We start from the raw sequence: 57,671 nt of genomic DNA, 5'->3' as shown, positions 1-57,671 counted from the left end.
GTGGGGAATTTATGAAGAAGTTAGAAACTCAATGGATAGAACGCTGCGACTGGCATTTCTCACGAAGCAAGTGAAAGATCCGAGGGCTTTTTTGCAGAGAGTTAAAGAATTTTATAGCGATGCGGAGTCGGAAGGTTGCGATATTCTAGAGTTTAAAGACGGCCGCTCTTTTGAGCGCTATACGCAGCCAATTCGAGTCGGACAAAATATTATTGGCAGGGTGTGGCGCTTCCGGGATATTACCTCTCGCGAAAAGGTGACGGCAATGTTGGGAGATTCTCAAAGACGCTTTCGGGCAATTTTTGATTCTTCTTTCCAATTTGTGAGCTTGTTGAAACCGGACGGCACTCTGCTGGAAGCTAACCAAACTTCTCTGGATTTTGCGGGAATTAAGCTACGGGATGTGGCAAATAAACCGTTTTGGCTGTTGCCTTGGTGGGGAGATTCTGAGAAAGTTCAGGAACAGTTGCAAGAGGCGATTTCTCGATCGGCAAAAGGTGAATTTGTCCGCTATGAAGTGGAAGTTCAAGGTGTAAATCGGACGGCAACTGTTGATTTTTCTCTCAAACCGGTCGCGGATGAAACTGGCAAAATAGTATTGTTGCTGCCGGAAGGTCGGGACATTACTCAAAGTAAGCAAGCCCAAGTCGCGCTGCGGCAACAAATAGAACGGGAACGCCTGATCGGGCAGATTCAATCGCGCATTCGTTCTTCTCTGGATCTCCAAGATATTCTCAACACTACAGTAGCGGAAGTGCGGGAGTTTTTGGCAACCGATCGCGTGCTGGTTTTCCGCTTCCGACCCGACTGGAACGGAGATGTGGTGGTGGAGTCGGTTGCAGAAGGATGGATGCCACTCAAGGGGATGGGAATTGACGATTGCTGTTTTGCCAATACTTACATCGGACAGTATTTAAAGGGTCGCATTCGCGCCATAGAGGATATTCATGCTTCTAATTTGAGCGAGTGTCATCTTAATTTTTTGGAGACTTGTCAGGTGAAGGCAAATTTGGTAGTGCCGATTGTCCAGCAGGGCATAGAACCTAGGGAAGGTAACAGTTCTTGTCAAGTGCCGAAGTTGTGGGGTTTGCTGATTGCCCACCACTGTTCGGCACCCCGCCAGTGGCAGCAGTTTGATGTGGATTTGCTGAGTCAGTTGGGTACTCAAGTTGCGATCGCGATCGAACAATCTTTACTTTACCAGCAGCTAGCTGCTGCCAACCAGCGACTGGACGGGTTGGCGAATTTGGACAGTCTGACTCAACTAGCTAACCGCCGCCGTTTTGACGAGGTGATCAACCGAGAATGGGAGCAGTCGAGTTCTTCGGAACCGCTATCTTTGATTATGTGTGACATTGATTGTTTTAAACTTTACAACGACAATTACGGCCACCAAGCCGGGGATGCTTGTTTGCAGCAAGTGGCGCGGGCGATCGGGGATGCTTGCACAAACGCACCCGCAGAGCGCCTTTATTTGGCTGCTAGGTACGGGGGCGAGGAATTTGGGGTAATTTTGCCAAATACGGATGTCGTGGCTGCACAGGCTGTTGCTGAGGGAATCCGCAGTCGCGTCAAAGCTTTGGCCATTCCCCACATCAAGTCTGTTGTCAGTGATTGTGTGACTCTCAGCATGGGAGTTGCGGGTGTTTCGCCAAGTCAAAATTCCCCGAAAATGTTGATTGAAGCGGCGGATAAGGCATTGTATCGAGCTAAGTCTGGCGGGCGCGATCGAGTGGCTATTAATGAGTAATCAGGTTATTTTAGATTTGAGATTTTAGATTTTGGAATTACTGATGAAGCTGCTGGTTTGGAGCTTGTCTGCTGTGGCATTCTTTTTTGAAACTGGTGTTACTAAAAAAGCGATCGCCCTAACTGGCATAAAGTTAGTGCGATCGCGGTACTATGAATCAGCTATTTATCTATCAAACTCTGCGCGGATTTTTTACGCATTTCCACTGATTTTTTTACAAAACTTTACCGTGAGTAGCGTACAAATATCCAAAAACCACGTTTCTCTACCCGATGTCTCTTTTTTTATTGAACCGCAGAGGACACAGAGAGCGCAGAGGAAGAGAAAAGAGCAAGGAAGGAGTTCGCAATTGATTGGGGATTGCTATAGCAATTACTCACCTATTTCGCTAACAGTTTTTGAAACACCTTATACATATCCTCGGCTAACTTTTTAGGATTCCACAAAGGTGCGAGATGTTCTGGCTGCTTAGATTTTACTAAATGCTCTTTCACCGCATTTCTGAAACCAGCATCGCGGCCAAACTTAACTCCCCACTGCGTATATTCTTCCCAACTCCACGCCGCACCAACATCAACATTTGCACTTTTGAGGAAAGCGTAACCCATCCGCGAAAGATATTGGTCGCCGGATCGAGTTACCACTGGCAAATTCGCCCACAAAGCCTCTAAGTTGTGAGTCCCGCCGTTGTAAGGATAGGAATCTAAAAGCACGTCGGCTACATAATAAATAGCCCGGTGTTCTTCTTCACTTCTGGTTTGCCCTATAAACTTAATCCGACCAAAATCTACTCCTTGAATGTCGCATTCTTCGCGGTAAGTGCTGTGAATAATATCGGGGTCGCCTTGACCTTTGCGGATTAACACACTATCTGGTACTTGCTTGAGGATTTGAACTTGAGCTCGTACCATTTCGGGATTGGTTTTTCTACCGGGCGCAACGCACAAATAAGTCATTTGCTCTAAGCCAATTCCGAGAGCGTTTCTAATCGCCTCTCGATTCACAGGAATGCTTTGCAGTGCGCCAATTGCTACCGAACCTGCAGGCAATCTTACTAACTTTTCTAAGTAATTTTTTTCAACACCTGGGGGGTGAGTGTGTTCGTCGCACAGAAAGTAGTGATTATCTGAAATGTAGGGTGCGTCAAATCCCAGCCAAGAAACGCAAATTCCCGCAGGATATTGATACAGCACTTCGACATTTGTTGGCACTGTCATCGAGTCTAAGTCGATTAAAACATCCAAGTTGTCTTGCGCTACTTCGGCGAATATTTCACCGCCATCAGCAAAGCCGTTTGGATATTTTTTAGGCCAGTAAAACTTGCCTGCCATGTCTTCAAACCGCTGCGTAACTTCATCTCGGTGGAGTTTCCCGGTGACGTAAAGGTGAACGTGGGGGGTGATGTGGCTTAATTCGCGAATTAAAGCTTCGCTGCACCAGCCTACTGAGTGGCGGCGGAAGTGTTTGGAAAGGAAGCCGATTTTTAAAGGACGCTGTTCTTTTGTTTGGTACTTGGCTAGGTTGCTTCTGTTAATATCCTGGCGCTTAGGAACGGCTTTTTGGTAGTATTCTTTGGCAATTAGTCTGTAGAAATTGGCATTTTTTTCGCGGTTGTCTCTCAGGTGAGAAACTGCAAACAGGAAGATTTCGTAGAGCAGTTTTAGTTCGATTGTGGTAAAAGTTTCGACCTTTTCGTAGCAGAGTTTTTCGATTTCTTCGAGTTTCTGAATTGCCTGTTTGCTGACACCTGATTGCAGGTAGGAAAAGACGTAGGCTGTAGCTGACATGACTGGGGCGACATCGCCGCAGTTTTCGCAGTATTTGTCGGCTACGCTGCGGGCTCCGGCGAGGTTGGTGGAATGGCTTAGCAAGTCGCACAGTTGTTGGTAGGCTTCGCTGTATTTGGGGTTGCATTCGATCGCCTTTTCAAATTTGGCGATCGCCTCCAAGGGCTTATCTTGTTTTTGAATGTGCCCCATGCGACAGTAAACCTCTGCCCAATTCGGTTTTAATGCCAAAGCTTGCTGATAGCTGGCTAAAGCTTCTTCCAGCCGCCCCTGCATGGAAAAACAACTGCCGAGGTTAGCGTGAACTTCGGGCCAGTTGGGCTTGATTTTCAGAGTGTTTTGATAATTAGTAATCGCTTCTTCGTACTTGTTTTGCTGTAAAAAAGAGTTGGCTATATTGAAGTGCAGAACTTCTAAATGCGGCTTTAAAGCTACAGCTTTCTGATAGTAAGCGATGGCGGCGTCGAGATTGCCTTGTTGCGATCGCGCGCTGCCGATGTTACCGTAGGCTTCGGCCCAATCCGGTTTAATGGCGATCGCTCTTTCGTAGCTTTCGATGGCTTCCTCGCGCTTTCCTTGGCCCAAAAGTCGATTACCTAAGTTAAAGTGGAAGTCTGCACCGACTAGCTGCGGGTTGAGCTCGGATGTTCTTTTAAAACAGGCGATCGCTGCTTCGATGTTGCCGTGTTGGTGATATACTTTCCCTAAGTTCCAGTGAGCTCCCGCTAAATCAGGACTCAGGGCGATGGCTTGCTGATAATGGGCGATCGCTTCTTCCAAACGCCCCAATTTGAAATACATACTGCCAATATTGGCGCGCACTTCCGCAAAATTTGGCTGCAATTCTAGGGCTTGAGAATATGAACGAATGGCAGCTTCAGTTTTGCCTACTGCTTGCAAGGCATTGCCTAAAGTGACGTAAGCATGGATGAAATCCGGTCGAATTTTTATCGCTTGCTGACAAGCTGCGATCGCCTCTTTAATTTTACCTTGAACTAAAAAGTTTTCTGCCAGTTTTTTGTAATGTTCTACTTCTTGAAAATTGGCAACTTGTCCGGCATCGGGAACATTTAACGATGTAACTTGTTCGGAAAGTTCGGCGGGATTTGTAAACGGAGTATTTAAAGTCTCAGTGGTTGGTGCTGGCGGCAAATTGAGGCTCGAAGGCTGCAAGCCGTAGCCTTCATCTTTGTTGACAGATACTGTTTGCGATTCCCCTAATTCTGTTTCTAATTCGATAAAGTTGCTGTCAGTAGTTGCCCGCTCTTTTTGTGCGATTAAACTCGCTAATTTCTCAGCAGCGGTGGCATCTTCCGGTTGCTGTTGCAGCACTTTTTGATAGCAATTAATTGCTGCATCTAACTTTCCTTGCTGCTGCAAAACGCTTGCCAGCATCATATTGACCGAACACAATTGAGGATTAATTACCAGAGCTTTTTGGTAATAATTCCCCGCCTGTTCCAATTGCCCTAACTTGTAATACATACTGCCAAGATTCGCGCTAGCTTCGGCAAAATTCGGCTGAAATTTTAAAGCTTGCAAGTAAGCTTCAATGGCCATTTCCAGCTTGTTTTGACTGTGCAAAGCATTGCCCATTGTCAAGTAAGCAGGAGCAAAAGTGGGTTGAAATTGAAGAGCGACATTACAAGAGGCGATCGCCTTTTCAAATTCTCCTTGCAAAACATAAACTTCCGCCAACTTTTTATGAACTTCTGCATCTCCTGGATTAAACTCTAAAGCTTTCTGATAGTTATCGATTGCGCCACCGAGATCGCCTCGATCTTTCAGCCAATTCCCCTTTTGAAAATAATCTCTCACTGCCTCTAAACCTACTAAAGAATTCCCGATCATTTGCTCTGCCACTCTTACAGGTTTTACACTAATACTATTCAGCCATTCTAGCCACTGTCGGGAACGCACAGACCAAGTACACCCTCGATTTCTATATTCTACCTGCTGTCTCCGATGATTTTCAGCAGTGGCGCCGCCCGCACCCGTGCCATCATTTAAAACTCCGACTACGGCCTCTGAAAACCGCCTTGTATATCCCTCCCAATCTGGTTTACCTGCCCGCTTCTAATTACTTATCAATGCAAAATTTTCCACCCCTGACATGGAAACTAGACGGGCAAATCCAGCAGTTGTTTCCGGCAAAGCTGCCAATTCACTCGTCACAATCCGGCAACTGCAGGCCATCGCCTCCATCGCGACAATAGATGACGTTTCCAAACAGGTATTCGAGTAAGCTAAAACCGCCACTGAACGCAGTTGCCGGACGAGTTCGGGTTGCGGTACGGAACCGACGTACTCGACGCCTTCTGTTTCCTGGCACTGGCGGTAAAGTTGACAAAAAAAAGCTGGTTATCATTGTCGTATATTTGGTGTACTTTCATGCTTTAAAATAGTTGAATCTGGTTATGGAAACAGATTGACGAATTTCGAGATCGAGAAATCAGATTTTCATTGTGGCAATTATCCACCGATTTGTGAACTAGATTTTTTTATTTAACCGCAGAGGACGCAGAAGGCGCAGAGAAAAAAGAGAGAAATTCCCAATTGAAATAATTTGCCAGTTCCCTCTCTTCATCTTCTTCCTCTCTGCGTTCTCTGCGCTCTCTGCGGTTAAATAAATCCATAATAAATGGTATAATCTTAAAACTATTAAGGAGTACCGAACATGACCACAGAACAAGATCCCGTAAAATTGATGAAACAGCAAGTCGGCTTTGCTGCCGCCGATCGCGTAAAATCTGGTATGATTGTCGGACTCGGCACCGGGTCAACTACAGCTTATACTATTCAAGCATTGGGCGATCGCATAAAATCCGGTGAACTCAAAGATATCAAGGGAGTGCCGACATCTTTTCAATCAGAAGTGTTAGCCAAACAGTACGGAGTACCGCTGACAACACTAGATGAAATTGACAGAATAGATGTAGCTATTGACGGCGCTGATGAAGTAGATCCCCACCTCAACTTAATTAAAGGTGGCGGCGCAGCCCACACCCGCGAAAAAGTAGTCGATTACCTCGCCACTCAATTTATTGTAGTAGTTGACAGTTCCAAAATCGTAGATAAATTGGGTTCGACTTTTCGCGTGCCCATCGAAGTTATACCCATGGCATTAACACCAGTGATGCGCGCCATTGAAAAAATGGGCGGCAAACCCGAACTCCGCATGGGTGTGAAAAAAGCAGGCCCCGTAATTACCGATCAAGGTAATATGGTAATTGATGTCAAATTTGATGACATTGCCAACCCCGGAGAAATGGAAAAAAGCTTGAATAATATTCCCGGTGTCTTAGAAAATGGTTTGTTTGTAGACTGTACAGATTTGGTGTTAGTCGGGGAAATCCAAGACGGAAAACCAGTAGTACGGGAGATTTCTAAATAGTCAAAACTGCCCCAGTGGTGGTCAATAACTCTTTGTGGAACAGGCATCTTGCCTGTTCAGGAGAAGGCTGCCATATGGGAGTTACAACCCGCAAAAATACCAAAAACAAGGTTTTTTACCCTATAGCAACCGCCAAGACTATTAAGAAGTTCTTAATCAGTGAAACCCTTGCGATTGTTACATTTTCTTCCTTCTTCTTTCTTCCTTCTGCTATAGCTTTGACCGAAAGCATCCAGGATACCCGCCACGTGATTCATCCGTGGAGAAAGAAAAAACCTGTATCCGATGAAACTTGCCGAACGTATTTATCTCGCGCAAGTCAAAGCTTCAATCTAAAATCTAAAATCTAAAATCTAAAATCGATTGACTTTGATTATGATGATGCAATATCGCAGATTCGGTCGCACAGAATTATCCATGCCCGTCTTTTCCTGCGGTGGCATGAGATATCAGTACAAATGGCAAGACGTGCCAGCCAATGAAATTCCCCCAGACAATCAACAAAATCTAGAAGCGACGATTCGTTACTCGATTGAATGCGGCATCAATCACATAGAAACTGCTCGCGGTTACGGCACTTCCGAGATGCAATTGGGGTTAATTTTGCCGAACTTTCCCCGCGAAAAATTGATAGTGCAAACGAAAGTTAGTCCTAAACCAAACTCCCAAGAGTTCCGCGAAGAATTTGATAAATCCTTAGCTTATTTGCAACTGGAATACGTCGATTTACTGTCACTACACGGCATTAATACGTGGGAATTGCTAGAGGAGTCTATCCGTCCGGGCGGCTGCATGGATGTGGCGAGAAAGTTGCAAGCAGAAGGCAAAGTTAAGTTTATTGGTTTCTCGACTCACGGCCCGACTGATGTGATAGTCAAAACAATTGAAACTAATCAATTTGATTATCTTAACTTGCACTGGTACTACATCAATCAAAGTAATTGGCCTGCTATCGAAGCTGCTAAACGTCACGATATGGGCGTTTTTATTATCAGTCCTTCCGATAAAGGCGGTCAACTTTACAGCCCGCCGCAAAAATTGGTAGACTTGTGCTATCCGTTGAGTCCGATGGTGTTTAATGATTTGTTTTGTTTGTCGCATCCGCAAGTACACACTTTAAGTTTGGGCGCCGCCAAACCTGAAGATTTTAACGAGCATTTGAAAGCTGTAGAATTGTTAGATAGAGCCGATGAAATTTTGCCACCGATATTAGAAAAGTTAGAAAAAGCAGCAATTGATAAATTAGGAGAAGATTGGTTTAAGACTTGGCACGTCGGTTTACCAACTATCGAAAATACTCCCGGAGGTATTAATATTTATGTGATTCTGTGGCTGTGGAATTTGGCGCAGGCTTACGATACGATCGACTATTGCAAGATGCGCTACAACCTTTTAGGTAATGGGGGCCACTGGTTCCCCGGCCAAAAAGCCGTAGCTTGCGGTGCGGAAGGCCATCGCCTAGATGAATTAGACTTGCGCCGCTGTCTGGCCCACAGTCCCCACGCTGCAAAAATTCCCGGTATTCTTCAAGCAGCCGATCGGCTTTTTGGAGGCGAAGCCATCCAACGCTTGTCCCAAGAATAATCAAAAAAAAACCCGGTTTCGAGACAGAAACCGGGTTGGTGAACCGGAGCACGTGAGTTAGTTACGCGCATACAATTAGCCTATACTTGAGAAACTCTCACCACCATCGCCCATCCGTCTCATCCATTCGGGCGATACAACTTTTTTCTCAACTCACTCCCCTTTTGCTTTAATTTGAGATAAAACAGTTAATAATTCACTTAGGTACTTTTTATGACTCTCAAACGCCGAGATTTCTTGTATTTGCTGACTGCCACCGTTGGAGCTATTACCGCAGGTGCTTGCCAAGCGTCAGGAAATAATGTATCCCAAGCCAGTCCAATTGCAGAAAGCACAAAAATAGCCCAAACTCCGGGGCCTTTTACACTGCAGCCTTTACCTTACGAATACAATGCTTTAGAACCGCACATCGATGCGCGGACAATGCAATTTCACCACGACAAACACCACGCCGCCTACGTTAAAAACCTCAACGATGCTGTCAGCAAATACCCGCAACTCAAAAATATCACTGCGGAAAATATGCTGCGAGATTTGAGCAAAGTGCCGGAAGATATTCGCACAACCGTGCGTAACAATGGCGGGGGACACCTAAATCACAGTATGTTTTGGGAAATCATGAGTCCCAACGGCGGCGGGGAACCGACAGGGGCAATTGCAACAGCAATTAAGCAAACTTTCGGCAGTGTTGACGATTTTAAAACAAAATTTAACGATGCCGGCGCCAAGCGTTTTGGCAGCGGTTGGGTGTGGCTAGTCCGCAATAAAGCTGGCAAACTTGAGATTACAACTACTGCCAATCAAGACACTCCTTTCATGGAGGGCAACTATCCAATTATGGGTAACGATGTTTGGGAACACGCTTATTATCTCAAATACCAAAATTTGCGCGCCGACTACTTAAAAGCTTGGTGGAATGTTGTTAATTGGACGGAAATTAACAAGCGCTACGAACAGGCGATCGGGTAGTTTTCAATTAGATGAAATACAGGACACGGTAGATGAAATACAGGACACGGCAGTGCCGTGTCCCTACTAGCTAGCGCACGGGACGATCGAACTCCCGTACAACTTTCCGCAAGTAAACGCAGTGCCGCGCCCCCTGACTCGTCGGCGTTGTGAATGCTTCGACTGACTCAATAGTGCCGCCCAAATGCTCGATCGCCCTTTGCAACTCCGTTTCTTCCTCCACCGTCCAATTCCCACGGTAAAGCACAGCTAAACCGTCATTTTTCAGGAATGGCAGCGCGCATTTAGCACAGAGAGGAGCGGCTCCCACTGCTCTGAGAACGGCTAGATCGTAAGCTTGTTTGTGATGCGGCTGTCGGGCAATTTCATCCGATCTACCCAACAAAGTCGCCGCATTTTCTATCCCTAAAGACGGCAAAACTGTTTCCAAAAAAGTAATTTTTTTGCGCGTAGAATCGAGCAGCGTAACTGATAAATGCGGCAGGGCGATCGCGATCGGCAACCCCGGAAAACCCCCACCAGTCCCAATATCGATCGCTTTCTGCACCGAATCGGCGACAAATTCGGGATTTTCCGCCGAATTGTGATTAGCTGGCAGCAGTTTCGCAATTCCCCGCAGAGAATCCCACAAATGTTTTTCCCAAAACTCCATCGGTTCGGTAATTCGAGTTAAATTCAAGGAGCAATTTCCCTCGACAATTAACTCATAAAGTCGCTGAAATTGTTGCTGCTGCGACTCATCCGGCTGCCAATTCAGCGTTTTTTGCCACAACTCGTTCATCTGGGGCAACACAGGCATTGTAATCTGATTCATCTTCTATTCCCACTCTTTTGTAAGCTCTGCGAATTCTCTGCACTTAAAAATGCTTCATAATGCGATATACCCGCCCGCACTAACTAATGACTAATGACTAATGACTAATGACTAACAAAACTCGTTTCCTTAGCTTCTAATTTAGCCCGATCGACCTCTTGCAAATCCCCGTGGTTTAGAGTCCAAAATTTATCGGCTACACTCAACAAATCGCTAGCATCGTGAGTAACAATCAACAAAGTCCAGTGACTTTTCAACTTACTCAACAGGCTTACCAACTGCCGCCGCATCGACCAATCCAAACCCGCCGTCGGTTCGTCCAAAAGTAGCAAATGCGGCTGCCGAATTAGCTGCACCGCCAGGGCTACCCTGCGCTGTTGTCCGCCGCTCAAAGCGTGGGGGGAAGCGCGCAGCGGCAAATGTCCTAGTCCCACTTCTGCCATTGCTGAGTTAATTTGTTCTTGTCCCAATTCAGGATGCCCCAACCGCAATTCTTCTAAAATTGTGCCTCCGCAAAAATGCCTTTCTGGAAACTGGAACACTAACCCTCCTAACTGTTGCAAGTGTTCCGGTGTTAATTCTTGTTCCCGCCAGCGGATGTCGCCGCTAGTTTTTTCGGCTAAACCTGCTAATATTTCTAATAGCGTACTTTTGCCAGAACCGCTGCGACCCACAATCAGCCCCATTTGCTGCGATGGCAGTTCTAAGTTAATATTTTTCAGAATAGGATTCGGACAGGCGGTAGGATGATATACTAAGTTTTTTAGATAAAGCATTAACGGCAGTTGTTAGTTGGCAGTTGGCAGTTGCTAGTTGGCAGTTGTTAACACTCAACAGTGAACAATCAGAAAAATAGTTATTGTTGGAGGGGGGAACTTCTGGTTGTGCTATTGATAGTTAAGGCGGTTTTTGGCAGGGGTCGATCGCACACAATTATTTTACATAAATCTTAACAAAAATTTCCTTTTTTTTTCAGGAGTGGCGTTTGATTTTTCTGTTTTTTCATGGTATAGTTTAATAATGGAAATCTGTCCGTCAATATATTACAAGTCACACTACCATTATTAAAATATACCTCAACAACCACAAAAAATCAAGCAAATTTCACTCTTTTTTTGGTGGCGGCCCGAAAGTCTGAAAATTTAACTCTCTTGTTTCTAGTTTACAGTATATTACATTGAGAGAATTGACGATGACGAAAACTCCTTTAGCATCGGTGGGCAAGCAAATGTTAAGTTCTCAACAGACAGTGCGGGCGATCGCCTGTGCAGGAGCGATCGCCCTGGGCATCTGCATTAACTCAGCATTAGCGGGCGATCCCTTTCGCAGCAGCAACCCGCAGGCGATCGGGCCCAACACCGAAACCGCTTTCAAAACAATGTTTCAGCAAGGAAACTACAAACAAGCAAAAGCACAAGTTCAACAAGCACTATCAGCCGAACCAAACGAGCCACTAGCCTATGCAATGGCAGCCTCCCTCTCCTACATCGAGCAGGACTTAAACTCGATGAATTCCTACGCGCAAAAAACCCGCGAAGTCGGCGAAAAATTGGCGAAAACTAATCCATTGCGCGGCAATATTTACACAGCAGCAGGTCACTTTCTAGAAGGGGCGAACATTATAGCCAAAGAAGGAACAGCCAAAGGCGCGCCCCAAGCTTTGAGTAAATTGCGAGTAGTATTTCAATACCTAGAAGCGGCCGATAAAATAGCGCCCAACGACCCAGAACTAAACCTGATCAAAGGCTACATGGACTTAATGCTAGCCACAAACCTACCCTTTTCCAACCCCAACGAAGCAATTCAAAGACTCGAACAAAAAGCCTCTCCCCGCTACTTAGCTTATCGCGGCATGGCAGTAGGATATCGAGACTTAAAAAAGTACGATCGCGCTTTAGAATTTGCGAACAAATCCCTAGCAGAAACGCCAAATAATCCCGAAGTTCTCTATCTAAAAGCACAAATCTTGTTTTCCCAATCCCAGAGGAACAACGGCAACAAAACCTTACTTGAGGAAGCCCGAAAAAACTTCGACGCAGCCTTAGCAAAACCCGACCAACTTCCGCGCAGTTTAGTAGCCGAAATCTTCTTTCAGCAGTGCAGAACCCGTAACCGTCTCGACAGCCAATCTCGCGCCTGCGACCCGATGCGCGATAAAATCAGAGATGCAGATGGAGTCTGGGGGCCGGCAGCCTTACCACCACTATAAAAACACCAAAAAACTATGCAAGTAGAGTTTCGCGAGTTTAACCCCTTTGACCTCTGGATTTGGCTGAAGTTCAGCAACGTGCCTTCAAACGGTGAAAAACAGTATGTTGAAGAAGTGTTTGACTCTTGGTTTTTCTTGGGAAAACTTGGAGGATTTAATGCGGAAAATTTGCAAGTTCAAGATGAAGGCTTAGACATCAGTGATATGAATTACGATGTTAATCTAGCCGACCAAAGCATGATGGCTTTGATGCACAATATGGGAGAAATGGAGTATCAAGGTTATTGGGCTCGCTGCTGGTTTGATTTGGGCACTAGCGATGCCATTGGAATCGATGTTTTGATTAATGTTTTCCAGCAACTCAGCAAAGAATTCGTAACGATTGAAAAACTAATTATTGGCGGGGAAAATATAGACTGGCCAATTGAAAATAGGAGGAGCAGAGAGGGTTTTGCTGCTGATAATTAAACGTTGGCACGACACGGATGACACGGATACACGGATAATATAGTCCTGGACGCACGGGTAATCAGAAACCGGGTTTTTTTCCTTGAATACTTTGTTACAACGCTTGAAGGGCAAAAAACCCGGTTTCTTTGGTTTTGATGCGTAATGACTAATGACTGATGACTGATGGCTATATTATGCAAGGTAAAATTCGCGTCATTGTTTTAGGATTAATTCGATCGGGCGATCGCATCTTCGTGTCAGAATGCGAAGATCCGGTCACAAAAGACACATTTTACCGCGCTTTGGGCGGCGGCGTAGAATTCGGAGAGCACAGCACCGACGCTTTGCAAAGAGAGTTTCAAGAAGAAATTCAAGCCGAGTTAACAAATATCAAATATTTGACTTGTTTGGAAAACTTCTTTGTTTATAATGGCAAAGCCGGACACGAATTAATACAACTATACCAGTGCGATTTTGTCGATCGCAAATTTTATGAATTGGAGAGTCTGGATTTTGCAGACGGAGATGGGGAACATACTGCATTTTGGATGCCCGTCGAGCGCTTTCGATCGGGCGAATTGCGCCTAGTTCCCGACAAATTTATCGACTACTGCGAAGGCTAATAACTCAACCAATACCAAAAAACAAATACCTGATATGGGAGAATTACACCTAAAATATTTGCCGTCGGGGCAGGTTTCACCTGAAATATTGGCGATAACTAACAGGATGAATAAACCCGCCCCTTCCTTCCGCCCCCCGCATTACCCGGATTTACCTTACACTAGGCAGAGTCCGCAACAGCTCATAGAGCAAAGAGTTGATAAAACCGAGGGCTATAGCACCCAGCAAAGCACTCCAAATTCCCCACCGCAAGCGAAATCCATCCACTAGCCAAGCCGCCAATCCAAAGATAGCAGCGTTGATAACAATTATCCACAAACCAAAAGTTACCAACAGCAATGGAAAACCCAAAACCACAAAAAGCGGCCGCACCAAAGCATTCAGCAATCCAAAAACCGCCGCCGAAATCATCGCTTTTCCAAAAGTGTCAATATCCACCCCGATGGGCAACTTGGAAATGATAAAAAAGCTCACGGAAGTAACTAGCCAAGCAATTACCAGCGAAATAATATCCATGTGCCAATCTCCTTAAAAAAGCTAAACATTAAATCGGAACAACAGCACATCCCCCTCTTGTACAACATACTCTTTTCCTTCACTGCGAACTAAGCCTTTTTCCTTAGCCGCATTCATCGCGCCCGTAGCAACCAAATCTTCATAAGCTACAGTTTCTGCCCGGATGAAACCCCGTTCAAAATCAGAGTGAATCACCCCTGCAGCTTGGGGTGCTAACATTCCCGCGATAATCGTCCAAGCGCGAGTTTCTTTCGGGCCGCTAGTAAAATAAGTCCGCAAACCCAATAATTCGTAAGTAGCTCGAATCAGAGATTTCAAGCCACCTTCTTTGACCCCCAGAGATTCTAGGAAATCCGTTCGTTCTTCCTCGGATAACTCCACCAATTCTGACTCAACTTGCGCCGAAACTATGACAACCTTAGCATTTTCGGCTTCTGCTACTTCCCGCACTTGTTCGACATAGCTATTTCCCGTTGCTAAATCGTCATCAGATACGTTAGCAGCATAGATAATTGGTTTGTTGGTCAGTAATTCCAAACCTTTAACTAATTCAGCTTCTTCATCTGTGAAATTGTACTGCCGCGCCGGTTTCCCGGCATTCAAAACAGCGACTAATTTTTCGAGTACATCCACTTCGGCCTGAGCTTCCTTGTTGTTGCGGGCCAGCTTGCGAGTGCGATCGAGCCTGCGTTCAATTTGAGCTAAGTCTGCTAAAATTAATTCGAGATTGATAATGTCAATATCTCGCTGGGGATCGACAGAACCGGCAACGTGAATAATATCATCATTGTCAAAACAGCGGACAACATGGACGATCGCATCTACGGCCCGAATGTGAGACAAAAACTGATTTCCCAGTCCTTCCCCCTGACTCGCCCCCTTCACCAAACCCGCAATATCCACAAACTCCATCCGCGTCGGCACAGTTTGCGCGGAATTGGCAATATTGCTCAGCACCTTCAACCGTTCGTCTGGCACTGCCACGATACCCGTATTTGGCTCGATCGTACAGAAAGGAAAATTAGCAGCAGTCGCCTTGGCATTAGCAACCAGAGCATTAAACAAAGTAGATTTGCCAACATTAGGCAGTCCGACAATTCCGGCAGTAAGCATAGCTATTTAGAAACATATCACTGTATCAAAATATCATAAGCAATAGCAATATATCTGACTTGTGCTTTCTAACTTCCACTGCTAGGCTTGAATAAATATACAACTTGAGGTAGATGGCTCAATGGTTAACCGATGGTTAAGCAAAGTAACGATGGCTGTGGGGCTGTCGCTGCCTCTGTTAGGGCTCACAGCAGCTAGCGTTTTCGCTCAGATGATCAAAATTTCGGTGTTTAACAACAGCGGCAAGACGATGACAGCCCTCTATCTGTCTTCTGTCGAGGATGATTGGGGAGAAAACATGTTAGACGGCCCGATTCCAGATCGGGAAAAGGAAGTTTTTGAGTGGAATCGAGCTGAGTACGAGGGCTTGGATTCTGCGGGCTGTGTTTTTGATGTCAGGGTCGACTACTCTGACGGCAAATACACTGATATGCGTGGGGTTAACCTTTGTGAACAGAATGTGCTCAACTTCAAGTAATCGATAATCTACGCAAAAACCGAGTTTTTTCAAGTCTGATATTCATCAAAAAGATTGGGGACTTTGGAGAAAGCCGGTTTTTGCGATCGGCCTGACAAACAATCTTAAATTTCGCGATCGACTAAAACATAATTTAAACAGGTTCAGGGATTGTCTGAGGAATAGGCTCCGGCACTGTTTGAGGAATCGGAGAGGGTACAGTTTCCGGCACCGGTTCGGGAATTGGCTGGGGAATTGGCGCAGGTACCGGTTCCGGTACAAGGCCGGGAATCGGTTCGGGAACGGGGCCCGGCACTGGTGGCGATGCGGGTATAGTCGGCAGCCCCGGTTCGGTGCTGGGAATCTGCGGGCCGGGAAATGGAGTAGGGTTGGGAAAAATCATGTTAGTGTTTTGCTCGCTAATAGAGATGTTTCAAAAACATTTGCTAGCCACTTCTAGCTATATTTTTCAACAAAAATAACTGAGTTGTGGTACTCTTTTATCTCATAATTTTAAACTCAAGAGTGCAGTGAACACATCTATCTAAATAGCTATAATTAACTGTTACTTCCGCATAAATTTATGCCTTTAGCATTAAACTAAGTAGGTGGTTACAAATAAACATGAGATGGGTAGATCGCGTGAGTACAGCAAGAAACTGCCTGAAAGTAAAGGTACTAGCTCAACCCGTCCCTAGAAGATATTATGGTTTTTTCATATCGCTCTACTTAGATATCAAATACAGCAATCAGGATTAAGCGTGTCACCAGCAAACTCTCAAACAAAAACTCCCCTATTAGATGCCTTGCGCGATCGCACAAATCATCCGCACGCCCCATTCTACGCCCCCGGACATAAACGCGGACAAGGAATCTCTCAACCCCTAATTGACTTATTCGGTGCGGCAGTATTTAGAGCGGATTTGCCGGAATTGCCGGAATTAGACAATCTCTTTAACCCAGAAGGTGCAATTGCTGAAGCTCAAGACTTAGCCTCCGCAGCATTTGGAGCAAAATCAACTCGGTTTTTGGCTAACGGTTCGACTTGCGGAATTATCGCCGCCATCTTAGCGACTTGCAGCCCAGGAGATAAAATTATCCTACCTCGAAATATCCACTCATCGGCGATTTCTGGTTTAATTTTATCCGGTGCAATTCCAATTTTTGTCAATCCAGAGTACAACCCGGATTGGGATATTGCCAACAGCATCACCCCAAAAGCTACAGCCGCAGCCCTAGAACAACATCCCGACGCCAAAGCAGTATTGATGGTTTACCCAACCTATCACGGCGTCTGCGGGGATTTGCGGGCGATCGCCCAAATTACCCATCAATACAACATACCGTTATTAGTAGACGAAGCTCACGGCGCGCACTTTAACTTTCATCCAAACTTGCCAGAACCGGCACTATCAGCGGGTGCCGATTTAACAGTACAATCAATCCACAAAACCCTCGGTGCAATGACACAAGCATCGATGCTGCACGTCAAGGGATCTCGCATAGATATCCAAAAATTAAATAGAGCATTGCAGTTAGTACAATCTACCAGTCCGAGTTACATACTATTAGCATCCCTAGACGCCGCCCGCCAACAAATCGCACTCCACGGCAAAGAATTAATAGCGCAAACTTTACAGCTAGCAGAAAAAGCGCGATCGCGAATCAGTCTAATTCCCGGCTTATCAGTTTTAGAACCCTTAAATACACCGGGTTTTGCAGCATTAGACCGCACCAGGCTAACAGTAAAAGTATCAGATTTAGGAATCACAGGATTTGCCGCCGATGAAATTTTGCACTCTCAACTCGGCGTCACCGCAGAACTTCCCATGCCTCAACATTTAACATTTATTATCAGCTTGGGAAATACAGAATTAGATATTGACAATTTAGTTAAAGCTTGTACTCTTTTAGAAGGAAGAAGGAAGTTCGGCAACGTATTCTGTAACGGATGTAACGGATGTCAGGAAGAAGGAAGTTCGGCAACGGATGTAACGGATGTAACGGATGTAACGGATGTAACGGATGTCAGTCCGATGTCCGTCGGAAGAAAGAAGAAGTCCGAGAGAAGAAGTCCGATGTCCGATGGAAGATTTGCCCACTCTCCCACTCTCCCACTCTCCCCCTCTCCCCCTCTCCTCTCCCCCCGCGAGGCTTTCTTTTTTCCAGCGGAAACAGTACCCGCAGACAAAGCAGTCGATCGCCTCAGTGCCGAACTCATCTGTCCCTACCCCCCAGGAATACCAGTCCTAATGCCCGGTGAAATCATTACCCCAGCAGCCGTTGACTACCTGCAACAAATCCTGGCCGCCGGCGGAAAAATCACAGGTTGTAGCGATCCCGGCCTCCAAACTCTCAAGGTTGTGCGACAGTAAATATGAAGGCTTGGGGGAAATTGGCAGAATTTCTACTTCTTCCGCGAGTTCCAACTTCGGTCTTGCTTCAATCAAAAATCAAAATTCAAAAATATAACTATGCTTTGGCCCTACGTCACTCCAGGCATCCCGGATGACTTATTTGAACGTTTACCGGGAATTCCCATGAGTAAGCGAGAAGTCCGACTGCTGTTAATCTCCCACCTGCGGCTGCAAGCAGATTCAGTCGTGTGGGACATCGGTGCAGGTACTGGTACGATCGCCGTAGAAACAGGTTTGCTGTGTCCCAAAGGTCGGATTATTGCCGTCGAAAGGGACGAAGAAGTAGCAAGCTTGATTCGCAGAAATTGCGATCGATTCGAGCTCGACAACGTAGAAGTCATAGAAGGCAGTGCCCCGGAATGCCTGGAAAACCTGCCCCAACCCCCCCACCGAGTCTGCATCGAAGGAGGTCGCCCCATTAAAGCCATTCTCCAAGAAGTCTGGCGGTACTTGCAACCCCACGGTAGAGTTGTCGCCACAGCATCGAATTTAGAGAATCTTTACGCCCTTTCCGAAGGTTTCGCCGAGTTACAAGTCCGCAACATCGAAGTAGTCCAGTCCGCCGTCAACCGCTTGGAGACTCGCGGCCTCAGTCAAACCTTTGCCGCCGTCAATCCCATATTTATTCTCAGCGGCGAAAAGCTGGATTAGAAGTTAGTTGACAGTTGACACTTGACAGTTGACAGTTAACTTTAACCTGGTTCCTCGGCAGAGCCTGGGAATACATACCCAATGCCCCATGCCCTATGCCCTATGCCCATTCCTAAATGTAATTCTTAATCTTTTTTAAGTTCACTTAACCTTCATACTTAAGAATAGGGGCCACCATAGCTGGATTGACCGCCTGACTTGAGATATTGGATGACCGATGGGGGATGGGGGTTAGTTGTGCAAGGGATCAACTCGTGCTCTAGAAAAATCCCAAATCTCAAATCCAAAATCCAAAATCCAAAATCCAAAATCGAATGATCCACCGCCGTCTGCAAGAGAAATTCATTTTATGCCTTGGTCTCGTATCCTGAGTGGAATAGTTGCGATCGCCCTTGCTTTGGGAATGATTATTATGGGCGGATGGTACTTCACCGTCGGCTTTGGAGTCATCGTCTACCTAGGCCAATTGGAATATTTTCAATTAGCCAGGGCGAAAGGTATTGCACCCGCTGCCAAAACTACCTTAGCCGTCAGTCAAGGGCTATTAATTACTGCCGCCCTAGCACCGGAACTCGTAGATGCCATGTTCCCTCTAGCGGGAACCTTAATCTGTTTCTACCTGTTATTCCAACCTAAATTATCGACGATCGCCGATATTGCCTCCTCAGTTTTAGGATTGTTCTACGGCGGTTATTTGCCCAGCTATTGGGTACGGCTGCGAGTCGGCCTCGACCCAGCCAATCTTGCTACAACCCAATTTTCGCAAGCAGTAGCAAGCAATTTGCCCGTTAACATTTACTCGCCGCCGTCTTGGACAACTTCTAGCCATATATCTTTAGGATTGACTTCGCTGCTGCTGGCTTTCTTCTGCATCTGGGCCGCTGACATTGGAGCTTATTTTGTCGGCAAATTCTTCGGGCGCACTAGCCTATCCCACATCAGCCCCAAAAAAACCGTTGAAGGTGCCGTATTTGGAGTTTGCGGCAGCATCGCCGTGGCAGTCGCTGGTTCTTGGTATTTACACTGGCCGGGGTGGCTGTATACTGGGGCTGCTTTTGGTCTGTTGATTGGGGTTGCTAGCCTGTTGGGAGATTTAACTGAGTCGATGATGAAGCGAGACGCCGGCGTTAAGGATTCGGGACAGTTGATCCCCGGTCACGGCGGCATTCTCGATCGCACCGACAGTTATGTTTTTACCGCGCCCTTAGTCTACTATTTTGTCACTTTACTATTGCCCGCGATCGACTCTTTTTTAAGTGACATCCTCCTACACTGAATCAAAAATTACAGTGTAGGCTTCCAAACCTCACGATTTGGCTTTCCTAGTTCTTCCCTTGCGGGACTTCGCCTCTGACGCCGACTGACTTTCATCAATCCCCGGCAGACCGACTGCATAGGCATTTTCTATTCCGCTGAGTCCCAGCGTACTAAGTTCTAGACCACGCAACCTAATGACTTCTGATGCTGCATGATCTCTATCTGTCTCATATCCACACTCACTACATCGATGCACTCGTTCAGAAAGTTCTTTTTTACCCGTATGCGTTCCGCACTTAGGACAGGTTTGAGACGTTCCATTTGGATCGACCCGCAGGAAGTAGACTTGATGTTTCTTTGCTACCCACTCCAGCAGGTTGAGAAACTGACCAAAAGCGGCATCAAGGGTATGTTTTCTCAACATCCCTCTCGACATTGCTTTCAAATTCAAGTTCTCAACAAACACCATCCCAATATCTTCTTTGGTACACAGATGATTAGCCAGCTTGAATTGCCAATCTTTCCGAACACTCGCGATGTGGTTGTGGAGTCTAGCAACCTTAATTCGAGCTTTCTCACTGTTCTTAGAACCCTTTTTCGTTCTGGCATACTTACGTTGCAGCAATTCCAGCTTGCGGTACAAGGATGCCAGGAATCGGGGTCTAGCGATAAACTCTTTATCCGAGGTTGTCAAAAATTTCTCCAATCCCAAGTCAATACCCAGTGCGTGTCCATGAGGTTGTGCATCGGGTATCGATACGTCAGATTCTATTGTGATTACCACTTCCCATCTGTCAGCTTTCCTCAATACCCTTGCCTGTTTGACCACAAACCCCTGTGGGATAGGTCGATGCACATTAATGGGTATCTTCCCAACCTTGGGGAGAGCAATCTGCCACCATGTAATCGGGTTGGTCTTGAACTGAGGAAACAGCATGGACTTTATCTGTCCAAACTTCTTGAAGCGAGGAAAGCCAAACCCCCGCGACTGAAAATAATTCCAAGCATCATGCAATCTACGAATAGTAGTTTGCAGAACTTGAGAAGGGGCTTCTCCCAACAATGGGAACTCTTTCTTCGCCTTGGGGAGTGTGTTCTGTTGTGCGTAATAGGTGGGAAATGTCTTGTCGGCTGGAATGATATATTCTCGTTCCAGGGAACAATAATCTAAACTACACTTACGCGAATTCACCCAATCTTTGATTTCTCGCAAAGCGTAATTATAGACCTTGCGAGAAATTTCCAGCCAATGCAGCATGGTCTGCTCTTGGCTGGCGTCGGGATAAATTCGGTAGCAGTAGTTCATAATCAGTGTCATGAAGATAATTATAACACGGTATTGACCGTCTATAGACCTTCACCTATTGCAGATTTTACGCCTGATTGACCGGATAAAATTTGCTTGGGTGAGTCCATGTATCCCAACGCCAAATCGGAGATTATGGCGTGGGACTTATATCTCCCCCAAACCCCCTCAAACAGTTAATCGGTAATTGGGAATTGGGAATTGGGCATTGGGCATTGGGCATTGGGCATTGGGCATTGGGCATTGGGAATTGGGCATTGGGCATTGGGCATTGGGTATGTATTCCCAGGCTCTAGCGAGGAACCAGGTTAAAGTCAACTGTCAACTGTCAACTGTCAACTCTCAACTGTCAACTCTCAACTAACTAAGGTAAAACTCTAATTCCCCCCCGACAAACAATCTCCCCCGGACTCAACATCAATTCTTCTATCTCAACTTCCGGCCCAAAATCAATGTTAAAACCATTGAAATCACTGCTCTTTAATTCTCCATCCATTTCGATTTCGGGTGATTCAAACATCAATTCGCGACCGCTGGCTATCCGCAAACCAGTCCGCAATACCAAAGGAATTTGCCTACCGCCAGCGCGCAAAATTGTCGCCGAAAGCGTTAACAAACCCCCCTCAATAGCAATCTGCGAATTTTGCAACTTCAGCGACTTTTCCCTATCTGTTAGTGGCAGCAGGGGGAGCAAAAATTCGCTCAAAGCATCAGCCAGCAAAGGCGCTTTCAGCGACGCATTCAAATCCGCTTGGCTGACCCTCAAAACGCCTGTTACGGGAACGGATTCCAGGAGGCGCAGGGGTTGGCCTTTGAGAGCTTGACCGAGGTTGATGCGAATGCCACAGCCCTCTATGGCAACGTCAGTTAGGTGTAGTCCTTTATACACAGCACCGATCGCGGCCGCCGTGACTTTGGGGATCGCACCGCTGAAGATTTGTCGATCGCTCCCCTCAATTTTCACCTTCAACTCGTCCACCTGCTGAACTTGCGATCGCAGCCACAACTGCACCGCCGGAGACAGCACCGCGCTCGCGATCCGGCTGCCTTGACTCGGCTGCTCGCCGAGATTAATAGTCCCACCAGAGCCAGCAGCGCTATCTCTATTGTCAAATTGAAGAGAGTTTCGATCGACAGTCATAAACAATTTCAGAATATAAACCTTAATATTCAAGCACAGAAATTTAACTAGAACTTGCACATCTGGACTCAAAAACCCGATTTCTGCACAGATGTACCGCTGTCAACCTTTGATTTTTCTTAGAAACAGGGTTGATGAAAACCAGTCCGATTAACTCCAAAACCAAGCAGAAATCTGGCATCAGCAACGCCAGAAGCAGAAAAATTCTCACCTTTCTCCCCTTGGGATCTTTGGGTAGTTCACGAGTTGTGCGATCCCGATGAAAAATTCGCGATCGAGCGTATAAATTTAACCAGTAGTACGGAATTTATGGTAGTGTTGGTTTATGGTCGGGTCAGACCCACACCTTTCAAACCAGCCGCAAACCAACGGTGCAAACCTGTGCCTGCCGCGAGTCTTTTCGTCGTAGTTTTTGCACAGCATTCAGGGTAATGCCATCAGGACAATCTGCACCGGGCACAAGGACAATCTGCACTCTTGCCGGGCGTCCTGTAATAATTGGTCAGCATTATAATTTATTCCCAACCAGGAATTGAGCATTGCTAGTACGGTTAATCAATTAACCGTGTCGTGTTTCCTCCCCACCGTTCGCTCGTTGGGGATTTCCACACTCCCGTCATGTCTGATGAAAGGCTGCAAAAAATCCTCGCCCAGTGGGGCATTGCCTCTCGCCGTCTTGCAGAACAGATGATTGTAGCTGGACGAGTCCGAGTTAATGGCAATATTGTTCACTTAGGAGAAAAAGCGAATCCCGATCGCGATCTCATCCAAGTCGATGGAGTCCCGGTGAAACCAACGGATAAACCCGCAAAGGTGTATCTGTTGCTCAACAAACCGGCAGGCGTAGTTTCTACTTGCAGCGATCCAAGATCCCGATCGAAAGTTCTCGACTTGCTGCCACCCCAACTGCGTTCGGGTCAAGGCATCCACCCCGTAGGACGCTTAGATGCAGATTCCACCGGCGCCCTCTTGCTCACCAATGATGGTAAGCTGACATTTTGTTTGACCCATCCGCGTCACTCGATCGCCAAAACTTATCAGGTTTGGGTGAGCGGCGATCCCCCGGAACCCATACTACAAACGTGGCGTCAGGGCATCATCTTGTCCGGCCGAAAAACTTTGCCCGCGAAAGTTAAAGTTCTCGATCGCGCGCAAGACCAAACTCTGTTAGAAGTCATTCTATCAGAAGGCAGAAACCGACAGATTCGGCGAACAGCCGAGCTCTTGGGATATCCCGTGGTGCGCCTGCACCGCACAGCCATTGGCCCGATTCAATTGCAGCGGCCCGGTTCGCCAATATTGCCACCAGGCTGCTGCCGACCCCTAGAAGATGCGGAAATTATTTATTTATGGAATCTAGTCAACCTAACATCAATAAGCGTGCCAGTAAATTCCCAGGAGCACAGCATATGACAAAGAATTTATTGTTTTTATTCTTCAAAACCACTAAGCAGAAACTGCACTCCCAAGAGCCAGAACCAGCTCAGAAGAAGCTAGCGGAAATAGGAGCTAAACTCCGTCAGTACCGCGAACAGCAGTCGATTTGTTTGGACAAAGTAGCCGTGGTAACAATGATTCGGCGGAATCTGCTACAAGCAATCGAGGACGGTCAACTCGACCAACTTCCCGAACCCGTCTACACTCAGGGTTTGATCAAGCGCTACGCTGAAGCAATGGGTTTGGACGGAACTCAGTTTGCCGAATTTTTTCCGATCGAACCGCCGCCCCGATCGATAACCAAGCTATCTTGGCAAGATGGGCCTCAGTTGCGGCCGATGCACCTCTACCTCTTTTACACATTTCTAATTATCTGTTCGGTCAATGTCTTATCTCAATTGATGAGCGGTTCTGTTACCGCAAAAAACGGTGCGGGAGCCGAAGAACTAGCGCTTGGGCAGCAAGAACAAGCTCGCACCGCTGCTGAGGCATCAAGAGCCTCACAAAATCAGAAACCGGATAGTTACGAGGCTGTCGAAGCAGTAAGAACCGGTCAAAATTTAAATAAATCTGGCAATAAACCAGTAATGGTTAGCGTCACTTTTAAAGCAGAATCGTGGATGCAGGTTGAAGTCGATGGTAAAACAGAGTTTGAGGGAACTTTGCCGACCGGGACTGTTCGCACCTGGGGGGCTCAAAAGCAATTGGTAGTGGTAGCAGGTAACGCCGGCGGGGTAATGGTTGCTGTTAATAACGGACAAGCCGAACAACTCGGAGAGCCTGGAGTCGCTAAAGAAGTTGTTTTTAAAGCAAGCGAACTTAAGCCTTCAGCACCGCCCCAGAATCAAGGTTGACTGTTAATGGGTAATTGTTAATGGGTAATAGGTAATAGCGGGCAGTCCACAGAGTTTAATTAGAATGTCCGTCTTGATTCACTCATTACCAATTACCAATTACCCATTCTATCAAACCCGGTTGCATCGGAATAGTCAAATCCAGTCAACAGTCAATCGATTTTAGATTTTAGATTTTAGATTTTAGAATTGAAGCATTGACTTGCGCGAGATAAATACGTTCGGCAAGTTTCATGGGATACAGGTTTTTTATTTCTGGACGGATGAATCACGTGGCGGGTATCCTGGATGCTTTCGGTTAACAATCACGGATGGTGCAACCGGAATTGATAGAATTCATCTGCGTTAATCTGTGTTGCATCTGCCTGTATCTGCGGTCAAGAAAAGATAATTTCTGAACCGCCCCGGACAAGGGATTGACGCTGATTCACGCAGATAAAGAGAAGAGAGATAGGAATAATTCCGATGTTAACAGGTTTGATATTACCCATTAACAATTACCAATTACCCCTTCCCGACAATCAATGTTTATTAGGAGCGCGCCCGGAGATGTAAGTCATAGTTTTTAGCCGATCGCCCACTTCCCAATTCACAGCTTCTGGCCGATACCGCCAGCCCCAATTTCCCTCTGGTTTCCCCGGAAAATTCATCCGCGCGTCAGTACCTAAACCCAACAAATCTTGAAACGGCACAATTGCCATATTAGCAACAGAAATCCAACCCATGCGGATTAAAGACCAGTGAATTCCTTGGGGATCGATGCAGCCCAAATAACGCATAACCTCATCTCTTTCGTAGTTTTGCAGTTGATTGAACCAGCCGACAGTCGTGTCGTTGTCGTGGGTACCAGTGTAGACTACGGAGTTGCGATCGTAATTGAAAGGCAAAAAAGGATCGCCCGGACCACCGGCAAAAGCAAACTGCAAAATCTTCATTCCTGGAAACTCGTATCGATCGCGCAAAGCTTCCACTTCTGGAGTAATTACCCCTAAATCCTCAGCGATAATCGGCAAGTTGCCAAACTTCTTATTAATTAGATCCAACAAAGCTGTTCCCGGCGCTTTAATCCACTCTCCCTCGATCGCAGTTTCTTGTCCGCGCTTCACCGCCCAGTAAGCGTCAAATCCTCGAAAGTGGTCGATCCGAGTCACATCTACATAAGAGAAAATCGCTTCAAAACGCTGCACCCACCACTCAAAATTAGTTGCTTGCAACTTCTCCCAATTGTATACGGGGTTGCCCCACAATTGACCTGTATTGCTGAAGTAATCAGGGGGAACTCCCGCCATTAAAGCTGGTTCTCCGCTGGCTTCATCCAAGCAAAATATTTCGCGATGAGACCATACATCGGCGCTATCGTGAGCTACATAAATCGGAATATCGCCAATAATTTTAATGTCCCGCATATTAGCATAGCGTTTCAACTCCGTCCACTGGCGAAAAAACTCAAACTGGACGTATTTGTAGTAATAAATCTCAGCATTTAGCTGCTGGCGCCACTTCTCTAGCGACTCTGGCTCTCTACGGGCAATTTCTGGTTCCCAATTGTTCCAGCTAACACCGCCAAAGCGATCTTTTAGTGCCATAAATAAGGCGTAATCTTCCAGCCAATTCTCTTTGCTTTCGCAAAAACCTGAGAATTCTTTTTGCTGGATCTGGGATGCTTTGGCTTTGAAGTTTTCGCAAGCTTTTTTGAGCAAAGGCACTTTCAGGGCGATCGCTCGATCGAAGTCTACATAATCCAGCGGAAATTCTGGTAAATTAGCGAAGTCTTCATCTGCGAGCAATTGCTGGTCCCGCAGCAGTTCTGGGTTGATCAGCAGCGGATTTCCCGCCATTGCTGAATAGCACGAATAAGGAGAATTGCCGTATCCTGTCGGGCCCAGCGGCAATAGCTGCCAGTATAGCTGGTCGCTCTCTACTAAAAAGTCAATAAAGCGATATGCTTCCATTCCCAAGTCCCCAATGCCAAATCGACTGGGAAAGGATGTGGGGTGGAGTAATATGCCGCTCGATCGGGGAAAAAGCATAATCTATCTAAAGATATAGGAATTTAACATTGACAATTTGACCGATATTCCCTACCAGTTAAACTTCGTAGTTTTTAGGGGGATTGTTAGGGCAAATACTTTTGTGATTGTCTCATATTTTCTGCGATCGCGTGCTGACCCCATATTTTTATAACTCTACTCATAAATCCTCAGTAGAGTTCAACACATCAAAATCCGAACTTACACGATCGCCCTACTTTCACAGCTAGGTTTTTTTACCCAGGCTCGTTTGCTGCAACAAAGTATGTTGCTTGAGCCTAGCCGGTTTCTGCCTAACCTTTAAACTTAACTTTTTTTGGGTTTTGCCCCATCTCTCTGCAGTCGTAAATTGCCCACAAAAAATCAGCCATCACTTAAGCAGAGCCCATGCACAAATCAGCCGGCTGTTTTGTATCTTTAAAAACAGCCGGCTGCGAAATTACTGGTGATAATGCTTAGTTCATGCTTGCTTGTTCAACAATTTCTGCACTTGTTTGAGAGCTATAGCGCCGACGTTGTAAGCCGCCCAGCCGCCCGCCAACAATACGGGCATCAATACTATTAGTATGCGGAAGTCAAAATCCATGAGTTCTCCTCCTAAAGTTTTTTAACAAATTCTCATAATCTATTTGTATCTCATTTTGTCGCCATTCTCCTGACTCTCTAAGCAAATATTCGGGATACGCAGGAGGACATCGCTCCCCAAGAATTGAGAGCGAAAGCGAAACTCCTGGGCGGATCTCGGCATTCGCTGCACCAATTATCCCACAATCTGTTTGGCAATCCCTTCCACAACCTTAGTTAGAGGGTCGTTAGGGAAGTGCAGCGCAAACACCCCCTTGCTGGCGAGCAGCATCATCTGGTCGCTGTGGGGCAGTACCCCTGCCACTGGGATGTCGTAAATACTCTCTACTTGCTGCTTCAAATCCTCGAAATCCAGCGATTCTGGGGCTTTGTTAATCGTCATCAAAATCTTGGGAACTTCTAATTTGCGGGCCACATCTACCGTGACAGCCGTTCCCTGAAAATCTTGCTGATCCGGACGCAGAATCAGCAGCAGGATGTCGGAAATGGTGATGCTGAGGAGGGTTTCTTCGTTGAGCCCCGGGTGCGTGTCTATAAATAGGTAGTCTAAGTTCAAAACCTCGATCAGTTCTTGAAAGCCGTCGGTAAGCAGTCCCACGTCGTAGCCTTCCCGCAAAACTCGCGCTATCTCGCCTGCTTTAATGCTCGAAGGAATCAGGTAGAGGCTGCCGTTACTGGCTAATTTTGGCAGCAGGGAACTCACATTGTAGGCCGTATCCGCGATCGGACATCGGCCCCACAGGTAATCGTTCAAGCAGCGATCCATATTGCTCTCGCTGAAACCGAACAGCACGTGAATCCCCGGTGATTGAATGTCTGTGTCCACAATGGCGACCCGATTTCCGCCGCGAGCGATAATAGATGCCAGGTTTGCTGTCGTGTTCGATTTGCCAGTTCCGCCCCGGTAAGAGTGGACAGAGATGATTTTGGACATGATCTGCGTATGAGGGTAAGAAACGGGGAGAACCCATTATGATGCAATTCTCGATGATACAGTCGAGTTGTCGGTCATTCTTCCTTGTCCCCCAAATCCTCCTTGTCTGCTAAACTATCAATTTTTTCATCTTTTATCATCTTTTGGCCGCCCCTGCGCTGCCGCATCTGTTTGGCTTTGGTTTGCAAATCGCTGAACTCGTCATCAGGTTTAGTTTCGGCTGAACTAGCACGACAACCGGTATCTATCGGGACACCCGTTTGAGAGCCGCTTTCCGATTCACTCACGGCGGCCCGCTGCTGATGCTGTTTGGCTTTTTCCTGCAACTGAGCTAAGTAATCGTCTGTCTGACTTTCGACCTTGGGAAGCTCTGGGGTAATGGCAATTATTTCTTGGGGTTCGGAAAGTTTTTTTTCAGAGGTTTCTTGTTTGCCAATCCTCAGTTTATCTTTCTTTTGCTGCAATTCTTTAAAGAAATCAGATTCTGTGATTTCTGCGACTTGCTGTTCTTTTTTGGCTTGGTCTATTTCGATTTTGAAGACTTGTTTTACTCGATCGCTAATTGCTTTCCCGTATCCGGCTTTATTAAATCTCTCTGCTGATACAATGCTACCGCCAGTTACGATTAATGCTAAGGCTGGCGCTGCCACAGGCACCCACCCTCCCAACAGAAAAATCCCAAAGCCGATCGCGCAGCACCCGGACAGCAGTGCTCCAAATGTCACCGTCAACTTCGCTGGGTGAGCCATCCGGGATGCCAAGGTTCCTCCCACAATTGACCATGCCGAAATCCACATGATTTCTGCCCATTCCGGCCAAAACCAAAACATCGGTCTGTTGTCTAAAACTGCACTCAGAATTTGGCTGACTACTTGTGCGTGTGCCACGATCCCCGGCATGAATTGGTTTTTTTGCTGTCGCCCACTGTAAGGAGTATAAAATAAATCTTTAACGGTTTCTGTGGTGTAACCGATGAGAACTATTTTATCTTTAACTAAATTCGGGTCAACTTTCCCTTCTAAAACATCGGTAATTCTGACTTGGTTTGCGACTGGCCGCCGGGAACGATAGTTAATTAATATTTGATATCCCCTGACATCGGCATTTTTGTATCCTCCGTCATTGCTTGCTAGTTGTTTTAATTGAGTTTCTCCCAGCCATAAAGATTGATCTGGTGCCAGTTTGGGATAGATTTTTTGCCCTTGCAGGTAGCGGAGTGCTAGCTGGAGGTTGAAGGAATATAAAACTTGAGAATTGTCATTGCAAAGATGTTTTTGGGCAGAAGAGTTGCCCTCAATTTTCGGCGGTTTCATAAATAATAAAGCTCTGCGGAGTATGCCACCGGGATCGACTCCGAAATCTGCAAATCCCACCCGGTTTTGTGGCAGCCCCGGCGCAGGCGGAGAACCGGGATTGTCCGGGCTTCCGTCGGTGACTAAACATACCCCGATCGTTCGATCGCTTTTTTGTAAAAATTTAGTCAATTCCTCGCGCCCGTCTCCTAAAGGTACGTCTCGCAGTACATCTAAACCGATGACTGCCGGCTGCATTTTTTCCAGTTTTTGTAAGATTTCAGCTATTTTGCGATCGGATATTGGCCACTGATTCAGTTTCTGAATGTCTGCTTCGGTAATCCCCACAACTAGCAAACGCGAGTCTGGCTGTTCATCGGGACGCCACCTCACCATTTGGTCATAAGCGCTTAATTCTACTGGTTCGAGTATTCCTAGCTGTCTGGCTCCCATCAAGGATAATGTTACTGCCGCGCTGGCAATTAATACAGACTTAGCCAAGAAGAGTGATGGTTTATACCTTTGACTCACTTGAGCCACTGCCGATCGAATTTTGTTAGATATTTTACTCATTATCCCAGCATAAAAGTTTGACTCGTTTCTGGAACAGCAGTTGTTTCACATTCCCCACCTGCCGGAGACTTCCTCCATCTTAGAACACTCGGAAACTCCGACCGCTTTGTTACAAAAATTTACCTTACGTAGCGACCAACTGTATCCAATGATACTTGCGACCTAGGCAACCGGATTTTTCCGACAGAGAATCCACTTGCCGCTCGAATTAATTAATGTTATTGATGATATGTCAAGGTATAAATTGTGTATCTGCGCCCTCGACTAGCATCTCAAAAATATTTATCGCCATCAGCGAATGCCTGTGTTTGCAATTATAGTGAAAGGTACAACAAAATGAAATGTTTTCTACATCGGGCTACACTTGCCGTCGCCGTATCTGCGATCGCAGCTACCCTACCCAGTTCACTTGCACCGATGCGCGCACAATCCCAGCCGCTTCTGCTGAGTCAAAATGTTAATTTCAAGCCTCCCGATGTAACAGCCCCCGCCAACCGACAAGGAGGAACACATCGCGGCAACAAGCTTTGTCCAGCGGGTTTATCTATTACTCCTTTAGTACCTCCAACTAATATCGGTTTAACCCTAACGGATTCTCCCACAATTTTTGTCTATGTTCCTCAAACCTCTGCAAAAATAGAGTTTACTGTGCTCAACGACAAGGAAGAGGAAGTCGTCTACGAAAAAACATTTAAACTAGACAAATCTGGGATTGTTGGAGTTACTATTCCTGCTACCGTGGACAACAACAAATCCCTTGAAGTTGGTAAGCGATACGTGTGGTCATTTTCGCTAGTTTGCGACCCCGAAGACCGATCTGCGGATTTAGTTGTTAAAGGGTTCGTGCAGCGAATTGAACCGCAGGCAAATCTCAAGAGCGAGTTGGCAAATCCCGACCCCATGACTAGGCTCAACGTTTATGCTCAAAATGGGATTTGGTACGAAACTATCGCTACTTTAGCCCAAATGCGGCGCCAGACACCGGGGGATGTGAAGCTGACAGCCAAGTGGACGCAATTATTGCAGTCCCAAGGACTGGAATCAGTTGCAGCTCAACCACTGGTTGCGCCTCTTTAAATCTCGCTATTTCTTGAAGTTTTGTCGATCGGCCGATGGCGATGTGAAAATTGACCACGAATTTCTTCATGTGGTACCCGCCACGTGATTTATCCGTGGAATGAATCCAAAATCCAAAATCGAAAATCCTCAAGAAAGAGCATTTATCCGTAGGGTCGCCTCTAAAATCTAAAATCTAAAATCTAAAATCGATTGACAAATTTACTCGATCGCGCCCGGAGCTAAAACTCCGGGTTAACATTAGAGATGTACTCTATAAATATTTCTACAAGTTGGTGGAAAAATGAAACGTTTTATAAATTTTACTGCACTGGTGATGACTGTATTGGCGATCGCCGTTACTCTCCCCAGTTTGCTGACACCGATGCAGGCTGGACCCGCACCAATCCTGCTGAGTCAGAATGTTAATTTCACACCTCCCGATGTAACAGCCCCCGACAACCGGCAAGGCGGGACGCATCGAGGCTGTCAGTTGCGGGAAGGTTTATCCATTACTCCCTTAATACCTAAAAGCAATATTGGTTTAACGCTAACAGAGTCGCCAACATTTTTTGTATATGTTTCTCAACCAGCGGCTCAAGTAGAGTTTATTTTGCTAAACGAAGATGAATCCGAAGTAGTTTACGAAACTACTTTAAAAAATGACAAAGCCGGAATTGTTGGAGTTAGCCTTTCTGAGAAAGACAAGACAAAAAATATTGAGGTTGGTAAGCGATATGTGTGGTCGTTTGCACTAGCCTGCGATCCTCTGGAGCGTTCTGGAGATTATATTGTTAAAGGATGGATGCAGCGAATTGAACCCCCGGCAAATCTCAAGAACGATTTGGCAAATCCCGACCCTATGGCTAAGGTGATTGCTTATGCTAGAAATGGGATTTGGTACGAGACTCTTGCTACTCTAGCCGAAATGCGGCGCCTCGCACCCAATGATTCGCGGCTGACGACCGAGTGGACGCAATTGTTGCAGTCCCAAGGACTAGAATCGATCGCAGATCAACCGCTAGTTCAGTCTTTTTAATAACGACTCTTGACCAATCATTGCTGAGTGTTTGCATAGTCAATTCTTCAATTATTCAATCCAGTGACCGAAAGCAGCCAGGGTACAAGCCCCCGTTCTTATCCTGGTACAACCCAAAAATACTATCCGATAACCAGTCCCCGGATTCATCAGTGATATCGCTTTCTTCAATTCTCCAATTCTTCAATTCTTCAATCCAAAATCCAAAATCTAAAATCTAAAATCGATTGATGGCTAATAACTTTCCGACAATTCTAGCTCTTGATTTTGACGGTGTGATTTGTGACGGACTAATCGAATATTTCCAAACCGCTTGGCGTACCTACTGTCAAATCTGGAAACCAGTCGAAACAGTGCCCGATCCAGATTTAGCTTTGAGTTTTTACCGAGTGCGGCCCGCCATCGAAACCGGTTGGGAAATGCCACTGCTAATCCGCGCACTGCTGACAGGAATTTCTCCAGAGCAAATTTTGCTAGAGTGGCCCAATATAGTACCGTATTTGTTGACCGAAAATAATTTAAAAGCGCAATCTGTCGGTGCTATGTTAGACGGATTGCGCGATAATTGGATTGCTGAGGATTTATCTGGGTGGCTGTCTTTGCACCGCTTTTATCCAGGGGTTGCCGATCGCTTGCATTCGTTGCAAGGGAGTTCTGTGAAAGTGGCGATCGTCACTACAAAGGAAGGCCGTTTTGTGCGGGAACTTTTGCAGCTAGCAGGCGTACAAATGCCGCAGGAGTTAATTTTTGGTAAGGAATACAACAAGCCGAAACACCAAATTTTGCGGGAATTTTTGGCTGCGTCTGGCAAAGATTCGACTATTTGGTTTGTGGAAGACAGGTTAAAAACTTTGCTGTCGGTGAAGCAGCAGCCGGATTTATCTCAGGTGAGGTTATTTTTGGCTGATTGGGGTTACAATACTTTGCCAGAACGGGAATCTGTGGCTCAAAATCCACCAGTTCAATTGCTTTCTCTGTCGCAGTTTGCCGGAGATTTTGCCGATTGGCTGCCGATCGACTGTTGATGTTAGATTTGTTCACAGTGGTGATTTTTTTCGCTTTTCAGATTTTAAAAAAAATCACAAAAATTTACATTTTTTTGGTTGACTTTTGCGGCGTAGACATGGTATTTTAATATAATGGGATGGTGGCAAAAATAATATTTTTGCCACCATCCCATTATAAGATAAATATAACAGAAATTTCTCAAAAAAGCAAGCCGATCGACAAAAAAAAAAGGTTTTTTTTTAGACTATTGCAGGTACTCTTGACCTCAAAAACCTGGTTTTTTTACTATTTCTGGGGGCGCGCACGCACGAAGTGTTTTAGTTAATTAAACCGCGTCTATCACAAAAAAACCAGATTCGGAACCAAAAAATTGAAAAGTGTTTTGATAATTTATCAGCTTGAAAGCTTTCTAATATTGAGACTTAAAACCCATGCTCGATTTAACTAAAGCAGCCAAGGCAATGCAGGGAATGAGCCAACATTTGAATGTGGAAGCGGCTGCCGCTCGCCAACGTTTGGAAGTGGCTCAGAATTTGCTGGTAAAGGCTGCAGCGGAACAGGAAAAATTGGTGGAATTGCAAGAGAATTGGCGCGATCGCACTTTATTCAATGCTGCCACGCCGATCGAGCCCTTAGACGATCGCACCTACATCACCGCACCCCCCGCCTCTCACACAGTCTTTGCCACAGACGGATCGCAAATTTCCCCCAACCATCACGAAATAGCCTACTGCTACCTGCTAAACGTCGGCACAGTCATGCTACACTACGGCCAAAGTCGCCACCCAGTTTTAGACAGCGTACCCGAGGTTTTCTACAAACCCGAAGACTTGTACGGTTCGCGACAGTGGGGAATTAGAACCGAAGAATGGATGGGATATCGGCGAGCAGTTTCCGAAGCAATTGCCTTAGCAGAAATGGGCTGCAATTGGGCAAAAGTTAACGACAATAAATTGCCCGCGCCAGCTTTAGCAATGGTAGACGGTTCCCTGATTTATTGGTTTTTGGAACAGTTACCCACCGAAGCGCGCGATCAAATTTTGCTGCCAATTTTAGAATCTTGGGACAAGTTGCGTTTAGCAGGAATTCCGCTGTTAGGATACTTAAGCGCTTCTCGCAGCAGCGAAAGTTTATCTTTTTTGCGGTTTGAAGCTTGCACCCACGAAGTACCAGACTGCATGACAAATTGCCCGAACGTCGGATTTGCCGCCACAATTTCTTTCGCCGACAAAGCACCTTGTCAAGAATTTGAACCCTTGCGGGATGCCATATTGTGGGCAACAATCCTGTCACCGGGACAAAGAAGCCCTTTGTGGAAATCCCAAGCTCGAATTTTAGATTTGTACGGCATTAATTCCGTCTATTTCTGTTACGTTCACGTTGGCACAGAAATTGCTAGAATAGAAGTGCCGGAATGGGTAGCACAAGATACAGCACAGCTAGATTTAGCATTAGGAATGATGCTGGCTCAAGTACATAAAGGCGGCGGGTATCCGGTGACGCTAGCAGAAGCTCACAATCAAGCGGTAGTCACGGGGGGCGATCGAACTCGCTTTTTCGCTTTGTTAGAGCAGCAAATGATTAAAGCCGGCTTAAAAAATGTCGGAATTTCTTATAAGGAAACACGGAAGCGCGGCAGTATTGCTTAAAGTAATAAGTACAGTCCTGGCCGCAGAAAGCGGGTTTTTTACGGAAATACTGAAATTGAGCTTTTAACACAGAGAAAAAACCCGCTTTCTTTGGTATTGATACGTAATTTATGTAGAGTTAAAATAGAGTTAAAAATGTTATATGCCAATAGAAATAATTATCTTAATTGCTTCCTTACTTGTATCTTGGCTAGTCTTTAATTGGGCTTTTAAAGTATTGAAAGCCAGCATCGGGACAGCGATTGGTTTAGCAGCAATTGTGCTGGCGATGCAGTTATTGTTTGGCATCGGCCCAAACCAGCTTTTCCAACATATAATTCACTTGCCGGAAACCCTGGGGAAAATAATTTCAGGCAAGTGAGCCGATTTTAGATTTTAGATTTTAGATTTTAGATTCTTTTAGATACCCGACTTCTTCAAGAAGTCGGGTATCTGGGTATTCGGATAATTTTCCCTCTTATCGATAATTCATCCGTGTATCCGTGTCAAAATCCGTGTCGTGCCCTCCTTCATATACTCACATCTTGCACCATTCTCAAGAACAGGCTTTTCGGCCTGTTCCACAAAGAGTGAATTGTCTTGTGGAACAGGCCGAAAAGCCTGTTCATAAAAAGCTTATTGAGAAGGGTGCAACATCTCAGTATATTAACTTCCCAGCATTTGCAACTTGTACAAACTGGCATACAACCCTTCTAGCTGCAACAACTCTTCGTGGCTGCCCGACTCTACTAACTGCCCGCGTTTGAGCACTAAAATACGATCGACATTTCGGATAGTCGAGAGCCTGTGGGCAATAATTATCGCCGTTCTGTCAGCCATCAAACGCTCTAGAGCTTCTTGAATTAAAGCTTCCGTCCCCACATCCAAACTAGCAGTTGCCTCGTCTAGAACTAAAATACTGGGATTGCGAATAGCCGCGCGAGCAAAGGCTAATAATTGCTTTTGTCCCCCCGAAAGATTGGTTCCCCGTTCCCGCAATTGCGTATCATAACCTTGAGGCAACTGTTCGATTAAACGGGCAACATTTGTCTTTTCTGCTGCTGCTTGAATTTCCTCAATCGAGTAACTTTCTCCCAGGCTGATATTGCTCTTCACGTCACCAGCAAATAGGAAGCCATCTTGGATAATCACGCCTATGTGCCTGCGTAACTCTGCTTGAGGCAAATCCCGAATATCCACATGATTAACCAGAATCCGTCCTCGGCTAGGTTCGTAAAGGCGGCAGAGAAGACGGATAATCGAACTTTTGCCCGCACCGGTGGGGCCAACTAATGCTACTTTTTCGCCGGATTTGATGGTGAAATTGAGATTTTGCAAGACATATTCGTCTTGTTTGTAAGCAAACCACACGTTGTCAAATTGGATTTCTCCCGATTCTGAATTATGCCATTTGGCATTTTCTCCTCCCCTAAGCTTCGGGGGGTTGGGATTGTTAGGCACTAAACGATATTCGGAACTTGCTGGATTTTGATGATTATCTGGCAATTCTCGATCGAACGGAGACAAGTTGTAAGCCGTTGCCTCTGGATGTCCAGTTATCAACAACGGTGAATAACCTGCCCTTCTTCCTTCTTCCTTCTTCCCTCTGGCTTCAAACATCCGTGTATCCGTGTCAAAATCCGTGTTGTGCCCTTCCTTCTTCCCGCTAGTTGGATCTTTAATTTCGATCGGTTCGTTGAGAATATCGCTAATCCGTTCGACAGCGGTAAATCCTGCTTGAATCGCGGTAAATTTCTCCGCAAATTGCCGCAGCGGATCGAAGAGACGCTGAGCAAATAAAATGAATGCCGAGAGAGTACCGAAGTTAAGATTACCCGCTAAAACTCTTTGGCCGCCCATCCACAAAACTGCTGCAATCGCCACTAAAGCAATCCATTCTAATGTCGCAGATACGGCTGAGTCGTAAAATATAGTTTTGTCAACTGCTTTAATGTACCGTTTATTGGTGACACGAAACAATTCGGAGTTGAATCTTTCGCGGCGGAATAGCTGCACTACGCCAATACCAGTCAAGTTTTCTTGCAGTTGGGCGTTGAGTTCGGAAAGTTCTTCTCTGGTATTGTAATTTGCTATGCGATATTGGTACTGAAAATAAACTATGACAGCGGTAATTGGTATCATCATCAGCACCAACATTAAAGCTAGTTGCCACTGCATGGTAAACATGAAAATGGCAATTACTAAAATTGAAAATAAATCGCTGACAATGCCGATCGCCCCTGAAGAGAAAACCTCTCCCAAAGCTTCTACATCGCTGGTGAGGCGAGTCATCAATTTACCGACAGGAGTGCGATCGAAAAATCTCACTGCTAGCGATGTGACGTGCGCGAACAAATCATTTCTAATGTCAGTAGTAATTATTTGCCCTACTTTGGTGACTAAATAGCCTTGAAGTGATTGCAGTGCTAATCTAAGTGTTATAGTTAGCATGAGCAAAATAGCCAAAATATTCAATGCAGCAGATAAAGGCACTCCCTGCAGGAATTCGTAGGTAGGTTCCGCGCGAATTACCGAAATTGCCTGTCCGATGAGAATGGGTTGAATTGCTCCTGAGACTGCTAGCGGTACTAATAGTACGATCGAAATAATCAGCAAGCGTTTGCTGCGGGTTGCGTAAGATGCCAACCTCATGAATAACCGCCAGTCTGTTTCCTGGCCGGATCTGTTTTTGGTGTCTGCTACTGGTGAGGAAATAGTCATTGATGGCAAAAACTGTACAATATATCTAGTTAATAATTGTAACAAATAGAATGAATATTTGGCACTAATATCAGTAACAGGCAAAATGCCTGTTTCACAAAGAGTGTTTTCTTGTAACAGCAGGTTGGCTGGAGGAACGAAACCCAACCAAAATGTTTGTAGGCAGACAAAACTGGTATTATAATCTACTGGTATAAGTTATATTTATCATGCAAGAGATAGAGACAGCCCGATTGTATCTGAGACAATTTACACCAGACGACTTAGATGAGCTGTACCGCATCTACAGTGATGCAGAAGTGATGAAGTATTTGAGCGAAGGCGTCAGAAATAGAGAAGAAACAGCAGCCGATTTATTTCAGATAATCGCAGATTGGGAAAAACACGCTTTCGGTTTGTGGGCTGTTGTCAATAAAGAAAATAACCAATTAATCGGCGACGGGGGGCTTCGCTTCTTAGGCAAAACACCTGAAGTAGAAGTCGGTTACGTGTTAGCAAAAGCGTATTGGGGGAAAGGTTTAGCATCGGAAGTTGCAGCGGCTAGCCTCAAGTATGGATTTGAAGTATTGAAACTCAAAAAAATTGGATCTGTTGCACATACCTCAAACCTCGCCTCGCGGCGGGTAATGGAAAAAGTGGGGATGAGATACCAGCATAACCTCGACCATTCCGATCGAGTATATTATTCAATCTCGCGAAAAATCTACGAGTCACAAGTAGTTGAGTTGAGTTGAGTTGAGGAAGGAAATCCACCCAAATTTTTTGGAGCAAGACTTATCAAAAATGGTATCATAATCTAGTTGTATTAATTATATTAATCATGCAAGAAATAGAGACAGCCCAATTGTATCTGAGACAATTTACGCCAGACGACTTAGACGATCTGTATCGCATCTACAGCGATCCGGAAATAATGAAATACCTCGCAGGAGTTAGAACTAGAGAAGCAACAGAAATCGCCATTCATACCATGCTCGAACGTTGGAAAGAAAACAACTTCGGAATGTGGGCTGTAGTACATAAAATAGACCGTAAAATGATTGGTCGCTGCGGACTGGGTTTTCTGGACAAGACATCGGAAGTTGAGCTAGGCTATACCATCGACAAAGTTTATTGGAATCAAGGATTGGCGACAGAAGCATCTTTTGCTAGTCTCAACTATGGATTTAAAATATTAAATTTGGATAGAATAGTTGCGATCGCCCGCCCAGAAAATATCGCCTCCCAGCGGGTGATACAGAAAGTTGGTATGAAATATGAAAAAAACGCTCGTTATTACGAAACCGATGTACTATATTACTCTATCTCGCGAGAAACCTACGAGTCTAAAGTAGTTTTGTAGGGTGTGCATTGCACACCTTACTGCATTTAAATTACTCACATTGCAAATTGGCCTTATTGCCTGCTGAAAACTACGAAGTTCTTTGCAATTGCTTGTTAACTTTTTGAATTTTCTTAGCAAAATACTCTTGTCTGTGTCCCAATCTTTTAGCCACGTCCAACCCTTTTTGATAGGATTCCAAAGCTTTATCGTAAGCCTTCATCTCTTGATAAACTTGACCGATATTGTCATAAGTGTTCATCAATCCGTAGAAATTGTAAGCCCGCTCTTCTAACAGCAACTGCATTTGATAAATCCGCAAAGTAGGCTCCCACTGCTTTTGCGCTCGATAAAGTAAAGCTAATTTATCCAAAGCTTCGCTAGCTTGGGCATACTGTTGAATGGGGACGGCTAAATTGTAGGCTTCCTGATAGTATTGAGCGGCTAAATTGATTTGACCTATGGTTTGGTAATCGCTGGCGATCGCAATTTTGAGCGGTGGTATAGCGCTGGGATTTTGCAGGTTAAGATACACTGATGCTAGTTTTTCCCTGGCTGCGATCGCCTTTAGGGGTTGTTTTGACTGTTGGTAAACGTAGGCCAACTGTCTTAGAGCATCTACCTCAGTTGGAGGAGTTACAGGCTGCGGCGGCGCACCGTTTCCCGCAACAACAGCAGAAGTTTGCACAGCAGAATTAGCAGCAAATAAATCGCGGTTTTCCTGAATTAAAGTTGCCAATTCCTCATACACGGGAGCAGCTTTATCGTAACTCAACCAATTAATGTGAATTAGCCCGATCGCCTTTAAAATCTGACCTTGGGCCAATATATCTTGGTTTTGGCGCGCATTTTCGAGAATTTCTTGGTAAACTTCTACAGTCGGCCCTTTAGCGCGCACCTGCTGAAAAGCCGCAGCGAAGGCGGGTAGCAACTCAGTATTAAGTGGTACTTGGGATTTGACTTCTTTTTGAATTGCTTGCAACCGTTTGGTAATAAGCTGTAGTTCGAGGTTTTTACCATTACTCCAAGCAACACTTCCCACCCGACTCAAAGCAGCAATTTCCGCCGCCGGGCCCAGATACCTCCGCAGCCGCAATTCTCGGAACCAAATTTCAAAAGCACCCGCGCCGTCTCCAGCTTGCAGTTTAGTCGCTGCTTCTAAGTTTAACTCTTCCAAAGCCGCTGTCAGTTCGTCCCGCTGAGTGCTGCTCAAAGATTCGTTAGCAGGAGCTAGGGGATCGGGTGTGGTAATTTCTAGAGGATTAGGAGAAAATTGATCGAGGGCTGGTGGATTAGTTTGGGCGCTAGCAATAGAACCAGCACACAGCCACAAGAAAAGCAAGCACCCAATTGGTACAGAACTTCTCATTCTTAAAATTTGGTTGCCGCGATTCGGCATCTTTTCTGGAAACATCAAGTTTTGCATATCTACAAAACGGTATAAATTATGTCACAAAGATGGCACAAAAGCAAACTGTTCAACAAGAGCAACAAAATAAATGTCACCGCACTGAGCAATTATTGGGATTTAAAGACGCTGGGCGATCCTCTTCGTTGGCGTAGCCCCCGTAGGGGCGGGCTTCGCCAACGCATTTTACGCTTATTTAGTCTAGCCCTAATTCTCTTAACTGTTTGCACAGCTTGCGCCCCCCCTCCCGCAGTTGCAAAAGACCGCTCTTTTCCAGAATTGTCCCTAGAATTTTTGGGCGAGTACGAATTGCCAAAAATGAATTTTGAAGGAGTACCCGTCGGCGGTTTGTCAGGAATTACCTACGATCCCAAAGGTATTAGCGAAGTCACTTCCAAAGCTTATCGCTTTTACGCTCTTTCCGACGACCCCAGCGAAAACGGAGAAGCGAGATTTTACAGTCTCCGACTCGACCTCACATCAAGTGACCCAGCAAATATTCGCCTGAAAAAAGTTACCGTTGACGGCGTTACCTCCCTCAAAAAATCAGACGGTGAAACCTTCTCTTGGGGTTCCATAAATCCCGAAGGCATCGCCCTTTCTCCCCGCAATTCAATATTTGTCGCCAGCGAAGGCGTTACTCATGTGGGCATCCCTCCTTTTCTCGGAGAATTTGACCTCAAAACCGGGCAAATGCGGGGAAATTTGCCGATACCAAAGCGCTATATTCCCGATGCCAGCGATGAAAAACAGCAGCAAGGAGTGGTGGACAATTTAGGTTTTGAATCTTTAACTATCGACCCAGAAACCTTTAGTCCAGGCGGTCTAGACCCGTTTCGTTTGTTCGCAGCTACGGAAGCCCCGTTAATGCAAGATTTAGACCCAGAACAGGCAAGCAAACTTCGTCTTTTACATTATATCATCGTCGATAAAACGCCGCAATTAGTCTCAGAAAATCTTTACACACTAGACCAGGTTCCCATGACTATTTTGAACGGTTTAACAGAATTAGTGACAATCGGTGGCGGTCAGATTCTGAGTTTAGAACGTTCTTTTGGCCTGTCGGGATACAGCGCTAGGATTTATCAAGTAGCGGTTGGGGCGGCTACAGATACTTCGAGAATCCAGAGTTTCAAAGGACGAGTGGCCGTCGAACCTGTTAAGAAAAAGTTGCTCCTAGACTTAAGCCAACTCGGAATTCCGCTGTACAATTTAGAGGGGATGACCCTCGGCCCGCGCTTGCCAGATGGCAGCCAGAGTTTAGTTTTGGTCAGCGATGACAATTTTGATGAAGCGCAGAAAACTCAGTTTATCTTGTTGAGTTTGAAGGGCAAAGGTTAAGTCAGAAGGGCGGGCTAGAAGCCCACCCCACCCCACAATAAAATTTATTCTTTGTGGAACAGGCATCTTGCCTGTTGATGAAAACCGTACAAAAAAATTCACTCTTTGTGGAACAGGCATCTTGCCTGTTCATAAAAAATTTAAATTACATTTATCCAACTATAAAATACCCTAATTATGCCAACTCGTAATACTTTGCACTTACCAGACATTGAACTTTCCTACCTAGAATGGCAGCCAGACACAGGGAAAGAAAAATCTCCCCGTTTGCTGCTGTTACACGGTTTAGCAGATAGTGCGTGTGTCTGGACTAACTTGGGCAATTACTTGTCCAACCGCTATCATATTGTAGCGCCAGATATGCGCGGTCACGGAGAGAGTAGCAAACCGAAAACAGGCTATACTTTTGAAAGTGCGATCGCAGATTTAGAAGCTTTGATGGCACATCTCAACTGGCCAGACGCCCACATTTTAGGACATTCTTGGACGGGAAAACTAGCACCGATTTGGGCGAGGCAAAATCCCGATCGCTTTTGCAGTATGATTTTAGTAGACCCCATCTTCATCACCAAAATGCCCGCCGCGATGAAACTCACCCTGCCAATTGTTTACCGAAAATTAGACTGTCTCAAATGTGTGGGCCCGTTTGCGACTTTATCCCAAGCAGAAGCAGCGGCAAAACAATCGGGAGAATTCGCAGATTGGAGTGATGTGCAGCAAATGGTATTCCAACAGCAAATCGAACCAAAATCCGACGGAAATTGGGGCAGTAAATTTGCGATTACAGCCAGAAATCAGATATTTACAGAAGTGATGAAAGTTGCCGGTTTAACTGAAAATATTGAGATCCCAACTTTGTTTGTACAGCCGGAAAAAGGCGTAAATCGCATGGCTTGGCAAATGCAGCCATACAAGAGATACTTGAAAAATCTTACTGTTGCAAAAGTACCGGGGAATCACTGGTCTTTTTTGACTCAACCGGAAACTTTTAATCAAACTGTGGCAGATTTTTTAGAGGGCACAAGACAGTGAATGTAGAAATTATCGCACATCGGGGATTTTCGGCGATCGCCCCCGAAAATACTTTAGCAGCTTTTGAACTGGCGATCGCCCGTGGAGCTCATTCGATCGAATTTGACATCCAGCTATCCGCCGACAACGTACCAGTGATTTTTCACGACGCCACATTAGATAGAATCACTGGAGTTTCTGGCAAAGTTAGGGAAACAACCCTGTCTCAATTGCAGACACTTAATGCGGGAAAATGGTTTAGCGATGAATTTTCACAACAAAAAATTCCTACCTTAAAAGAATCATTAGCTATCCTCAAAAATGTTGACAAATTTCTTTACTTTGATGTCAAGCCGCACTGCGAGTGGTCGGATGCAGATGTCGCGGATTTTGTCAAGACTTTGAAGGGCGAAGAAATCCAACACAAATGCGTTATTACCTCCTTTAACGATGGATTTCTGGAACAAGTGCGGCGGCTATCTGGCGATTTGGCGATCGGACACATTGTTGCTAATCTAGAAGCATACAAAACTCAATTTGCTCAAGCTGTGGCGCATCAGGATAATTTGATTAGCAGCCAGTACCGCGTGTTGCTGGAAAACCCCGCACTAATTCCAGAAAGCCGGAGTCAGGGAGTTGACATTGTAGCCTGGACGGTGGACGATCGAGCGGATATGCAAAAGTTAATTGATTTGGGTATAACGCGGATAGTCACTAATTGTTTGATATAATTTGTTTAACTTGATATCTTGCACCATTATCAAGAACGGGCTCTCCGGCACGTTCCACAAAACTCAATTATATAGATGAATTACTTTCGCAAAAGCATCCACGAAATGTCTGGCTATGTGCCGGGAGAACAGCCACCGCTAGGCACAAAAATTATTAAATTAAATTCTAATGAAAATCCCTATCCGCCTTCTCCCAAAGCCTTAAAAGTGCTTGAGGAAATAGACGGAGAAATGCTGCGGCGCTATCCAGATCCAACGGGCAAAAGTTTCCGCATTGCTGCTAGTAAAGTTTTAGGAGTACCTGACGATTGGATTGCGGTAGGTAACGGCAGCGATGATTTATTAAACTTGATAGTTCGCGCTGTCGGCGAATCTGGGAAACAGATTGTTTGTCCCGCGCCTACCTATGTATTGTACCGCACTTTGGCAGAAATTCAAGAGGCAGAATTTGTCGAAGTTCCTTATCCCGACGACTACAAGTTACCAGTCGATTTATTAATAGCAGCCAGAGGGGCAGTAACCTTTGTAGCTTCGCCAAACAGCCCATCGGGAACAGCCCTATCTGTGGCAGATTTGGAGAAACTAGCTAAAGAGTTATCGGGCATTCTTGTCATCGACGAAGCTTATGTAGATTTCGCCGAAGAAAATGCTTTGAACTTGACAGAAACGTACAGTAATGTTATAGTTTTGAGAACGCTTTCAAAAGGTTATTCCCTCGCAGGATTGAGGCTGGGTTTGGCCATAGCAAATCCGGCGCTGCTGGCTGAATTAAATAAAATTAAAGACAGCTATAATGTAGATGTTTTAGCCTATGCAGTGGGGGCAGCGGCGATCGCAGATCAAGACCACAAAATAGCCAACGCCGAAAAAATTAAGGCTTCCAGAGCAAAACTAGCCGTTAGCTTCCAGGAATTAGGCTTTGAAGTTTGGCCCTCGCAAACCAACTTTTTGTTAGTTAGGCCACCAAACGGCGATGCAGAAAGAATTTATCAAACACTCAAAGTACGGGGAATATTGATTCGATACTTCAATCAGCCCCGATTAGAAGACAAATTGCGGATTAGTGTAGGTACGGAGGAACAGAATCAAATCTTAGTTAAAACTTTGAAAGAAATCCTATAAAGAGCGATCGCACTAAAATTAGTTTGTAGTGAGGAATGCCAGTCCTCAAAATTTTATGATACAGCACTTTCCAGGTAAGTGAAGTACAGAGAAACCGGGTTTCTTGAATAAAACCGGTTTCTGGCGAGAAATCCAGAAGAAACCCGGTTTCTGGGGTGTACTTTATAAACCTGGAATCCGCTGTATGAGGACTGGCATTCCTCACTACAAACAGCTTGATTACGGATAATTATTAGGATTGTCCGTCGCCAACCCTGCCGAACGAGCAATATCCAGCAATCTGTTATCCGCCGAAACAAAAATTAGTTGAGTTTCTGGTATGGATGTTAAAATATATTGAACGCGCAAAGCAGCCGCCAATTGCACAGCATCATAAGCCCGCAGTGGATGTTGCATCACCAATTCGGTGGCTGTTTCTATCAAAGTTTGATCGACATCTATGACTCGGTATTCATTTTCAAAATCCTCCCTAACTTTTTGCACAATTAAATCAAAACGCTCCGCAGACAAACTTCTATCCCGCAGACGGCGTGCAAAAGCGCTGTGTACCTCCACCCAAGTAATCTGGCTAATAGCTAAATGGTTATCTGTAGCAGGATCGGTAATCGATAAAATCCACTCACTGCCTTTTTCAGGCACGTATCGTTTGACTAAAGCGCTAGTATCCAGAAAATAAGCATTTACCACGGGCCACGATCCTCGATAACGATTTCTGAAATAGGCTTACCTGGTAGCGGTTCCATTTTTTGCATCAATTCGCGCCACTGCTGCGCGCGCTTGATTAATTCTGCCCGATCGAGCTTACCCTGTTTCTTTGGCAAACGCACCCCCTCTACAAGCATCTTAATCATCGACTTTTCGCGATCGCCCTTGAGTTCTTCCTGCGAAACTTCCGCTACAATTGTGATTTGCACAGTTTCCCCATCATTCAATGACAAAGGAATCAGGGGACGCAAAACCCCGTTTTCGTAGATAGCAGTAATAGTTTCTGGCATAATTAGCCTCTTAATTAAATGCTTTGACTTATTGTACTTCTTTTAGAGTTTTCAGTAGGGTGCGTCAATCGATTTTAGATTTTAGATTTTAGATTAAAGAATTGACTTGCGCGAGATAAATGCTCTTTCTTGAGGATTTTCGATTTTCGATTTTGGATTGATTCCACGGATAAATGCGGGGGCTTGTACCATCAAGAAATTATTGGTCAGTTGTGATTATTTTTGCTCCAAACAAACAATCTCGGAACTGACGCACCTGACAACAAATGGTGCGTCAGAATAATACTTTCGGCGCTGATTTAAAATCTCAAAACTGACGCACCCTACCACTGATATCATCAGTCATTCCCGATTCTTTAATCGAAAATCCAAAATCTAAAATCTAAAATCGTCTTACTTCGTTGCCACCACAGCCAAATTCCAAGCCAAGCGCTTCATCAAAGGCAACTTCTTCAAAAAGCTATCCCACTCTTCCAATCGAGAGTATTCCGGTTTCAATCTCTCTTGTTCAATGATAATCTTTTTCCAATAACGCTCCTCATTTGGATGCACTTTTTCTATCAAATAAAAGCGCAAAAAAATCCACAGCGATGTCAGCCAAAACGTATCGTAAGCCGTCTCGGAAAACAAAGATTGAACAATTTTCACAATATTAATATCCAAAGGACTTTCATCCTCCGTCCGCACCTCAGTCGCCATTCTGCGGTAAACATTAATCACGGGATTGTGCTTCATCGGGTCCCAAAAACAAGCTTTTCCCCCCGGTTTTAGCACGCGGTGCATTTCGCGAATTGCCTTTTCCGGTTCCGGCAAATGGTGCAGCAAATTAGAAGCGTAAACAATATCAAAACTCTTGTCCGGGAAATCCATCGCCATTGCATTTACAGTGCAGCCCTCTATTTTGACGCCGTTTTTCTCTGCCAATTTCAGAGCAACGTCTACCATGCCCTGGGAATAGTCGGCAGCCACACAATGCGCGCCTTTTTTAGCAAAATAAACGCTGTTTTCTCCCGCGCCGCAGCCTAAATCTAACAGGCGTTTGCCTGTAATATCGCCCATTTGCTGGACGATAAATCTATTTTCTGGGGCGGTACAAGCTTCAAAGTAATCATTGACTTGAATGCCGTCAATATCGATTGTGGATGCCCAAGCATCGTGGAATTGCCGCTCTTTTTTTAAGGTTTCGTCTTGCATTTTTCAAGATTTGGTTATTAGTAAAAAAAGTAATTTTAAACCGCAGATAAACCCGGATTAAGGCAGATTAATTGAGATTTATCTGCTTCGATCTGGGTTCGTCTGCGGTTGGTTTCAAGAAAAATGGCTGACAATAAATTTATCAGCGCTGTGCTTTTGCAACAACTTCATTTCTGATCAGATTTGGCTGTTCCGAGGATTTTTCAGCACTATGCTGCAATGCCTGATACAGGCGATTTAAAGCGCTGATGTATGCTTCTGCGGAGGCTACGATAATGTCGGTATTTGCTGAGTGACCGGAAAATACTTTGCCTTCGTGGCGCAAGCGAATTGTTACTTCGCCGATCGCATCAATTCCTGCTGTTACCGATTGTACAGAAAACTCGATCAACTCGTTGGGTACGTTTACCACCCGGTTAATTGCCCTGTAAATCGCATCCACAGGCCCAGTGCCGATCGCAGCATCGGTCAATTCTTCGCCCGCCGGATTCCGCACAGTGACAGTTGCTGTCGGGCGAGATTTGTCGCCGCAGGAAACCTGCACCAATTCTAACCGGAATAGTTCCGGTGCTTGGTGCACTTCGTTATTGGCGATCGCCTCTAAATCCCAATCAGTAATCTCTTTTTTCTTGTCAGCTAAATCTTTGAACTTGACAAAAGCCTTATTTAGCTCATCGTCGGCCATTTCAAAACCCAACTCTTTCAAGCGAGTCTGAAATGCGTGACGGCCGGATAATTTGCCCAAGACGATTTGATTTTCAGTCAAGCCGATCGACTCAGCGTCCATAATCTCGTATGTCCGCTTATTTTTCAGCACTCCGTCTTGGTGAATTCCCGACTCGTGAGCGAAAGCATTTGCCCCCACAATCGCCTTATTTGGCTGCACCAACATCCCCGTCAAATTGGAAACCAACCGCGAGGTTTTATAAATTTGGCGCGAGTCAATATTTGTCAGCGGTTCCTCAGAATCCGCAGGCCGGCCCAAGAACGGATTATAATATTGGCGCCGCACGTAAAGCGCCATTACCAACTCTTCGAGAGCTGCATTTCCCGCCCGTTCGCCAATCCCGTTAATCGTGCATTCTAACTGTCTGGCGCCATTTTTCACAGCTTCCAAAAAGTTAGCAACAGCCAATCCTAAGTCATTGTGACCGTGAACCGAAATAATTGCGCGATCGATATTCGGCACATTTTCCTTAATTCCGCGAATCAAAGCCCCAAACTCGCTCGGAGTCGTATAGCCGACAGTATCGGGAATATTAACAGTAGTCGCACCCGCTGCGATCGCCCGTTCTAGAACCTGATACAAAAACTCCGGTTCCGATCGACAAGCATCTTCCGGCGAAAACTCCACATCATCCACAAAAGACTTAGCGTAAGCCACCATTTCCGGCACTATTTCCAGAACCTCAGCCCGCGTCTTTTTCAGCTTATACTCCAAGTGAATATCGGACGTAGCCAGAAACGTATGAATTCGCGAATTTACGGCGGGTTTCAGAGCCTCGGCTGCTGTTTTAATATCCTCCTTTCTCGCCCTCGCTAAACCGCAAATTGTCGGCCCATTTTCTGTGCCAACCGATCGGGCTATTTTTTGGACTGCCTCGAAATCTCCCGTGCTGGTGAAAGGGAAACCCGCTTCAATCACATCCACGCCCAATCTCGCTAACTGGCGGGCGATCGTCAGCTTTTCATCCACATTCAGAGATGCACCCGGAGATTGTTCTCCGTCCCGCAAAGTCGTATCGAAAATAATAATCCGGTCTTGACTTGGTTGAGTTTTCATAGCTCTACAAAAGTGTTTTCCTGATTTTTACTTGTCCGTTTTTCTGGATTTTTAGCCTCCAGTCAGTCGATTTTAGATTTGAGATTTTAGATTTTAGATTTGAGATTTACTCCACAGATGAATCTGGGAACTTGAACCTTAGTCTAAAATTTTGGGCTACTGGTGGCTCCTATCGGAAAGCAAGTATGCGTTTTTTGGCGGGAGCACCAGTCCCGTGTTTCGCGCCAATAACGAATAATTAATAACCCATAACCCATAACCCATAACTGCTGACTAATAACTACTAACTAATGACTAATGACTAATGACTAATAACTACTAACTACTGACTAATAATCCATCTTCTCGATATGTTCCCTAATTTCATTTAGGTCTATATACCTATCTGTAGCATTTCGTAACTCTCTAGCAATCATTCCTTCGGTGGATACCACAGTAATATGAGTATTTTTCGAGCGGAGCAGCTCGATCGCCCGCTCAAAATCCCCATCCCCGCTAAACAGCACAACTTGGTCGTATTGATCCACGGTATTAAACATATCAACCACAATTTCTATGTCTAAATTAGCCTTTTGAGAATATCTGCCCGAAGCATCGTCGTAATATTCCTTAAGAATTTTAGTGCGAACCGTGTAACCTAGACTGATCAAAGCATCTCGAAATCCCCTTTGATCTTGGGGGTCTTTCAGACCCGTATACCAGAAAGCATTGATCAAGATGACATTCGGCTGCGAAGTTTTGAAATATTCGAGCACCCTGCGAGGATCAAAAAACCAACCGTTCTTTTGTTGAGCGTAGAACATATTGTTCCCGTCCACAAAAATAGAAAGGCGGTTCATTAAGTTTGTCATAGAAACTTAGACCTAATAATTGTAGAAAGAAGTTAATCTAAATATCACATTTTAGCAACATGGAGCTAACTGAGGCAATAGATTAGACTTCAGAAAACTCCATCTCCCCAGTATTTCATATTTTCGGCTCTACCGCCAGAGGGTTCTTTTAACCCTGCTTGCTTTTGAGCGAGGGGCCCTCACAAACTATACGCCTAGTAACTCAATACCGACTGCCGTGTCAAGGTTAAGGGCGTCTTCAAACTACCGCGCCCACCGCCCTACCGCCAAACAGGCATACGCCCAGCGCATAGCAGTAGATTTTGCTCCCCTGATTTCATAGCGCAGACTACCTCCGCTCAAGCCTTTTTGCTTTCAAGAGCCCAGCGAGCTAACTCTGTCCGGTTGTGCAGACCTGTTTTGCCCAGCATATTGCTGACGTGGCTTTCGATAGTCCGCTGGCTGACATTCATCACGTCTGCGATCTGGCGGTTTGCCATACCCTGCGCTAGCAACTGTACCACCTTTAACTCAGTGGGAGTCAATTCGACATTGCGGCGCGCCTTAATTTTTGGGCCACTCTCCATACCGGGATTTGAGTGACGAATCAAGCGGGATGCTGCTTTCAGAGAAGATTCCACTTGGGCTACCAGTTCTTCTGGTTCAAAAGGCTTGACTATATAAACGTCAGCGCCCGTGCTCAAGCCTTTTACTCGGTCTGAACTTTGACCTTTTGCGGACAAGAAAAGAACCGGAATCCAGCTCGTGCGCGGGTCTTCTCTGATGTGTTTGACTAAAGTGTAGCCGTCCATTTCCGGCATCATCACGTCGCAGATCATCAAGTCGGGAACTTCTTGTTCTAGTTTTTCCAGAGCGTCTCTGCCGTTTTCTGCTGTAATGACGTTGTAACCCCGAAACTCCAAGTAGTCTTTGACCAGCAAGATCAAATTGGGGTCGTCGTCAACCAGCATCAGCCGTTTTTGTTCTCCTGAATTATTGTCCTTTGTCATGTTTATTCCCGCTAAAGTATCCCGCACACTTCCTTGTTTTCACTTCTGTTTTTTCGGTCAGTCCCCCGCCACCCGGCTGGGAGTGGAGGACGACGATCGACTGAAGGGATGGCGGTGAGGGAAAGCGGGGCGGGTATTACCGCTTTCCAACCTATAATCGACGGCTGTTTGTGAGTGTCTTACGACCTCGAACGCAGCCCAAACCTGTAATCGACGATCGCCCTGTCAAGATCAGCCTTGATTGATTGCAGATTCCCTAACAGAGCGCAAGTTAAATATTTAATCTCGATGGTTCAATTTCAGGTTAATGCCCCGGTTTTAAATGATACTTCTGATATAGAGAAATTTAAGCAGACTCCCTACTTACGTATTTAACTGTTTCTAGTGTAGTTTGGCAACCTCCTGAGTGTCTGCCACTGAGAATTTTTTGCACAAAATTTCTCAGTTCCTGCGATCGATTTTTTTTACTGTACCTTTTGAGAAACACAAGGAACACGGGAAGCGGCACCAGCAAGACAAGAACCTAACTACAGTTTTATTGAGCTGTAGCAGGTGCGATCGCCCGGACGCGAAACTGTCTCAATTTTTCACCCTTAACCTTAAATTTAACACTTTACCTATAACCCTGTACTTTAAACAGCGCTACACTTAAATGTTTGGCTGGGTCTCAGCAGGCACAGGCAAAGGATGAGTCAAGAAAGCGTATTCTTGAACCACCTTTGAGTTTAGGAGATGTTCCTGAATAATTCTCTCAATCACGGGTGGAGTAACGTCGCGATACCACACTCCGTCTGGATAGACTACCATAATCGGGCCAGACGCGCACACTCGCAGGCAATTGGCTTTCGTGCGAAAGACGCAGGTTGGTCGATCGGCACTTGGCTTGTCCAACCCCAATTCTTGCAAGCGTTTTTTTAAGTAATTCCACGCCTCCAGACTGGTTTGCCGATCGCAGCACTTGGGCACGGTTTGGTCGGCACAGATAAAAATATGCCGCTCGATTTGAGGGATTCCCAGGCTTTGGACGCAAGCGCTCAAGCCTTGGCTGCAAGATTCCATGTTATTTTCTGTCATTTTATTCATTCGTCAACAGTAATTGGTTAGCGGTCTAAAGTCATCACCACAGCCCCCACTCCCTCCCGTCTCAACGGTAGGTTTTTTACAATTCAGAAATTGAGGGCAAACAAGAGGCAAGTTTTAAAGGCATAACAAGTCGAAATCCGGGATTTTTCGCTTCTGGCTCTCTCCCCCTCTCCCTCTCTCTCCCCCTCTCCAACTCATTGTCGGTTCGGGAACCCGTACTGACAACTAAGTTGCGATCGCCCCTTTCTAGAGCTAAATTAGCACTCAGGAGTCGAGAGTGCTAATATGTCAGTTGTAAGTAGTCCGCTGTTGCTTTCATCGTGACCCCTGACGACTGACTCACGACAATCTGTAATCTGGAGATTTATTTATGGCAGCAGTATCACTGAGTGTTTCTACCGTTAAACCGTTAGGCGAGCGCGTGTTCGTAAAAGTAAGCGCTAGCGAAGAAAAAACCGCCGGCGGCATCCTTCTGCCCGACACAGCTAAGGAAAAGCCCCAAGTAGGCGAAGTCGCGGCCGTGGGCCCCGGCAAGCGCAATGACGATGGCACCCGCATTGAAATGGAAGTCAAAGTCGGCGACAAAGTTCTCTACTCGAAGTACGCCGGCACCGACATCAAACTCGGCACAGACGAATACGTCTTGCTTGCAGAAAAAGACATTCTGGCGATCGTTAACTAATTAATCATTAGTCATCAGTCCTTAGTCATCAGTCATTAGTTTAAAGCGAACGCCGCCAAACAACTAATGACACGGGACAAATGACTAAAATCCATCATCCCCAATCCAAAATCTCAAACCCTCTCATCCCCAAAAACTATGGCTAAGCGTATCATCTACAACGAAAATGCACGTCGCGCCCTCGAACGCGGTATGGACATTTTGGCCGAAGCAGTGGCAGTAACCCTCGGCCCCAAAGGCCGCAACGTGGTTCTCGAAAAGAAATTCGGAGCTCCTCAAATCGTCAATGACGGTGTTACCATCGCCAAAGAAATCGAACTAGAAGACCACGTAGAAAATACAGGCGTTGCCCTGATCCGTCAAGCAGCTTCCAAAACCAACGACGCAGCAGGCGACGGTACCACAACTGCTACCGTTTTGGCTCACGCCATGGTCAAAGAAGGTCTGCGTAACGTAGCAGCCGGCGCAAATGCGATCGCCCTCAAGCGCGGTGTTGACAAAGCAACCACGTTTTTGGTAGAAAAAATTGCCGAACACGCCAAACAAGTAGAAGATTCCAAAGCCATCGCTCAAGTCGGCTCCATCTCTGCTGGTAACGACGATGAAGTCGGCCAAATGATTGCCAACGCAATGGACAAGGTGGGCAAAGAAGGCGTGATTTCCCTGGAAGAAGGGAAGTCTATGACCACCGAATTGGAAATCACCGAAGGGATGCGCTTCGACAAAGGCTACATCTCTCCCTACTTCGTCACCGACACTGAACGGATGGAAGCGATTCTCGAAGAACCGTTCATCTTGCTGACAGACAAGAAAATTGCTCTGGTACAAGATTTAGTACCTGTGCTCGAACAAGTAGCTCGTTCCGGCCGCCCGCTGTTGATCATTGCAGAAGACATTGAGAAAGAAGCTTTAGCTACCCTCGTTGTCAACAAACTGCGCGGTGTGTTGAACGTGACTGCTGTTAAAGCACCCGGTTTTGGCGATCGGCGCAAAGCCATGTTAGAAGATATCGCCGTATTGACCGGCGGTCAACTAATCACCGAAGATGCCGGTTTGAAACTGGAAAACACCAAGCTCGACATGATCGGCAAAGCTCGCCGCATCACCATCACCAAAGACAGCACCACAATTGTTGCCGAAGGTAACGAAGCCGCCGTTAAGTCCCGCTGCGAACAAATTCGCCGTCAAATGGACGAAACCGAGTCTTCCTACGACAAAGAAAAGCTGCAAGAACGTTTAGCCAAATTGGCTGGCGGCGTCGCAGTCATCAAAGTCGGCGCGGCTACCGAAACAGAAATGAAGGATCGCAAACTGCGTTTGGAAGATGCGATCAACGCAACCAAAGCTGCTGTAGAAGAAGGAATTGTTCCTGGTGGCGGTACAACTTTGGCTCACCTGACTCCTCAATTGGAAGAGTGGGCTAATAGCAATCTGAAGGGCGAAGAATTGACCGGTGCATTGATTGTGGCACGGGCTCTGGCTGCTCCTCTGAAGCGGATTGCTGAAAATGCTGGTTTGAATGGCGCTGTGATTGCTGAGCGCGTCAAAGAAAAGCCGTTCAACGTCGGTTTCAACGCAGCGACAAATGAGTTTGTCGATATGTTTGAAGCTGGAATTGTTGACCCTGCGAAGGTGACTCGTTCTGCTCTGCAAAATGCCGCATCTATTGCTGGTATGGTGCTGACAACCGAGTGCATCGTCGTTGACAAGCCTGAACCGAAGGATGGCGCTGCTGCAGGCGCTGGCGGCGGCATGGGCGGCGGCGACTTCGATTATTAATCGATAGTCGATCGTTTGATGGGGCGGGCTTTCGGGCCCGCCTTTTTGATAAACAAAATAGCTGTCACCTGGTGACAGCTATTTTTTTTTGCTGACTGATATACTCAGAAGGAGCTTAGGTACTCCTACTTTAGGGAACCGCTGTATAAAAAAATTTGAGGTAATGTGTCTATGTCTAATGAAAATAAATACCATTCTCAGAAACAGAAGCCCAAACTAATTTGGCAAAATCAACGCTTGAGAGAGTTGCAGCAACAATTAGACAAATTGAGTGAGAGTCATGGCAGCCTGCTTGAGCAAAACCAGAGAATAGAGCAAAAACTAGAGGATTTAAAGTCTCTGTTAGAAAATCGACCTGATATCATCACAAGTCAGGTCGATGAACCCAGTGATAAGCAATATGAAGATCGGCTAGTGTTTAACCGTGGTCAGAGTCGAGAAGTGCTTAGTCATGCGCTGGAAAATGTTCAAGAGCGATTGATTCTGGTATGTCCTTGGCTGACCTATTGGGCTACTGCTGTAGTGATTGAGAAGTGCGAAGAACTCATAAAGCGAGGTGTTCGGATTGATATTGGTTGGGGTAAATTGGAGGATCTGGCTAGAGATCAAACAGATACATTTTGGTATGGAGCATTGCCCACATTGCGTGAACTCGAAAATGAATATCCTAAGTTCCTCTCTTTGAAGGAATTGGGTACCCATGAAAAGTTTTTGGTGTGTGATAACAACTTTGCCATGCTGGGAAGTCATAACTTTCTCACCTCTAAGGAAAGTAGCCCAGAGTTTGAAGTGGGAATTTTGATCGAAGACACCAACACCATCCAAAAATTAATCAATCGTTTTGATGAATCTACTTTCGATAAGAGTGCGGCTCTTGATTACTTAAGTCGTGAAGGTGACACCTATGACCTTGAATATGACCTTGAAGAGCAACCAATAGAAATTGAGGTTTTGAAAAAAATTATTGAGAAGGCTGAGAAAAGGGTGGCTGAGAACAAGCAGAAAACTGTGGTTAAGCTTCCTCCTCCACAAACACCACCGGTCACTACTCTGAGAAACGAAGAGTCTATTGTGTTGCGAACTAAGTCTGAAAAAAGCGCTGATTTTACCACTAATAATTCAACTCCGCCTCCTCTTGAATTAAATTCAAATCGGAGAACTAGAAAGAGAACTATACAGTCAGAAGTAGGCAATGATTTGGGGGTAACATCTACAGCAAGTAGTGATAAAAAGCCAGATGTTCCTGTTTCTAATAAACCAAAGGAAGAGGCTGTAAAACCCCCGATAATTACGCAAAGTGGCGGACTGGGTGAAATTATAGTTCAACTGAATTGGAGTCAAGGAACTGGAGAAGATGGTAGCAAAACTGCCATAGATCTTGATCTGGGTTGCTTGTATGAGCTAAAAGATCGACAAAAGGGCTGTATACAAGCCCTGGGCGAATCGTTTGGTGATTTCTCTAAAACTCCGTATATTGATCTGGGTGAAGATGACCGTAAGGGTGATAAAGGTGAGACTTTGCGGATAAATGGCGACAAGGTTGCTGAATTTAAGCGGATTCTAGTTTACGCTTGGATCTATCAGGGCATAGCTAAATGGTCTGATGCTACTGGTGTTGTCAAAATCAAATTGCCAGGGGTAATTTATCAGGCAGATATCGAAGTGAAATTGGAGAATCCTAGTGATGGTATAACGAGATGTGCCATTGCCTTGTTTCAGAATGTTGATGACAAGACTTTTAAAGTTACCAAGATTGAGAAATATTTTAGAGGCCACTCAGAGATGGATAAAGATTTTAAGTGGGACTTAAACTGGGTTGACGGCTCTAAGGACTGAAGTAATTTGGGACAATTTTTATACTCGTTACCAGGCTCTGCCTGGGAACCAGTTAACCAGTTATTGAAACTGATTTAGGATTGCTATATTACCTTTCAATAATTACCCCCACCATTTATGAAACTTTATCACACCCCAATTTCCCCTAACTCCCGCCGCGTCTGGATCGCCCTCATCGAAAAAAACCTCGACTTTGAATTAGTAGAAATCCACTTGGACGGCGATCACTTGCAGCCTGAGTTTGTCGCAATGAATCCTTTTCATCGCATCCCTGTTTTGGTCGATAATGACTTCACTGTCGTCGAGTCTCTGGCAATTCTTGACTATCTAGAAGCGAAGTATCCAGAACCGGCAATGCTGCCGAAAGATCCGCAAGATTTGGCAGTTGTGAAAATGGTAGAATTGGTCACGGTTAACGAACTTGCGCCGGCACTTTACCCCCTCAGCAGTGAAAAAATGGGCTGGGGAACTCCTGAACCTCAAGTAATAGAAAAGGCTAAGGAAAAAGTCAATACTGTGCTGACATTTTTTGAAGGTTTGTTGGACGATCGCCCTTTTTTCGCTAGCAACAGTGTCACGTTTGCCGAGTGCGTTGCCGGCACCGTCGTGCCCTTGCTATCTTGGGTTGGTGTGTCCCTAGACGGTTATCCAAAAATTCAAGCTTGGTGCGATCGACTGCTTGCCCGCCCCTCATGGCAGCAAACTCAATTCACCGAGGCAGATTTGGCGGCTTTCGCATCTCGGAGACAAAAGTTTCTCGCACAATCTCAAGCCTGATGAACCCATCAATTGTCAAGCGAGCGCTCTTTTTCCTAGCTGTTATCGCCTGCATCCAAATTCCCATCGCAGCAATGGGGCAGCCCGCCGCCTGATCGAACTACGAATCAATTAACGTCAAACAGTTCCTGGGCGATCGCAAAATTACCGTCTCCAACCCCAAAGATATCGCAGCAAAACTCTGACTCGCGACAGAAATAAGTTATTCCTGGGTAAGTCATCGAAGCAATCTGGGTTCCGCGTTGTTCGCTTGCTGCGCGACAATCTTAAAACTATTTTCGGTGTCGATCGCTCTTTTAGTCAAAAAGAGCGATCGAACTCACAAGTTTACTTGCACATGATCAAATTTCCAGCAGAGATGAATCCCGCCGCAGGAGCTGAAATCTCAACCCAATTCCGGTTTTCTCCATTCTTATCTTTCACTAACTGGAAATTCGGTACAAGCGTTACTTGACCGTTAGCCGGTACACCACCTTTAACCGCAGCAGTCCTTGAAGGCTCAGTACGGATAGCTAGACCCCTCGGCGCTACGCGAGGTTCTACTTGGCGGCACAGACTTACGGGGCCCGTTGCAGGTGCTGGTGCAGGCGCAGGCGCAGGCGCAGGTGCTGGCGCTGGTGCTGGTGCGGGTGCGGGTGCTGGTGCGGGTGCTGGCGCTGGTGCTGGTGCTGGTGCTGGTGCTGGCGCTGGCGCTGGTGCTGGTGCGGGTGCGGGTGCGGGTGCTGGTGCGGGTGCGGGTGCTGGTGCGGGTGCGGGTGCTGGCGCGGGTGCTGGCGCGGGTGCTGGTGCGGGCGCTGGTGCAGGTGCGGGTGCTGGTGCGGGCGCTGGTGCAGGTGCGGGTGCGGGTGCGGGTGCAGGTGCAGGAGTTTGACTAATTGTGCACGAACCTAAATTACTTTCGTCGTTGGGATATCCGCTAGCTACATACCCTGTGACGGGAGCGGTAATTTGAATCCAGAGGCGACCGTCGGAGGCTTTAACAGAAGTAGCGCCTTGGGACAGCGTTACCTGAGTGTTAAGTCCTACCCCGCCCACTCTAGGGGATTTTGGGTCTGGGCTCTGGCGAACGGTCAAACCTTCTTTGGGAGTGACTTTGCGACAAAGGTTGCCAGCCTGGGCTATTTGAAAGGTGGCGCTATCTTCAAAGGAAATATTTTCAGCATCTTGACTGA

The 57,671-nt window shown here is 45.8% G+C and carries 52 protein-coding genes (2 of these 52 cut by a window edge); 29 read left to right on the top strand and 23 right to left on the bottom strand.

The features are described 5' to 3' along the window. Positions 1 to 1,750 carry the 3' portion of a PAS domain S-box protein gene (locus QUB51_RS06410; protein ID WP_333209701.1) on the top strand. It extends 2,204 nt beyond the left edge of the window, so only the last 1,750 of its 3,954 coding nucleotides appear in the window; its start codon lies beyond the left edge, outside the window; its stop codon occupies positions 1,748 to 1,750. A 380-nt stretch (positions 1,751 to 2,130) separates the two neighbouring features. Here the strand turns inward: QUB51_RS06410 and QUB51_RS06405 are convergent, their stop codons facing one another. Together QUB51_RS06405 and QUB51_RS06400 are read right to left on the bottom strand one after the other, a co-directional pair. Beyond that, positions 2,131 to 5,388 (bottom strand): tetratricopeptide repeat protein, encoded by a 3,258-nt coding sequence (locus QUB51_RS06405; protein ID WP_333260156.1) that lies wholly within the window; start codon positions 5,386 to 5,388, stop codon positions 2,131 to 2,133. Between the two features lie 225 nt (positions 5,389 to 5,613). Further along, positions 5,614 to 5,805: a hypothetical protein gene (locus tag QUB51_RS06400; RefSeq protein ID WP_333053151.1), complete on the bottom strand. Its 192-nt coding sequence runs from the start codon at positions 5,803 to 5,805 to the stop codon at positions 5,614 to 5,616. 409 nt (positions 5,806 to 6,214) lie between these two features. Between QUB51_RS06400 and rpiA the strand changes: the two genes are divergently transcribed. The 4 genes from rpiA to QUB51_RS06380 all read left to right on the top strand — a co-directional run bounded on the left by rpiA (position 6,215) and on the right by QUB51_RS06380 (position 9,484). Further along, positions 6,215 to 6,931: a ribose-5-phosphate isomerase RpiA gene (gene rpiA, locus QUB51_RS06395; RefSeq protein ID WP_333053065.1), complete on the top strand. Its 717-nt coding sequence runs from the start codon at positions 6,215 to 6,217 to the stop codon at positions 6,929 to 6,931. A gap of 14 nt (positions 6,932 to 6,945) precedes the next feature. Continuing rightward, a complete protein-coding gene (locus QUB51_RS06390; RefSeq protein ID WP_333209705.1) occupies positions 6,946 to 7,281 on the top strand; it encodes a hypothetical protein in 336 nt (111 codons plus the stop codon). Positions 7,282 to 7,309: 28 nt separating this feature from the next. Next, positions 7,310 to 8,515 carry an aldo/keto reductase gene (locus QUB51_RS06385; protein ID WP_445243104.1) on the top strand — a complete coding sequence of 402 codons (1,206 nt, stop codon included), beginning with the start codon at positions 7,310 to 7,312 and terminating at the stop codon, positions 8,513 to 8,515. Positions 8,516 to 8,728: 213 nt separating this feature from the next. After that, complete coding sequence (locus tag QUB51_RS06380) at positions 8,729 to 9,484, top strand: Fe-Mn family superoxide dismutase (protein WP_333209707.1); 756 nt, start codon at positions 8,729 to 8,731, stop codon at positions 9,482 to 9,484. A 70-nt stretch (positions 9,485 to 9,554) separates the two neighbouring features. Here QUB51_RS06380 and rsmG read toward each other — a convergent pair whose 3' ends face one another. Together rsmG and QUB51_RS06370 are read right to left on the bottom strand one after the other, a co-directional pair. Beyond that, the gene (rsmG, locus tag QUB51_RS06375) at positions 9,555 to 10,298 is read right to left on the bottom strand and encodes a 16S rRNA (guanine(527)-N(7))-methyltransferase RsmG (RefSeq protein WP_333209709.1); all 744 of its coding nucleotides are present in this window, start codon (positions 10,296 to 10,298) and stop codon (positions 9,555 to 9,557) included. Positions 10,299 to 10,402: 104 nt separating this feature from the next. Further along, entirely contained in the window at positions 10,403 to 11,074 is a 672-nt protein-coding gene (locus QUB51_RS06370) for an energy-coupling factor ABC transporter ATP-binding protein (protein ID WP_333053058.1), read from the bottom strand. A 416-nt stretch (positions 11,075 to 11,490) separates the two neighbouring features. Here QUB51_RS06370 and QUB51_RS06365 point away from each other — a divergent pair, with 416 nt between their 5' ends. The 3 genes from QUB51_RS06365 to QUB51_RS06355 all read left to right on the top strand — a co-directional run bounded on the left by QUB51_RS06365 (position 11,491) and on the right by QUB51_RS06355 (position 13,580). After that, positions 11,491 to 12,507: a Sll0314/Alr1548 family TPR repeat-containing protein gene (locus QUB51_RS06365; RefSeq protein WP_333053057.1), complete on the top strand. Its 1,017-nt coding sequence runs from the start codon at positions 11,491 to 11,493 to the stop codon at positions 12,505 to 12,507. A 15-nt stretch (positions 12,508 to 12,522) separates the two neighbouring features. Then, positions 12,523 to 12,975: a DUF3531 family protein gene (locus QUB51_RS06360; RefSeq protein WP_333053055.1), complete on the top strand. Its 453-nt coding sequence runs from the start codon at positions 12,523 to 12,525 to the stop codon at positions 12,973 to 12,975. 158 nt (positions 12,976 to 13,133) lie between these two features. Next, positions 13,134 to 13,580: an NUDIX hydrolase gene (locus QUB51_RS06355; protein ID WP_333053053.1), complete on the top strand. Its 447-nt coding sequence runs from the start codon at positions 13,134 to 13,136 to the stop codon at positions 13,578 to 13,580. 151 nt (positions 13,581 to 13,731) lie between these two features. Here QUB51_RS06355 and QUB51_RS06350 read toward each other — a convergent pair whose 3' ends face one another. Then, a complete protein-coding gene (locus tag QUB51_RS06350) occupies positions 13,732 to 14,097 on the bottom strand; it encodes a phage holin family protein (RefSeq protein ID WP_333209713.1) in 366 nt (121 codons plus the stop codon). A gap of 21 nt (positions 14,098 to 14,118) precedes the next feature. Continuing rightward, complete coding sequence (gene ychF / locus QUB51_RS06345) at positions 14,119 to 15,210, bottom strand: redox-regulated ATPase YchF (RefSeq protein WP_333053051.1); 1,092 nt, start codon at positions 15,208 to 15,210, stop codon at positions 14,119 to 14,121. Between the two features lie 121 nt (positions 15,211 to 15,331). Between ychF and QUB51_RS06340 the strand changes: the two genes are divergently transcribed. Continuing rightward, positions 15,332 to 15,688, top strand: coding sequence for a hypothetical protein (locus tag QUB51_RS06340; RefSeq protein WP_333053049.1), 357 nt, complete (start codon positions 15,332 to 15,334; stop codon positions 15,686 to 15,688). A 133-nt stretch (positions 15,689 to 15,821) separates the two neighbouring features. On the opposite strand, the gene QUB51_RS06335 is transcribed toward QUB51_RS06340, so the two are convergent. Then, complete coding sequence (locus QUB51_RS06335) at positions 15,822 to 16,070, bottom strand: gamma-aminobutyric acid A receptor, epsilon-like protein (protein WP_333053047.1); 249 nt, start codon at positions 16,068 to 16,070, stop codon at positions 15,822 to 15,824. A gap of 358 nt (positions 16,071 to 16,428) precedes the next feature. On the opposite strand from QUB51_RS06335, the gene QUB51_RS06330 reads away from it, so the two are divergent. From QUB51_RS06330 to QUB51_RS06320, 3 genes are all read left to right on the top strand, one after another. Continuing rightward, positions 16,429 to 18,042: an aminotransferase class I/II-fold pyridoxal phosphate-dependent enzyme gene (locus QUB51_RS06330; RefSeq protein WP_333053045.1), complete on the top strand. Its 1,614-nt coding sequence runs from the start codon at positions 16,429 to 16,431 to the stop codon at positions 18,040 to 18,042. A gap of 99 nt (positions 18,043 to 18,141) precedes the next feature. Next, positions 18,142 to 18,735, top strand: coding sequence for a precorrin-6Y C5,15-methyltransferase subunit CbiT (gene cbiT, locus QUB51_RS06325; RefSeq protein ID WP_190659397.1), 594 nt, complete (start codon positions 18,142 to 18,144; stop codon positions 18,733 to 18,735). Between the two features lie 349 nt (positions 18,736 to 19,084). Beyond that, entirely contained in the window at positions 19,085 to 20,011 is a 927-nt protein-coding gene (locus tag QUB51_RS06320) for a phosphatidate cytidylyltransferase (protein ID WP_333053043.1), read from the top strand. 30 nt (positions 20,012 to 20,041) lie between these two features. Here the strand turns inward: QUB51_RS06320 and QUB51_RS06315 are convergent, their stop codons facing one another. Together QUB51_RS06315 and QUB51_RS06310 are read right to left on the bottom strand one after the other, a co-directional pair. Beyond that, the gene (locus QUB51_RS06315; RefSeq protein ID WP_333053041.1) at positions 20,042 to 21,298 is read right to left on the bottom strand and encodes a transposase; all 1,257 of its coding nucleotides are present in this window, start codon (positions 21,296 to 21,298) and stop codon (positions 20,042 to 20,044) included. 364 nt (positions 21,299 to 21,662) lie between these two features. Further along, on the bottom strand, positions 21,663 to 22,511 hold the full coding sequence (locus QUB51_RS06310; protein WP_333260152.1) for a DUF2993 domain-containing protein: 849 nt from the start codon (positions 22,509 to 22,511) through the stop codon (positions 21,663 to 21,665). Between the two features lie 546 nt (positions 22,512 to 23,057). On the opposite strand from QUB51_RS06310, the gene QUB51_RS06305 reads away from it, so the two are divergent. Both QUB51_RS06305 and QUB51_RS06300 read left to right on the top strand, forming a co-directional pair. Continuing rightward, entirely contained in the window at positions 23,058 to 23,852 is a 795-nt protein-coding gene (locus QUB51_RS06305) for a pseudouridine synthase (protein WP_333053147.1), read from the top strand. Continuing rightward, complete coding sequence (locus tag QUB51_RS06300) at positions 23,849 to 24,730, top strand: RodZ domain-containing protein (RefSeq protein WP_333053039.1); 882 nt, start codon at positions 23,849 to 23,851, stop codon at positions 24,728 to 24,730. Before QUB51_RS06305 ends, QUB51_RS06300 begins: the two co-directional genes overlap by 4 nt. 521 nt (positions 24,731 to 25,251) lie before the next feature. Here the strand turns inward: QUB51_RS06300 and malQ are convergent. From malQ to QUB51_RS06280, 4 genes are all read right to left on the bottom strand, one after another. Further along, a complete protein-coding gene (malQ, locus tag QUB51_RS06295) occupies positions 25,252 to 26,760 on the bottom strand; it encodes a 4-alpha-glucanotransferase (RefSeq protein WP_333053038.1) in 1,509 nt (502 codons plus the stop codon). Between the two features lie 460 nt (positions 26,761 to 27,220). Then, positions 27,221 to 27,346: a photosystem II protein Y gene (locus QUB51_RS06290; RefSeq protein ID WP_333053037.1), complete on the bottom strand. Its 126-nt coding sequence runs from the start codon at positions 27,344 to 27,346 to the stop codon at positions 27,221 to 27,223. A 174-nt stretch (positions 27,347 to 27,520) separates the two neighbouring features. Continuing rightward, the gene (locus QUB51_RS06285; RefSeq protein WP_333053036.1) at positions 27,521 to 28,279 is read right to left on the bottom strand and encodes a MinD/ParA family protein; all 759 of its coding nucleotides are present in this window, start codon (positions 28,277 to 28,279) and stop codon (positions 27,521 to 27,523) included. Positions 28,280 to 28,353: 74 nt separating this feature from the next. Next, positions 28,354 to 30,144: a CHASE2 domain-containing protein gene (locus QUB51_RS06280; RefSeq protein WP_333232029.1), complete on the bottom strand. Its 1,791-nt coding sequence runs from the start codon at positions 30,142 to 30,144 to the stop codon at positions 28,354 to 28,356. A gap of 336 nt (positions 30,145 to 30,480) precedes the next feature. Between QUB51_RS06280 and QUB51_RS06275 the strand changes: the two genes are divergently transcribed. The 5 genes from QUB51_RS06275 (at position 30,481) to QUB51_RS06255 (ending at position 35,257) form a co-directional block, all read left to right on the top strand. Next, positions 30,481 to 31,221, top strand: a complete 741-nt coding sequence (locus tag QUB51_RS06275) for a DUF928 domain-containing protein (protein WP_333053034.1) — start codon at positions 30,481 to 30,483, stop codon at positions 31,219 to 31,221. A 283-nt stretch (positions 31,222 to 31,504) separates the two neighbouring features. Next, the gene (locus QUB51_RS06270; protein ID WP_333260147.1) at positions 31,505 to 32,239 is read left to right on the top strand and encodes a DUF928 domain-containing protein; all 735 of its coding nucleotides are present in this window, start codon (positions 31,505 to 31,507) and stop codon (positions 32,237 to 32,239) included. A gap of 230 nt (positions 32,240 to 32,469) precedes the next feature. Then, on the top strand, positions 32,470 to 33,264 hold the full coding sequence (locus QUB51_RS06265) for an HAD hydrolase-like protein (protein WP_333053032.1): 795 nt from the start codon (positions 32,470 to 32,472) through the stop codon (positions 33,262 to 33,264). Positions 33,265 to 33,678: 414 nt separating this feature from the next. Beyond that, entirely contained in the window at positions 33,679 to 34,896 is a 1,218-nt protein-coding gene (locus QUB51_RS06260) for a DNA double-strand break repair nuclease NurA (protein WP_333053031.1), read from the top strand. A gap of 142 nt (positions 34,897 to 35,038) precedes the next feature. Then, a complete protein-coding gene (locus QUB51_RS06255; RefSeq protein WP_333053030.1) occupies positions 35,039 to 35,257 on the top strand; it encodes a hypothetical protein in 219 nt (72 codons plus the stop codon). A gap of 284 nt (positions 35,258 to 35,541) precedes the next feature. On the opposite strand, the gene QUB51_RS06250 is transcribed toward QUB51_RS06255, so the two are convergent. Further along, positions 35,542 to 37,596 (bottom strand): ABC transporter ATP-binding protein, encoded by a 2,055-nt coding sequence (locus tag QUB51_RS06250; RefSeq protein ID WP_333260190.1) that lies wholly within the window; start codon positions 37,594 to 37,596, stop codon positions 35,542 to 35,544. A 209-nt stretch (positions 37,597 to 37,805) separates the two neighbouring features. On the opposite strand from QUB51_RS06250, the gene QUB51_RS06245 reads away from it, so the two are divergent. Both QUB51_RS06245 and QUB51_RS06240 read left to right on the top strand, forming a co-directional pair. Continuing rightward, entirely contained in the window at positions 37,806 to 38,330 is a 525-nt protein-coding gene (locus QUB51_RS06245; protein ID WP_333260144.1) for a GNAT family N-acetyltransferase, read from the top strand. 86 nt (positions 38,331 to 38,416) lie between these two features. Then, positions 38,417 to 38,938, top strand: a complete 522-nt coding sequence (locus QUB51_RS06240) for a GNAT family N-acetyltransferase (protein ID WP_333260141.1) — start codon at positions 38,417 to 38,419, stop codon at positions 38,936 to 38,938. 70 nt (positions 38,939 to 39,008) lie between these two features. Here QUB51_RS06240 and QUB51_RS06235 read toward each other — a convergent pair whose 3' ends face one another. Beyond that, positions 39,009 to 40,331, bottom strand: coding sequence for a tetratricopeptide repeat protein (locus QUB51_RS06235; RefSeq protein WP_333260138.1), 1,323 nt, complete (start codon positions 40,329 to 40,331; stop codon positions 39,009 to 39,011). A 33-nt stretch (positions 40,332 to 40,364) separates the two neighbouring features. Here QUB51_RS06235 and QUB51_RS06230 point away from each other — a divergent pair, with 33 nt between their 5' ends. The 4 genes from QUB51_RS06230 (at position 40,365) to hisC (ending at position 44,530) form a co-directional block, all read left to right on the top strand. After that, the gene (locus QUB51_RS06230) at positions 40,365 to 41,666 is read left to right on the top strand and encodes an esterase-like activity of phytase family protein (RefSeq protein ID WP_333260135.1); all 1,302 of its coding nucleotides are present in this window, start codon (positions 40,365 to 40,367) and stop codon (positions 41,664 to 41,666) included. Between the two features lie 177 nt (positions 41,667 to 41,843). Beyond that, on the top strand, positions 41,844 to 42,698 hold the full coding sequence (locus QUB51_RS06225) for an alpha/beta hydrolase (protein WP_333053021.1): 855 nt from the start codon (positions 41,844 to 41,846) through the stop codon (positions 42,696 to 42,698). Then, the gene (locus QUB51_RS06220) at positions 42,695 to 43,408 is read left to right on the top strand and encodes a glycerophosphodiester phosphodiesterase family protein (protein WP_333260132.1); all 714 of its coding nucleotides are present in this window, start codon (positions 42,695 to 42,697) and stop codon (positions 43,406 to 43,408) included. Before QUB51_RS06225 ends, QUB51_RS06220 begins: the two co-directional genes overlap by 4 nt. 75 nt (positions 43,409 to 43,483) lie before the next feature. Then, the gene (gene hisC, locus QUB51_RS06215; protein ID WP_333209728.1) at positions 43,484 to 44,530 is read left to right on the top strand and encodes a histidinol-phosphate transaminase; all 1,047 of its coding nucleotides are present in this window, start codon (positions 43,484 to 43,486) and stop codon (positions 44,528 to 44,530) included. Positions 44,531 to 44,749: 219 nt separating this feature from the next. Here hisC and QUB51_RS06210 read toward each other — a convergent pair whose 3' ends face one another. The 7 genes from QUB51_RS06210 to QUB51_RS06180 form a co-directional block, all read right to left on the bottom strand. Then, positions 44,750 to 45,217, bottom strand: coding sequence for a type II toxin-antitoxin system VapC family toxin (locus QUB51_RS06210; protein WP_333053015.1), 468 nt, complete (start codon positions 45,215 to 45,217; stop codon positions 44,750 to 44,752). Further along, positions 45,211 to 45,525: an antitoxin family protein gene (locus QUB51_RS06205; RefSeq protein WP_333053013.1), complete on the bottom strand. Its 315-nt coding sequence runs from the start codon at positions 45,523 to 45,525 to the stop codon at positions 45,211 to 45,213. The genes QUB51_RS06210 and QUB51_RS06205 overlap by 7 nt, the downstream gene beginning before the upstream one ends. A gap of 393 nt (positions 45,526 to 45,918) precedes the next feature. Further along, on the bottom strand, positions 45,919 to 46,719 hold the full coding sequence (locus QUB51_RS06200; RefSeq protein ID WP_333053011.1) for a class I SAM-dependent methyltransferase: 801 nt from the start codon (positions 46,717 to 46,719) through the stop codon (positions 45,919 to 45,921). 142 nt (positions 46,720 to 46,861) lie between these two features. Beyond that, positions 46,862 to 48,502: a 2-isopropylmalate synthase gene (locus QUB51_RS06195; RefSeq protein WP_333053009.1), complete on the bottom strand. Its 1,641-nt coding sequence runs from the start codon at positions 48,500 to 48,502 to the stop codon at positions 46,862 to 46,864. A 329-nt stretch (positions 48,503 to 48,831) separates the two neighbouring features. Beyond that, the gene (locus QUB51_RS06190; RefSeq protein WP_006633075.1) at positions 48,832 to 49,353 is read right to left on the bottom strand and encodes a LabA-like NYN domain-containing protein; all 522 of its coding nucleotides are present in this window, start codon (positions 49,351 to 49,353) and stop codon (positions 48,832 to 48,834) included. Between the two features lie 338 nt (positions 49,354 to 49,691). Beyond that, on the bottom strand, positions 49,692 to 50,342 hold the full coding sequence (locus QUB51_RS06185) for a response regulator transcription factor (protein WP_015174512.1): 651 nt from the start codon (positions 50,340 to 50,342) through the stop codon (positions 49,692 to 49,694). A gap of 648 nt (positions 50,343 to 50,990) precedes the next feature. Beyond that, complete coding sequence (locus QUB51_RS06180) at positions 50,991 to 51,416, bottom strand: ferredoxin (protein ID WP_333209731.1); 426 nt, start codon at positions 51,414 to 51,416, stop codon at positions 50,991 to 50,993. 379 nt (positions 51,417 to 51,795) lie between these two features. On the opposite strand from QUB51_RS06180, the gene groES reads away from it, so the two are divergent. The 4 genes from groES to QUB51_RS06160 all read left to right on the top strand — a co-directional run bounded on the left by groES (position 51,796) and on the right by QUB51_RS06160 (position 56,499). Further along, positions 51,796 to 52,107: a co-chaperone GroES gene (gene groES / locus QUB51_RS06175; RefSeq protein ID WP_332945088.1), complete on the top strand. Its 312-nt coding sequence runs from the start codon at positions 51,796 to 51,798 to the stop codon at positions 52,105 to 52,107. 138 nt (positions 52,108 to 52,245) lie between these two features. Further along, positions 52,246 to 53,886, top strand: coding sequence for a chaperonin GroEL (gene groL / locus QUB51_RS06170; protein ID WP_333053005.1), 1,641 nt, complete (start codon positions 52,246 to 52,248; stop codon positions 53,884 to 53,886). Between the two features lie 171 nt (positions 53,887 to 54,057). Continuing rightward, positions 54,058 to 55,722, top strand: a complete 1,665-nt coding sequence (locus QUB51_RS06165) for a phospholipase D-like domain-containing protein (protein ID WP_333260128.1) — start codon at positions 54,058 to 54,060, stop codon at positions 55,720 to 55,722. Positions 55,723 to 55,839: 117 nt separating this feature from the next. Continuing rightward, complete coding sequence (locus tag QUB51_RS06160; protein WP_333260125.1) at positions 55,840 to 56,499, top strand: glutathione S-transferase family protein; 660 nt, start codon at positions 55,840 to 55,842, stop codon at positions 56,497 to 56,499. Positions 56,500 to 56,826: 327 nt separating this feature from the next. Here QUB51_RS06160 and QUB51_RS06155 read toward each other — a convergent pair whose 3' ends face one another. Then, positions 56,827 to 57,671, bottom strand: the 3' portion of a protein-coding gene (locus QUB51_RS06155; protein WP_333052998.1) for an SH3 domain-containing protein. It continues 115 nt past the right edge of the window; only the last 845 of its 960 coding nucleotides appear in the window; its start codon lies off the right edge, out of view; the stop codon is at positions 56,827 to 56,829.

Origin of the sequence: Microcoleus sp. AT8-A3 (assembly GCF_036705675.1) — a bacterium.
Classification (GTDB): Bacteria; Cyanobacteriota; Cyanobacteriia; order Cyanobacteriales; family Microcoleaceae; genus Microcoleus.
This window is presented reverse-complemented; position numbering and strand designations above follow the sequence as displayed.

Bases quoted from the DNA above. Each gene is read 5' to 3' on its own strand.
- QUB51_RS06185 (WP_015174512.1), bottom strand. From the start codon at position 50,342: ATGACAAAGGACAATAATTCAGGAGAACAAAAACGGCTGATGCTGGTT.
- QUB51_RS06275 (WP_333053034.1), top strand. From the start codon at position 30,481: ATGAAATGTTTTCTACATCGGGCTACACTTGCCGTCGCCGTATCTGCG.
- QUB51_RS06285 (WP_333053036.1), bottom strand. From the start codon at position 28,279: ATGTCCAAAATCATCTCTGTCCACTCTTACCGGGGCGGAACTGGCAAA.
- QUB51_RS06240 (WP_333260141.1), top strand. From the start codon at position 38,417: ATGCAAGAAATAGAGACAGCCCAATTGTATCTGAGACAATTTACGCCA.
- groES (WP_332945088.1), top strand. From the start codon at position 51,796: ATGGCAGCAGTATCACTGAGTGTTTCTACCGTTAAACCGTTAGGCGAG.
- QUB51_RS06360 (WP_333053055.1), top strand. From the start codon at position 12,523: ATGCAAGTAGAGTTTCGCGAGTTTAACCCCTTTGACCTCTGGATTTGG.
- QUB51_RS06255 (WP_333053030.1), top strand. From the start codon at position 35,039: ATGCCAATAGAAATAATTATCTTAATTGCTTCCTTACTTGTATCTTGG.
- ychF (WP_333053051.1), bottom strand. From the start codon at position 15,210: ATGCTTACTGCCGGAATTGTCGGACTGCCTAATGTTGGCAAATCTACT.
- QUB51_RS06315 (WP_333053041.1), bottom strand. From the start codon at position 21,298: ATGAACTACTGCTACCGAATTTATCCCGACGCCAGCCAAGAGCAGACC.
- QUB51_RS06195 (WP_333053009.1), bottom strand. From the start codon at position 48,502: ATGAAAACTCAACCAAGTCAAGACCGGATTATTATTTTCGATACGACT.
- QUB51_RS06340 (WP_333053049.1), top strand. From the start codon at position 15,332: ATGGTTAACCGATGGTTAAGCAAAGTAACGATGGCTGTGGGGCTGTCG.
- QUB51_RS06230 (WP_333260135.1), top strand. From the start codon at position 40,365: ATGTCACAAAGATGGCACAAAAGCAAACTGTTCAACAAGAGCAACAAA.
- QUB51_RS06370 (WP_333053058.1), bottom strand. From the start codon at position 11,074: ATGCTTTATCTAAAAAACTTAGTATATCATCCTACCGCCTGTCCGAAT.
- QUB51_RS06235 (WP_333260138.1), bottom strand. From the start codon at position 40,331: ATGTTTCCAGAAAAGATGCCGAATCGCGGCAACCAAATTTTAAGAATG.
- QUB51_RS06270 (WP_333260147.1), top strand. From the start codon at position 31,505: ATGAAACGTTTTATAAATTTTACTGCACTGGTGATGACTGTATTGGCG.
- QUB51_RS06405 (WP_333260156.1), bottom strand. From the start codon at position 5,388: ATGATCGGGAATTCTTTAGTAGGTTTAGAGGCAGTGAGAGATTATTTT.
- QUB51_RS06160 (WP_333260125.1), top strand. From the start codon at position 55,840: ATGAAACTTTATCACACCCCAATTTCCCCTAACTCCCGCCGCGTCTGG.
- QUB51_RS06305 (WP_333053147.1), top strand. From the start codon at position 23,058: ATGTCTGATGAAAGGCTGCAAAAAATCCTCGCCCAGTGGGGCATTGCC.
- QUB51_RS06385 (WP_445243104.1), top strand. From the start codon at position 7,310: ATGATGCAATATCGCAGATTCGGTCGCACAGAATTATCCATGCCCGTC.
- cbiT (WP_190659397.1), top strand. From the start codon at position 18,142: ATGCTTTGGCCCTACGTCACTCCAGGCATCCCGGATGACTTATTTGAA.
- QUB51_RS06165 (WP_333260128.1), top strand. From the start codon at position 54,058: ATGTCTAATGAAAATAAATACCATTCTCAGAAACAGAAGCCCAAACTA.
- QUB51_RS06190 (WP_006633075.1), bottom strand. From the start codon at position 49,353: ATGACAAACTTAATGAACCGCCTTTCTATTTTTGTGGACGGGAACAAT.
- malQ (WP_333053038.1), bottom strand. From the start codon at position 26,760: ATGCTTTTTCCCCGATCGAGCGGCATATTACTCCACCCCACATCCTTT.
- rsmG (WP_333209709.1), bottom strand. From the start codon at position 10,298: ATGAATCAGATTACAATGCCTGTGTTGCCCCAGATGAACGAGTTGTGG.
- QUB51_RS06300 (WP_333053039.1), top strand. From the start codon at position 23,849: ATGACAAAGAATTTATTGTTTTTATTCTTCAAAACCACTAAGCAGAAA.
- QUB51_RS06290 (WP_333053037.1), bottom strand. From the start codon at position 27,346: ATGGATTTTGACTTCCGCATACTAATAGTATTGATGCCCGTATTGTTG.
- QUB51_RS06355 (WP_333053053.1), top strand. From the start codon at position 13,134: ATGACTGATGGCTATATTATGCAAGGTAAAATTCGCGTCATTGTTTTA.
- QUB51_RS06365 (WP_333053057.1), top strand. From the start codon at position 11,491: ATGACGAAAACTCCTTTAGCATCGGTGGGCAAGCAAATGTTAAGTTCT.
- QUB51_RS06180 (WP_333209731.1), bottom strand. From the start codon at position 51,416: ATGACAGAAAATAACATGGAATCTTGCAGCCAAGGCTTGAGCGCTTGC.
- QUB51_RS06205 (WP_333053013.1), bottom strand. From the start codon at position 45,525: ATGCCAGAAACTATTACTGCTATCTACGAAAACGGGGTTTTGCGTCCC.
- QUB51_RS06225 (WP_333053021.1), top strand. From the start codon at position 41,844: ATGCCAACTCGTAATACTTTGCACTTACCAGACATTGAACTTTCCTAC.
- QUB51_RS06250 (WP_333260190.1), bottom strand. From the start codon at position 37,596: ATGACTATTTCCTCACCAGTAGCAGACACCAAAAACAGATCCGGCCAG.
- QUB51_RS06380 (WP_333209707.1), top strand. From the start codon at position 8,729: ATGACTCTCAAACGCCGAGATTTCTTGTATTTGCTGACTGCCACCGTT.
- hisC (WP_333209728.1), top strand. From the start codon at position 43,484: ATGAATTACTTTCGCAAAAGCATCCACGAAATGTCTGGCTATGTGCCG.
- QUB51_RS06245 (WP_333260144.1), top strand. From the start codon at position 37,806: ATGCAAGAGATAGAGACAGCCCGATTGTATCTGAGACAATTTACACCA.
- QUB51_RS06265 (WP_333053032.1), top strand. From the start codon at position 32,470: ATGGCTAATAACTTTCCGACAATTCTAGCTCTTGATTTTGACGGTGTG.
- QUB51_RS06350 (WP_333209713.1), bottom strand. From the start codon at position 14,097: ATGGATATTATTTCGCTGGTAATTGCTTGGCTAGTTACTTCCGTGAGC.
- QUB51_RS06320 (WP_333053043.1), top strand. From the start codon at position 19,085: ATGCCTTGGTCTCGTATCCTGAGTGGAATAGTTGCGATCGCCCTTGCT.
- QUB51_RS06280 (WP_333232029.1), bottom strand. From the start codon at position 30,144: ATGAGTAAAATATCTAACAAAATTCGATCGGCAGTGGCTCAAGTGAGT.
- QUB51_RS06200 (WP_333053011.1), bottom strand. From the start codon at position 46,719: ATGCAAGACGAAACCTTAAAAAAAGAGCGGCAATTCCACGATGCTTGG.
- groL (WP_333053005.1), top strand. From the start codon at position 52,246: ATGGCTAAGCGTATCATCTACAACGAAAATGCACGTCGCGCCCTCGAA.
- rpiA (WP_333053065.1), top strand. From the start codon at position 6,215: ATGACCACAGAACAAGATCCCGTAAAATTGATGAAACAGCAAGTCGGC.
- QUB51_RS06260 (WP_333053031.1), top strand. From the start codon at position 33,679: ATGCTCGATTTAACTAAAGCAGCCAAGGCAATGCAGGGAATGAGCCAA.
- QUB51_RS06335 (WP_333053047.1), bottom strand. From the start codon at position 16,070: ATGATTTTTCCCAACCCTACTCCATTTCCCGGCCCGCAGATTCCCAGC.